The sequence below is a fragment of the Streptomyces sp. NBC_00876 genome, assembly GCF_045207435.1.
In the GTDB taxonomy this organism is placed as follows: domain Bacteria; phylum Actinomycetota; class Actinomycetes; order Streptomycetales; family Streptomycetaceae; genus Streptomyces.
Genome location: NZ_CP108800.1, coordinates 57672 through 112612, shown reverse-complemented (window position 1 = coordinate 112612; position 54941 = coordinate 57672). Strand labels below are relative to the sequence as shown.

The window sequence follows — 54941 nt, the reverse complement described above, 5'->3', positions numbered from 1 at the left end:
CTTCGACAACGACACCGCCGCCGACTTCGGCGGTGACCTGGACGAGGCAGCAGCGGAAGAACGCGAAGCCATGGTCCGGAGCGTGCTCAAACGTGCCGCCGGACCTGCGGACTTCCTGGGTATCTACGACGGTGAGCGTGCAGTTGCTGCGGCGTCCCTGGTCGTCGCCCAGCATCCTGATGGCGATCCGGCGTGTTCGAACTATGGCCCGTCAGAGCCGCTACCAGAATTGCCTGCAGACCTTCGATTGCTCGCCGTCGACGCCCTGGACCAAGTGGTCTCCAACCGGTCCGAACTCGCCGAGCTGTGGGCCGAAGCCGCGAACTGGTCGAAGTGGCGCCAGGACATCACCCGCCTCCGCGACGTCCTTGACCCTCCGATCCCGCCACAGGAGGAAGCCCTCTTCGAGATGCCTTGGCGGTGTGGAGAGCTGCTTGCGCCGTGTTCCGCCCGGGCCAGGGGAGGAGTGGTCGTCCCTGAGCAGGATGGGTGACCTTGTTCTGCCGTACCCGTGAGTTCGAAGCGGAAGTTGCGGAGGAGTCTCTGCGGGGTTGGGCGACTGCTGGACGATGGGCGGAAGCGATTTCGTGGTTCCGGTGCCGGAGCTCTCTTCCTGGCCAACGCCAGTACCAATGACACCGGTGCGGTGATTGACGTAGCGACCCGGCCGGCGGCACCGGCCTGGGCAACAGCATGTCGACGGGGCGCTTGCGCGGATTCGAGAGTCTGGCCGAGCAGCAGCTACGGGACAACCCTTAGTCCGGCTGCCTGAGCGGTGACAGACCGGTACACAGGGCGGTCGGAAACTCGGGTTCAAGGCGGTGCACGTCGCCGCAGCCGCCCTTCGTGGTGCGGGCGATCGGTGTCCAGCCCGACGTCTGCGCCCGGAAGAACCAACGAGCCCCGATGCTCGCCCCGCATCCGGGGCCCTCGCCCGGGGCGCAGGCGGGGCCCATGCGCGAGGAGACGCTGAACACCAGCCACTTTCCGTCGCAGTGCTCCTCGCCGCGCGAGGTGTGCGTCGGCACGTCGAGGGCCATCACTGCCTGCTCGTAGGAGGCCGCGGTGCAACCGGTGGGCGCGGGGTGGCAGCCGAGTTCGCCGCACAGGCGCAGATCGGGCGGGTCGGCGCCGTCGGCGGTGAAGACCGTGTGGGTGTCCGTGGCGAGTTCGCGGTGGCCGAGCGGGGAGGGCAGCCGTACCCGCGCCGTGGCCGTCATGGTCTTGCGGCAATCGTTGCGCGCGGGACCGCCCGTCAGGGCGGAGAACGTGACCTGCACCCACACTGTGCGGTCCGAGGCGTCGGTGACGACCGCCTTCACGTCGCGTGCGCACTTCTTCCCGTTACCGGGAACCTCGGCATCGACGCTGAGCGTGCGGTGGTCGGCGGCGAGCCGGGCGGCGGTCACCCTGAACGGCGCGAACGTCTGCCAGCGCGGCGACTCCGACGCGGCCGGTGCTCCCCTGACCCCGGTTCCCGCCCCGCCGGTCCCGGCCCGTAACGTCCCGCAGGCACCGAGCAGCAGCACACCTACGCTCAGCAGCACGACCGCGATCATCGATCTTGCACGTGACATCTGTTCCAGACCCCCCTGGCGTTCACGTTTCCCGGGTGACTATAGGGCGACCCGCGGTCGTGGCGCCGCGGCGGACCGGGGCGAGAACGTCTTCGCCCGCATGACAACCTGGACGATCCTTGATCACGCCGGTCAGAAATGGTCTGGAGCACGGCGGACCACGTCCGCGTGCCGCAGTGGGGGCCTTATGACTTGGTACGCGATAGCCGGGGCCGTCAGAACGATTCGATGGGCCCTGGCGATCCTGCGAGACTGCTGACATGACTGGCACGATCGTGGTCGGCGACTATGACCCCCGATGGCCCGAGCGGTTTGAGGACCTGCGGGAGCGGCTTGCACCTCACGTCGCGGACCTGGCTGTATCCATCGAGCATGTCGGAAGCACAGCCGTGCCCGGATGCGCCGCCAAGCCGATCATCGACCTCGACATTGTGGTGGCCGAGGACGCCATCACGCCCGCGCTGATCTCCCGGCTTTCCGAGCAGGGCTACCGGCACGAAGGCGATCTGGGGATTCCTGGGCGGGAGGCCTTTCAAGCCCCTCCCGCGGCTTCCGAACATCACTTGTATAGCGTGGTCGCAGGCTCCAGACCCCACCTTGATCACGTCTTGCTCCGTGACTACCTACGTCAGCGGCCCGATGAAGTCCGGCGCTACAGCGCGTTGAAGTTGGCCCTCGCACAGCGGTTCCGTGCCGACAGCCAGGGCAGACGGGACTACTCGAGGGCGAAGAGCGCTCTGGTGGAGGAACTGGTCGCGAAGTCCTACGTCGCTCGGGCCGCCGGAGAACCGTGACGTGACGGTGGCCGCACGGGTCGGTGATGTTGTGCCGCATTGCCCAACCGTCATCCGCGCCATCCACGAGATCCGCCCGCTGCCGGCTGTCCGCCGCTTCGCCGTCCCCGACGGGCCCGGCATCCGCCCGCGCACCCTGGCCGAGTTCTTCGCCTACGCCGAGGCTGAGGGTGTCGAGCGGCGCGTCGACGGCACCGAGACCCAGGTCCGCCGCCCCCGGGCCGGCCGCCTCGGCCGCAAGGCGTTCGTCTCCGGCAAGAAGAAGCAGAACACCGTCAGGACCACCACCATCAGCGACGGCTCGGGGCGCCTGCTGCGGTCCGGGGCCGACCGGCCCGGCAGGGTCACTGGATCGTCCGCCGAGGCACACGTCCCTCCACCGCACTGGCCTCTATCGACGCACGCGACCGCCTGAACAGGTGGTTCGCCAGCGAGAGCAGCGGTGAGCCGCTTCAACAGAGATGGAACCGCCGCCTCCACGTGCTGGGCGAGGACCCGTTCGGTGATCCTCCCCTCCCTCCGACGCCCGGATCGAACTCGCCACCTACCCCGAGGCCATCGTTCTCACCAGCCTGTTCGCCTCGCGTTACTGGCAAGACCATCCCCAGTTGCCGACCGAAGCGGCACAGCGACTCAACATCGCACCCCATCAGCTTCCGCTGCATGAGATGGTCGTCCCCGTGGCGGAGAAGAGGCCGTGATCTCACTCGTCGACTGTCAGTGTCGGTCGTCATCATGGGAGACATGGCCAACCCGAACCTCATCACCGGCAGTATCTGGCGGCTCCACCACGGCGACCAGGAGATTGCCCGGCTGACCGTGACCGGCGCCGATATGCCCTGGACGCACGCAGAAGTCGAGACACTTCCTGGTTTTGAAGAGTTCCGTCCCCTCTTCAGTGAGCAAGACCGGGCTGTCGACGAGGAGGACCGGGACCGGGCCGATGCCTGTTACACCCAGATGGGCCTTGACCCCGGATCCTGGACACGGGTTATGCGGCTTGTGCCAGCGTAGTTGGTGAGCGGTGGAGGGCGTTCTCGAAGGCGATCGGTGATCGTTGTCCGAGGCGGGAGTGTCGCCGTCGGGTGTTGTAGCGGTGGAGCCATCGGAAGGCGTCGAGTCGGGCCTCGCGCTCGGTCGGCCAGGTCTTTCGTCCTTGCAGGGTCTCGCGTTTGAAGGTTGCGTTGAAGGACTCGGCGAGTGCGTTGTCCGCGCTGGACCCGACCGCGCTCATGCTTCGCCGGACCCCTGCTGACCTGCAGGCTTCGGCGAAGGCCCTGCTCGTGTACTGGGCTCCGTGGTCGGTGTGCATGATCGATCCGGCGAGGCTGCCGCGGGTGCGGATCGCCGCGGCCAGGGCGTCGGTGACGAGGTCCGCGCGCATGTGGTCGGCGATCGCCCAGCCGGCCAGACGTCGCGAGGCGAGGTCGATGACGGTCGCCAGGTAGCAGAACTTCCCGCCATCGATGGGCAGGTAGGTGATGTCGCCGACGTACTTCGTGTTCGGCTTGTCCGCGGTGAAGTCGCGGCCGATCAGGTCCGGGGCCTTGGCCGCAGCCGGATTGGGGACGGTGGTGCGGTGCCGGCGGCGCAACCGGACCCCTTCGATCCCGGACGCCCGCATGATCCTGGCGACGCGTTTGTGGTTGACCGCCTCACCGCTCATCTCGCGGAGCTCGGCGGTGATCCTTGGGGCTCCGTAGGTGCCGTCCGATTCCTGGTGCACCGCCCGTATCTGGACGGCCAGCTGTGCGTCGGCCGTCTGCCGGGCGGCCCTGTCAGCGGCTGTCCGGCGCCAGTAGTAGAAGCTCGAGCGGCTCACGCCGAGGATGCTGCACAGCCGCTTCACGCCGTGACGGCGCTGGAGGTCGGCGACACACTGGAAGCGGTTCACCAGCGCGTCTCCCCGGCGAAATACTTCGCCGCCTTGCGCAGGATCTCGCGTTCCTCCTCCAGTTCGCTGACCTTCTTCCGCAAGGCGGCGTTCTCCGCCTCCAGCGGCGTGGGCTGCTGAGAGGGTTCCTGCGTCCGCCGTCCCCGGGGACGGCTCACCCCGGCTGCCCGAACCCAGTTCCGCAGCGTCTCCGGGTTGATCCCCAGATCGGCTGCGACCGACCTGATCGTCGCTTCGGGCCGCGACTCGTACAGCGCGACCGCGTCCGTCTTGAACTGCGGCGGGTAGTTCTTCATGACCACGAGATGTCCGTTCTCAGATCCGCAGGATCCAGTGTCTCGTGTGTTCAACATCAGGGGTCAAGGCCCGATCCGCAGTGCGCTCACCCTGACGTTTCCCGGCGGCGGCCCGGTCGCCGAGTTCATGCTGCACATCCACGACGACGGCACCGCCGACTGGCGCTGGCAGGACGAGCACGTCGACGCGGTGAGCCCGTGACGACCTGGGTTCGCTGCTTCTGGGACGAGGGAGAGGCGTGGTTCTACTTCGAGCTGGACGCCGATGGCTATTCGATCCGGCAAGTCGAGTTGCAGGAGCCTGGGGACAAGGCTCTGACCGCCGCCTCGCTGGCCGAGTGGCAAGAAGCCCAAAGAGAGGGTCGGTCCGCTGAATACGAGAGCGTTTACGGTCTGACCGCGGAACCGGCCATCTCCAAGTGAGAAGGGCACGACCCGCAGTCGTTGTCGGCCGGTGAGTTCGAGATCGTTTGGTCGACCGCCCACGGTGAACTTCAGGATCGTAAACGGCACCCCTCTTCCTGAGCGCGTCCACTACTGCGGATTCCGACCAGGAAGCCACCGCTTGGAAGTACCGCACCAGCTCGCCCTGGCGCGACCTGCCGGACGGACTCGGCTCGCTCCAGACCGCCCACAGGCGCCTGATCCGATGGGCCGTCGACGGCACCGGGGAGAGGATCCTTGCTGCTGTCCCAGCCGCGGCGGCCGCCAACGACAACATCGACTGGACTGTCTCGGTCGACTCCACCGTCGTCCGGGCCCACCAGCACGCCGCCGGAGCACTCAAGAAGGGGCAGCAGGACGAGACGAGCCGGCCACCTCGCCAGCATCCTCATCTGGACCCGAACCTGAGCGGCGAAGAACCTAACCGGCCATCCCCGGCAGCCAGCCGGTAGCGCCCACCACCTCGAGGGCGATGTCGACCACTGGACGTCCGTCGGTCGCCACTCGCCCGCAGTGGCGGGCACTGAACCCGCGACCGTCACGTCCCTCCTGGTCACCGCCCCCAGGGAAGAACAGACCGGAACAGCACGGGCGCGACCCTGGAGAACCATGGCCACGCCTACGGCAGCGGCAGGATTTCGGTGGCGCAGCACGCACTGTCTCCGAACGGCGGCAATCTGACCAGGCGCACCAGAGTTGCGGGTGGGGCCCACGGCCTGGACGGTGACGCCCGGCGTGTCCCCGCCGTCGTCGGCAGGCAGCGGTCGGCCAAGCGGTAGAAGGGGCATGAGCGATCAACCGGAGGCCGGAAACATGAGTAGTGCTTGGACAGGCGCCGCGGTGGCAACTGTCACTGCCGCGTACGCGCTTGGGTCGCGTCGGTTGTCCACGACCCCGGTCTCGTCCGCGATGGTGTTCGTCGGTGCCGGCATCCTCATCGGGCCGGCCCTGCTTGACATCGTCGACCTGGCGCACGATGCCGCTTCGATCGTCGTCCTCCTTGAAGTCACCTTGGCGCTGGTGCTTTTCACCGATGCCATGACAGTGCGCAGACGAGACCTTCAGACCGGTGGTTTTCTCCCTGGCCGTCTGCTGGGGATTGGGCTTCCGCTGAGTATCGGGGCCGGCTGGCTGCTCGCCTGGCCTCTGCTGCCGGGGCTGACGATGTGGGAGCTGGCCCTCGTCGGTGCCATCCTCGCCCCTACCGACGCCGCCCTCGGGAAGACCGCCATGACCCACCCTCGTGTTCCAGCGCTCGTCCGTCACGGACTGAATATCGAGAGCGGTCTGAACGACGGCATGGTGCTGCCCTTCTTCCTCCTGTTCCTGGCGGGTATTCCGGGCACGCACTATGCGGAGGAAGGCGTGATCGGTGTGTTCTGGCGTGCCCTGGTGCTGTCCACCGCCCTGGGCCTGCTCGTCGGGTGGCTGGGTGGCTGGCTTCTGCAGTGGTCCCGGGCCAGGGGGTGGGTCACGCGGCAGTGGCGGCATGTCTATCTGCCGGCCGTCGCGGCCGGGGCGTACGAACTGGCCGTGGTGACCGACGGCAGCGGCTTCATCGCCGCGTGGGTCGCCGGCTTCGCATGCGGTTTCGCCCTGCGCCGGCACCCGGCCACCGGAGAGAAGGAGCCTTCCGACTCCACGGCCGAGTTCACGGAGAACCTCGGCGAGCTCCTGGCATCGATCAGCCTCCTCATCTTCGGAGCGGTGCTGCTCGGCCCCGCGCTGGAGCACCTGAGCTGGCGAATCGTCCTGTACGCCGTCCTCAGTCTCACCGTGGTCAGGATGCTGCCCGTGGCCCTCTCGCTCACCGGTAGCGGGCTGCGGCTGCCCACCGTGGCGTACATCGGCTGGTTCGGGCCGCGCGGTCTCGCCTCCGTGATCCTGGCGCTGCTCGTGGTGGAGGAGCATGTACCGGGGGTGGAACTGCTGGGGAGGGTGGTCGCGATCACCGTCGGTCTCAGTGTCCTCATGCACGGCGTGTCGGCTGTATCCCTCGCCGAGCGGTACGGCCGTTGGCACGAGAAGGCCGCAGCCGCATCGCGTGACCTGCGTGAGGGCACTCCCGTACCCGAGGCCCCCGCGCGGCACAGACTTGGCCGGTCGCACCAACCGGACAAGTGAGGAGATCGCTCAGCACACCGCGGCGAAGCACCGGACTGCCAGAAGCAGAGCCGATGAAACCTGGGAGGAAACCGCCTGTTGCAAGGTTGACCGTCGAGAGTACTCGATGTTCCTCCGCCGGGTGTACGCGTAGCCCCGCGCCCGCACTCCGGGCCCGCCCGGCAGGCGCCGGGTGGCGGTGATTCCAGAAGTTGCCCATTGCTGCTCGAGCGAGGCCATCACCAGGCGGGCGGCTGCTTCGTCGGGCGCGGTGATATCGAGAACGAACAGGCCATGCCGTACATGCTGCGGATGGATCGATTCCATGCCCGTACGACGAGCAGCTCGCTGCCAGGTCGTGCCTGCCGGGCGGGTTCGGTCCGTACGAGCGACAGAGACGTCACCACCGCACACCAGCTTCCCCTGCAGAAGGAGCCCCGGCTCCGACGAGAGGGAGCCGAGCACGATCATCGCGAGCCCCTGCACCAGCCGAGTCCCCGCCGGCCGGCGCCCACCAGCCGCCGAGGCCCCCTCGTTGCCCCCTATCGAGGGTTCACTGCTCACCACAGGTCGGTCTGGTGCATCGTCGGGAACGTCGTTGTATCCAGGTAGGGGAGTGGGTGGGCGAGATGTGGCGGACCGCTGAGTTCGGTTCTGCGCCTGAAGGACGGGCGGGCGTGGTTCTGGCTGATGGATCGGAGCCGCAGCCGGCGCTCTTCGATACGGGCAGCGGCGGTCACGTGCAGGAGAGCTGTGACTGGTGGGTCTACGACGGGACACGGCGCGCGCCCCTGGCCACCCAATTGCGGGCCTCGTCTTCTTGCGGGTGGCGCGGTGAGAACTGCTACCTGCTGGACTGGACGCAGGTGGGGCGCCACGGAACGGACCTGTTCGACCTCGCCGGCCCCTAGAGCGAATGGGACCGGCACATCGCAGGCGTCGAAGCCCGCACCGTTCCGGTTCCCGAGGACCTCACTGCCCTCCTCGATCAGGTCGAGCATCTCTGATCTGCCAATCGCGGGACCGCCAGGTGCGCCCGCCCACCGGCAGAGTTGCCGGTGGGCGGGGCCTGACAGGCGTTCATGCCAGCACCTGCTACTGCGCGTCGAGTCCTACGCGGAGCTCCTGGCCCGGCACGGACGGATCGAGAAGCTCCGCCAGATGGCCACCGGTGGCCATGCACACGAGGCGTTGCCTCCATGGGGGAGGGCTTTGGAGGACGCGGGGCGGGCACGTAGAGCCGAGACGATGCTGCGCGGATTCATCGCCACCACTGACTACCCGCGAAGCTGCCAGTCCCTCCTCGTGGATCTGCCGGCCGGGCAGAAGCGGATCGACGAAGTCATCGAGCTACTCCGATCCCATGCCGGACCCAGCGCGGCCGCAGACCTTGCCGAGCTGCTGATCAGACAGAACCGCGCTGCCGAGGCCGTCGTTGCCATCCCCGGCGTCGCCGCCCAGCGGGAAGACGCTCAACGGCGGTGGGGTACCTGGAGCGGCGAGGACGCAGGGTCCACCGACGAGCTGCCGTTTGGGGGTCCATAGGCGGCAACTCCGTACACAGGACCCCTCGTGCACCTCGTCGGCCTCACATTCAAGAGCAATCTCAGCTGACTGGAAGCGTCGCTGGAATGTGGTGGGAACTCTTCGATCAGAGCTTCACGCGGGCTACGGCGCAGGCGGTCCGGTCGGTTCCGGCGCGGCGGCATAGTTGGCCATTGAGCGTGGCACTTGGCCATGAGAGGCATGCAGCCGATGGACCGGAGCACCGCTTCGCCGGCCCGCATTCCCCGGCCCGCTTTCCCCGGCCAATGGCGCTCGGGCACGATCGGAAGCCGTGTCCAGCTCTCCTGATCTCGCTGCCGCCGATCCTCCGTGCGCGCGCTGTCTGCTGATCTGCGGGCGGGCACTGCTGCCGACGACTGCCCCATTCGGGCTCATAAGCCCGGGTTCCTTCCGCCCCCGCTGGGAAGGAACCCGGGCCTGCCCGAAGACGGGCTACAGCGGGCGCTCGTAGACGACGGGGTGTCCGGGCAGTCTTGCGCCAGCCCCAGCAGGGCTTCGCTCTCCGTTTCGTCCACGGCCAGTTCCCAGCGCAGTCGTCGCCGCCCACTCCGCGGCGTACTGGCAGTGGTAGCCCCCCGACGGACGGCTGCCGCTGCGCCGGGTCCTTGCCCGCCTCGCTCCTGTTCGACTTCGCGGTGACCGCGATCGGGAGAGTTCCGCCATCTTGAAGTGGCTGGTCAGCGGGGTCGCGTGACCTCGTTTCGGGGTGCTCGTGCTGGTCATGGGCGGCAGTCTGGGATGTAGATCGTCCGGCGGGGTGGTTCTGCCGATGAATTCACCGGCCTCGAACGGTCTACCCAGCGAATCGACCGTTCTCGACAGGAGTGCCATGTCCACCATCCAGCCCGTGATCCTCACTGCCGACCAGGACGTTCTGCTCGGCTTCTATACGAAATTGTTCGGCGCTGAGGAGATCTTCCGGGTACCGGCGGAAGGCCCGGCCTTCTACCGCGGCCTGCGCATCGGCGACACCGACCTCGGGCTGGTGACCAAGGCGAACCCTGGGACCGGGGAGGCGCCGCGGATCCTGCTCAGCATCGGTGTCGCCGACGTCGACGAAACGCTCGCCCGGGTGGAGACACTGGGCGGCTCGGTCCGCGGCGGCCCCACCGACATGCCGTGGGGACAGCGCGTCGCCCACATCCAGGACCCCGACGGCAACCCGGTGAACCTCACTCAGCCGATCCCTGCCCGGTGACGCTGCTCCGGGGGCATTGTGCTGATCGTGGCTACCTGCGGTAGGGATCAATTGTCGGTAGCGGCCTCGATGTTCGTCAGGACGGGCAGCGCGCGAAACAGGTGGGTGGCGCGGGCTGGGTCAGTACGCAGCTCGGTGAGGATCCGCCATTTTCTTGAGGTGGGCAAAGCCGCGTTCGACGGGGACGCGTCCGGCGGCCAGGACCCGGTTGCAGCACAGCCAGGACAACCACCGCGATCCTCCCGGGCGGCAGCGCCCGCCACCTCGACCGTATCCCTTTGAGACGCCGTCGCAGCAGGTCGGTGAGGTAGTGCAGGGTGTGCGTGGACAGCGGCAGGCGGCACCGGTAGTGGCGACCGGGCCGGCGGCCTGCCGCACCGCGGTGAGGATGCGCTGGTACTCCGCCGACAGTGCGGACTCAGCCACCCCCGGCCCACGGTCCGGGACCAGCCGTACCGGCCGATCTGCCACCTGGACCACCGGCGCCCCGGCCTCCGTGCGCTCGTCGGCGAGATGCTCGCTCATCCGCTGTGATACCCGCTCGGCCACGGCCGGCTCATCGCCCTCAGTTCGTACCTCTGACAGTTGCTTGACCTGCTGCTCCCCCTGTCCGGCCACTTCAAGGCGGCGCAGCTTCAGGGGCGGCGGAGACGCCCGGGCATTCGCGTATGCCTCCCGACGGACGGCATCCCAGGTACAGCCGCCAACTGGCGGGGTGCGTCATCCGAATCGTGCGGTATCCCGTCCGGTCACGGTGGTTGAGGGGTTGAGTCCGGTCTGCCTGTTGGTGCGGTTGTGGCCAGGCAGGAGCACCAGTGCCCTGGCTTCTGTAGGTGTCAGGAGCGGGTGCCGGCCTCGCTCCGCTCCATGTAGCCGTCAGGTGGACACCCCGCATCCGGGTCCTCCGTAGGGCACATGCTGGGGTCCTCCGTATCTCCGAAGTCCCCGTAGAGGTAGACCCACACCGTGCACGTCGGATCCTCGGTGAAGGACAGCTGAAGGTCATGGCCACGTGTGGCGGTCTCGTCGGGGACGATGAGGCCGTCGCCCTTGGGGCTGGCGTAGAAGGCCCAGCGGCCATGGGTCAGCCTCTCGGGATGGGCGCAGTCGGCCATCGCGCCGACTTTGTCGAATCCCGTTCCAGCGAAGGTGTGTTCCGTCGAGAAGGTCAGTGACGTCCCTGCTGGGCTGGTCCACGTCCCTGCCAACTGCTCCTGCGGAATCTCCGCCGCGTGGATGGCTGCGCCGTACCCGCAAGACGCTGTGAGAACTGCCCCAGATACCGCGAGAACCGTCGCCCGCCATCCACGCATGTCCGCACACCACTCCCCAGAGATCGAATGTCCGGCCTGCGGCCGCATCTCAATATATTTGAACACGCTCAAAAAGTGTGGCCTTCCTCGGGGTTGCCGCAAGCGGCATCTCCCAGACCGGCCCTATGGCACGGCACGCGTCCCGGCGGGCGGAGCGGCTGGGGCTGGTCAGGCGACTCACCCCGACCGCCGGGCGGGTGACATCGGGGCCCTGTCGTTCGTTGATCCCACATGCCTGTACTCCCGTCACCTGAAGAGATCGAAGCCGCCAAGACGCCCAATGGAGCGTGGGCGCGTGTCCAGCTCGCCGAATGGGGCGTGCCGTGGCCTCCGCCCAAGGGCTGGAAGGACGAGCTGATCAAGCGCTGGGAGGCCGCACCGCCGGATGGTGCATCGTCGCCCCAGCACCGTCCGGCCCCGGCCGGCTTCGCACAGGAGACGATCGACTTGGGCTGATCCGACGACAGCGGGGCGCGATAGGCCCGGTCCCTCCCAGGAGTACGACCGGGCCCGCAACTGCATGAGCCCCCGGAGAGGCCGCCAGAGGCTACCGGAGCGAGGCAGGCAACCGCGTCTCGCTGGTAGGGCGTGTTGTGAAAAAGCTGGTCACAGCGTCTCGTTGAGGACTGTGACCAGCACGGTGGCTTCGGTGGCGGCAAGCGGCTCGTCAGTGCACCAGCAGGTCTATCACTCCCGTCAGGTCCTCCTCGCCGCTGCCCTCGGCCAGGCGGCGGCGCATCAGCTCGAAGTATGGGCTGAGTAGTTCCGGGCTGACGCCCTGCTGCTCGGCGGTGCTCAGGAAGGTCGGCGTGCCAGCCACCTGCATGGCGAGGTTGGAGACGACACCCTTGGTGTAGTCACCGCTCCGCAACTGGTCAGCGGTCTGGTGAACTGCCGGGGCCATCGCGACGAGCCAGTCGGCGAGCAGCGGGGCGAGCGACGCGGGATCGATGTCCTCCATGCGGATCAGGGCGAAGGCGTGCGCGGCACCGGCGAACATCCCGTACATGGCGCTGAGCAGAGCCACGTCGTGCAGGGCCGCGAAGCCCGCGTTCTTGCCGACGTAGGTGGTGCCGGCCGGGACGCCCAGGGTCTGCTGGTGCCGCTCGAACAGCTCCCTCGAGCCGCTGTAGAAGACGTAGCCGCCGGATTCCGGGACGCCGATCATCGGAGGAACAGCCATGATCCCGCCGTCCAGATAACGGGCGCCACGCTCGCGTGCCCACTCGGCGCGGGCGCGGGCCTGGGCGGGGGTGCTGGTAGTGAGGTTGACCAGGTCTTTGTCGGCCAGGTCGGTGCCGGCCAGCACCTCATCGACCGAGGTGTCGTCCAACAGGCAAAGGACGATCAGGGTGTTCGCTGCGACCGCCTCAGCGGCGGTCGCCGCGACCCTTGCACCCTCGGCGGCGAGTGCCGCGGCGCGGGCTGGGGTGCGGTTCCAGACGGTGAGTGGGTGGCCGACGGCAAGCCAGGTGCGGGCCAGGGCGGTGCCCATCGTGCCGAGGCCCAGCATCGTGACGGGAGTCTTCTCAACAGTGTTCTGTGCCATGCCGATTAGGCTGGTCACAAGTCCGTAGGTGATCAAGTACGCACTTGGGAGTGGGTGGTTACCTCGGGGGTAGCGAGCACGTCAGAAGGGGTGGGGCATGACGACGCTGAACCGGCCGGGCACACCAGACGGACACGTCTGCGGCATCGATACCGCGATGGAGGTGATCGGCGGCAAGTGGAAGGTGCTGATCCTCTGGGCGCTCCACGAGCACCCCCGCCGTCGCTTCGGCGAGCTGCGCCGACTGCTTCCGGGGATCACGGAGAAGGTGCTGGCCTCTCACCTACGTGAACTGGAAGCGGACGGCGTCGTGCACCGCGTCTCCTACGACGAGGTGCCGCCCCGCGTCGAGTACTCGCTGACCGAGGACGGCATGCGCCTCAACGACGCACTCCAGCCGCTGGCCGCCTGGGGCCGCGAGCGGCCGACCATTCGACGGGCAGAGGAGAAGGCGGGCTAGGGTCTGCTGTGAACGTGCCGGTCACAGCCACTCGTTGATGGCCGCGACCAGCACGGTGGCTTCGTAGCGGACGGCGAGTTCGTCGTATCGAGTGGCCACCGATCGGTGGCGTTTCAGCCGGTTGATGCCGCACTCCACGGCATGGTGTTGTCCGTAGTCGCTCTTGTCGAAGTTCGGTGGTCGTCCGCCGTAGGAGCCGCGCTTCTTACGGTTGCGGACCTGGTCGGCCTTCTCGGGGATGGTGCAGCCGATCCGGCGTCTGCGTAGATAGGAGCGGTTGGCGCGGGAGCCGTAGGCTTTGGCGGCGCGGACCTTGTCCGGCTTGGTGCGGGGCCGGCCCTGACTGGTGCGGAGGACCGAATCTTCTCGAGTACCCGTTGGAACTGCTGGCTGTCGTGGCGGTGCCCGGCCGTGATGATCAGGGTCATGTTCTTTGCCCCTGTTCGGTGGCGAGGTGAATCTTCGTGGTCAGCCCGCCGCGGGACCGCCCGAGGCCGTGGTCGTCCGGCGCGGTGTCGATGCCGCCGGGAGGCTCTTTATAGAGATCCCCTTTTGCGGGCACCCGCGGCGTGCTGATGGGCGCGGCAGACGGTGGAGTCCACGCTGACGTCCCAGGTGGTCAAGCCCTTCGCGTCGGCCTCGGTCTGGAGCTGTTCCGGGATCCGCCTCTACGTCCTGATGCGCTGCCATCGCCGCGACAGGTCGTAGACCCGGTCCCACGGGCCATATCGCTCGGGCACGTCCCGCCAGGGCGTTCCGGCGCGGGTACGCCACCGTATGCCGTCAGTCAGCTGCCGCCTGGTCCAGATCGGCGGCTGCCCCGGCTCATTCCCGCACGGCGGCAGCGGCGCCAGCCGTGACCACTGCGCATCCGTCAGGTCCCCACACGCCACAGCACATGATCATCCACAACCAAGATCCACTTTCGCAGCAGACCCTAGATGATCAATTCCAAGGGATGCCTGCGGAGGGTGTGGGGTGGGCGGCGGCCGAAGCCACCGCGAGACGGTCGGGCGGCGGGCTGCCGGCCCTGGTTGTAGAGGTGGCGGCGGGCGGTCAGGCGGCAGGGTCGACTTCGGGGTGCGTGAACCGCACGGGCTTGTCCAGCGACCGTGCGTAGGCGATTTCGGCTCGGGTGCTGTCTCCGATGTAGTCGCCGACTACGAGCACCTCATCGGCGAGCCGGGTCTTCGCCCGGTGCAGATCGTCGAGTCGGACCTTCAGCGCCTCGGCTTCGACAGGATCGGACCAAAGTTCGTGCGGCGACTTCATGTCGATGCCCGGTTTGACGACAATCTTTCCGGTTCTGGTCTCCCGCAGATCGGCCTCGTTCATCTCGGTCATGAAGCGGGTGGAGCCGCAGATCACGACGATACGCGGGAGGTTCAACAGCTTCTTCGCGTCGGCGAGCTTCTCCTCGGGGGTGAGCAGTTGTGGGGATGACACGGTTCCTCCTGGTGGTGTGGTCCAAGGGGTGCCTGCGGAGACGAGAATGAGGGTGTCCAAAATCGTTCTGTGACGACCGACGTGGGCACCCTCGCGACAGCACACTATGCGACGACCGACGACATGCTGAAGGAGCTTCCTGACCTGGCGCCTTGGCGCCCGCCGGTCGGCATCACGCCCCCCGCCTGAGCGATGCCGAACTGGTCACCCTCGCCAGGCTGCAGGCCATACCCGGCTACACCTCCGCTACGGCAAGCGGCTGCGCAAGGCCGCCGGTCTGATGCGAAGCGTCAACCGGATCCTGGCCACCACCACCTCGGTGTGGAGCGACGCCGTATGGGTCGTGGACTCCACTCCGGTGGTAGAGCGCGCTCTTCACAAGCCCCGGTGACCTGAGTCAGTCGAAGAGGGCAACGAGTCCATTCACCCAGATCGCGAGGAACACAAGGGCCGCCACCAGGCAGCCGACGCCCGCCAGTACACCGCCAACCGTCCACGGCTCGGAGGGCGCCTCGCGCTCCCCTTCCAGGCCGTCCCGGTAGGAGGCGGGGTCGTCCCAGTCGACGGGGTGCCCCAGCCCCTCGGCGCAGGCGGTCCGCACCGCGACCAGCTGCCCCTCCGCGAAAGCGGTGGCGGCCTTCGCCTCGGGGCCCTGCCAGGCGAGGGCCTTCATCCGCCACCCGGGAGACCCGTACCGCGCCTCGAAGGCAGCGGTCTCGTCGGCGTTCCGGTCCTCCTCGAGGTACATCCAGCGTCCGGCCTCGGCGGCGTCGCCGTAGAGCCGGTACACCTCGGCCAGACGGCGGCGGAGCGTCAGGTCGTGCGGGAAGGACGAGATGAGACCGCGCAGGCGCTGGCGCGCGACGGGAACCCGGCCGGCGGCCAGGTCTGCATCGACTCGGGTAAGGGTCTCTCTCAGGGGCATGAACGCATGATCGGGTACCGCACTGACCTACGTCGACCTGGTTTCGTCGCCCAGCACTCGCTCGCTCTTGACGGCATCGGCTGAACCTCACCGAGACGGGACACCGCCAGTTGCGGGACAGCCCTTAGCTTTGTTTTTAGACCGTGTCCTATGTGGTGAGACGGGCGAGTCGTTTGTAGCAGCAGAGTGTGGCGGCGAGTCCGAGGAAGGCCAGGTAGTTACGGGGGTGGCGTTCGTATCGGTGGTTGAGGCGGCGGTAGCCGGTCAGCCACGACATGGTGCGTTCGATGACCCAACGTCGGCGCCCTAACCGTTCGCTGGACTCGACTCCCTTGCGGGCGATGCGGACGCCGATGTGCTTGCCCCATAGCCATTTACGCAGGTGAGGGACGTCGTACGCCTTGTCCGCGTGGAGACGCTGGGGCTTGAAGTAGCGGCCTCGGTGAGGGTCGTGTCTCGTTTGGTGACCCGCGATCATGGGCTTCAGCGCGAGGCTGTCGTGAGTGTTCGCCGCGGAGACGCCGACGAGGAGGGGCAGTCCGTTCGCGTCCGACAGGACGTGCATCTTGGAACCCGGCTTGCCCCGGTCCACGGGGCTCGGACCTGTGAGTTCGCCCCTTTTTAGCCCTCACGTGCGCGGAGTCGAGCACTGCCCGGGACAGGTCGAGCAGCCCGGCGTCGTCCAGGCGGTGCAGGATCTCCTCGTGCAGCCGGCCCCAGACACCGGCTCTCGACCAGATCAGGAACCTGCGGTGGGCCGTCGACTTCGATATCCCGAAGCATGGCGGCAACGCGCGCCAGGCACAGCCGCTGACCAGGACATAGATGATCGCGGCGAACAGCGTCTCATCAGGCGTGTCCTGGGTCCCGCCGCCCTGCGGTCGCACCTTCGACGGCGGGATCAGCGGCTCCGCGATCTCCCACAGCCCATCCGGAACAATCCAACTCCACGTACCCCGCCCCATGAACGACCCAACGAGCCGAGCCCACATAGGACACGGTCTTAGAAGTCATCTCATTTGGAGGGGTCGGTAGGCTGTCGTTCATGGTGGGGATTGTTGAGCGGCTGGTGCCGGATGAGTTGTGGGAGCTGTTCCAGCGGGTGGTGCCAGAGGCGCCCTCGCGGCCTCAGGGTGGCGGTCGGCGTCGGCACGGTGATCGTGAGGTGCTGGCCGCGATCGTGTTCGTGGTCACGTCAGGCTGTACGTGGCAGCAGTTGCCCACTGCTTCGTTCGGGCCGTCGGGGGCAACGGCCCATCGCCGTTTCTCCGAGTGGTCGAAAGCCAGGGTCTGGGCCAAGCTCCACCGAGTGGTGCTCGACGAGCTCGGTTCCCGCGGCGAGTTGGACTGGTCCCGCTGCGCGATCGACTCGGTGAACATGCGGGCCCTGAAAAGGGGGATCTGACGGGTCCGAATCCTGTCGACCGGGGCAAGTTCGGGTCGAAGATCCATTTGATAACCGAGCGAACCGGTCTGCCCCTCTCCGTCGGAATCTCAGGGGCGAACCTGCACGACAGCCAGGCTCTGATCCCGCTCGTGCAAGGGATACCTCCGATCCGCTCCCGCCGCGGACCGCGGCGCCGCAAACCCGAAAAGCTCCACGCCGACAAAGGCTACGACTACGCTCACCTGCGACGGTGGTTACGTCAGCGCGGCATCCAGCAGCGCATCGCCCGCAAGGGGATCGAGTCTTCTCAGCGACTGGGCCGCCACCGGTGGACCGTTGAACGCACCATGTCCTGGCTCGCCGGCTGCCGCCGACTCCATCGACGCTACGAGCGCAAAGCCGAGCACTTCCTCGCCTTCACGAGCATCGCCTGCACCCTCATCTGCTACCGCAGACTCACCAAATGAGATGACTTCTTAGACCGTGTCCTATGTGGGCTCGGCTCGTTGGGTCGTTCATGGGGCGGGGTACGTGGAGTTGGATTGTTCCGGATGGGCTGTGGGAGATCGCGGAGCCGCTGATCCCGCCGTCGAAGGTGCGACCGCAGGGCGGCGGGACCCAGGACACGCCTGATGAGACGCTGTTCGCCGCGATCATCTATGTCCTGGTCAGCGGCTGTGCCTGGCGGGCCTTGCCGCCCTGCTTTGGGATATCGAAGTCGACGGCCCACCGCAGGTTCCTGATCTGGTCGAGAGCCGGTGTCTGGGGCCGGCTGCACGAGGAGATCCTGCACCGCCTGGACGACGCCGGGCTGCTCGACCTGTCCCGGGCAGTGCTCGACTCCGCGCACGTGAGGGCTAAAAAAGGGGCGAACTCACAGGTCCGAGCCCCGTGGACCGGGGCAAGCCGGGTTCCAAGATGCACGTCCTGTCGGACGCGAACGGACTGCCCCTCCTCGTCGGCGTCTCCGCGGCGAACACTCACGACAGCCTCGCGCTGAAGCCCATGATCGCGGGTCACCAAACGAGACACGACCCTCACCGAGGCCGCTACTTCAAGCCCCAGCGTCTCCACGCGGACAAGGCGTACGACGTCCCTCACCTGCGTAAATGGCTATGGGGCAAGCACATCGGCGTCCGCATCGCCCGCAAGGGAGTCGAGTCCAGCGAACGGTTAGGGCGCCGACGTTGGGTCATCGAACGCACCATGTCGTGGCTGACCGGCTACCGCCGCCTCAACCACCGATACGAACGCCACCCCCGTAACTACCTGGCCTTCCTCGGACTCGCCGCCACACTCTGCTGCTACAAACGACTCGCCCGTCTCACCACATAGGACACGGTCTTAGACCGTGTCCTATGTGGGCTCGGCTCGTTGGGTCGTTCATGGGGCGGGGTACGTGGAGTTGGATTGTTCCGGATGGGCTGTGGGAGATCGCGGAGCCGCTGATCCCGCCGTCGAAGGTGCGACCGCAGGGCGGCGGGACCCAGGACACGCCTGATGAGACGCTGTTCGCCGCGATCATCTATGTCCTGGTCAGCGGCTGTGCCTGGCGGGCCTTGCCGCCCTGCTTTGGGATATCGAAGTCGACGGCCCACCGCAGGTTCCTGATCTGGTCGAGAGCCGGTGTCTGGGGCCGGCTGCACGAGGAGATCCTGCACCGCCTGGACGACGCCGGGCTGCTCGACCTGTCCCGGGCAGTGCTCGACTCCGCGCACGTGAGGGCTAAAAAAGGGGCGAACTCACAGGTCCGAGCCCCGTGGACCGGGGCAAGCCGGGTTCCAAGATGCACGTCCTGTCGGACGCGAACGGACTGCCCCTCCTCGTCGGCGTCTCCGCGGCGAACACTCACGACAGCCTCGCGCTGAAGCCCATGATCGCGGGTCACCAAACGAGACACGACCCTCACCGAGGCCGCTACTTCAAGCCCCAGCGTCTCCACGCGGACAAGGCGTACGACGTCCCTCACCTGCGTAAATGGCTATGGGGCAAGCACATCGGCGTCCGCATCGCCCGCAAGGGAGTCGAGTCCAGCGAACGGTTAGGGCGCCGACGTTGGGTCATCGAACGCACCATGTCGTGGCTGACCGGCTACCGCCGCCTCAACCACCGATACGAACGCCACCCCCGTAACTACCTGGCCTTCCTCGGACTCGCCGCCACACTCTGCTGCTACAAACGACTCGCCCGTCTCACCACATAGGACACGGTCTTAGACGCTCAGGACACGGCCGTGACCCAGGAGACATCGGAGGCATTGTTGGCTCGAGGAGATATCCGGAGGCTGCGTACCGTCCTGGCAGCCCTTTCCTGCCCGGCAGACACCTGGACCTTGGACCAACTCAGCGCAGCGGTGGATTGTGACCCCAACTGGATGACCGAGGAAGGCGAAAGCCGACTCATCCAGCAACTGCAGGAACTGATGGCCGATGACGACGCTGGTGTCCGTAGTGAAGCCGAGAGACTCCTGAAGCCCATCCTCCGACACACGCAGAGCCGCCAACCCTGACCTTCACGAAATCGCGGTCAGAGCCTTCAGGGCTCTGGCCGGAGTTTCGTGAAGGGCCAGGTCGTCGGAGTGGATGTGGCTGGGATTCAGCGGCACCCTTCGTAGGTCGCTACCCAGCAGCCACTACCATGCCGGCTGTGACCTGAGGACGGTTGGGGAGCAGCGACGCGAGGTTGTCCCTTACGAAGTCCGCCGCCCGCTCGATCGACTCTTCGGCCCCGGACTGGTCTTCAAAGACGCTGGTAGAGACCATCACTCCGTCCCCGGCGTCGACCCAGTAGTAGGCCACGAATCCGGGGACCCGGCGGAGGAGAGGCACGAATCCCTCATCCACTCGGCGTCCCGCCTCGGCAGAGTCAGTCACTCCTTCGTAACGCCGAAATACTGCGTACACAGCTGATCTCCTCACAGATCCCAAGTTCACCTTGCGCGAAGCGACCTACCCCCACCGAGCATCTTTCGCTCGGGGGACTCCCGGAAGCGACCCGTATAGGCGCACCGGTGATCCAAACCGGGGATCTGCTGTGGCCGAGGCTGAGCGAACCGGGACATCACGGAAGTCCGGTCAGAGCCCTGAAAGCGACCAGGCCCGCTCGTCGTTCACCACTCGGTTGCCATGGACAACGAGGCGGAAGGGTATGCGAGAACGGTCCTGCTTACACCGTGGGCGAGCGCCTACTTGCTTCGGCGGCGAGATTGGCGGCCCCGTCGACAGAGCGATGCCGCAGAATGCGGACATGCTGAGTCGAAGACCCCCTAAGCAGCCGCCACTGAGCCTTTTCCAACCTGATGGCCTCGATCGGGATGCTCAGCTGGTCATTCGCCTTTGGTGTCAATTCGCTCCGCGGATTGGAGCAGGTACTCGGGCAGTTTCGAACTGGCCGCCAATACCTCGATGCCGATGAGGTGGCCCTGCTCGTCGAAGTCGAGGTTGATCATGCCGTCGACGTCCACTGGATCGCAGGGATACGTGCGCACGGACGCCTCGTGGGCCTGCGGTTCGGTGAGGTATACGTACGCTGCGTTGACGGTCTTGTCGTAGGTGACTCTGACGTCTGTCACGGTGAGCGGTCTCCCTTGCTGTCGTTGATGGTGGCGCTGTCTTCGTCCATGCCTCCGGCCGTAGCGAATTCAGGCTGCCGTGGGGAGGTGCAAGGCCAGGATGGCCTTGACGATGTCGGTGATGCGGGTGGTGCTGCAACGAAGTTTGTCAGCGGCCCCGGTAAGGCACCCGGATCGTCGCCTGAGCTCCCTGATATTCCTTGTCGGCCCACGTCCGGATGCCGGCTTGGGTGAGCGCTTCGATGATGCCGTGGGTTCGTGCCGCCTTGATGTCGTGGACGGCACCTGGCAGGGCAGGTGAGGCCCAGAGCAGGCGTCCGAACGCGTCGGCGATGACCTGGACGTTCATGCCGTGGCGCTTGTGCTTGCCAGAATAGTAGGGCGGTCGGCGGCAATGCGGTCGATGTGCAGCAGGGTGCCGTCCAGGACCACGAACGCCTTGTTGGCTGCGACGGTCATGGTCTGCTGGAGGGTGGGGGCAAGGCCGGCCAGGACCTCAACCGCCTCGACGATGTACCGGTAGACAGTGGCCAGCCCGATCCCGAAGCCGGCCGCGAGCTGGGCGTACGTGTGCCCGCAGCGCAGATGGGCCAGCGCGAGCAGAGCCTGTCGGTCCGCGGTCAGGCGGCGCCAGCGCGTGCCGCGCTCACGCCGCCGGACTCTCAGCAGGTCGGACAGATAGCGCAGGGTCGAGGTGGACAGATCGATACCCGATGGGTAGACAAGCATGTGAAGCTCCGGGCGGACAGGTTGATCTTGGTCGACAACCCATCTACCAGGAGCTTCACCTTTTCCTCAACGCCGCTCTCAGCCAACCGAAGTGCCAAGCAACCAGGTTGGAAAAGCCTCACTGACACGGATGACGAAGATGATTCAAAGTGGGGAGTGTCTTTTTCTTTGTGTATGCCCTGGTGTTGACGCTTGTTCTGAGCTGCGCTCCAGCAGAGGACTACTGTCTATGGCCGGGCGGAGGCAGACCGCATGATACCGGGGATGCTGTGCAATCGGTGAAAGTCGTACCAGCCTTCGATGAAATCGAGGGTGGTTGGTGCGGGCAGTGCCCCGGCTGGGCCAGGTGTCGTCGGTCATCGGGACGCCATCGGAGTCTGCCACTGGATGTCAGTGGTTCTGCCATGAGGTGTGTCAGTAGGCAGTGCTGTCGTCGTCGGTGAGGCGGAGGCTGTACCGGACGTCGTCGGCTAGGACGGCGGTGCCGTGGTCGGCGCGGACCAGGAGCCCGGCGTCGAGCAGGCCCGCGACGGTGGCGGCGGTCGGCTTCTCGGGGTCGGTGGAGACCGCCCCCTCGTAGGACGCCTGGAACAGCGTGGCCGTGTCCTGGTCGCTGAGTACGTCGCGCTGGAGCGGGGCGGTGGTACGGGTCCCGGGGGTTGCGCCACAGTTCGGTGTGGTTGGCGGGGTGGACCCAGTTCATCTGCCGGTCGGTGCGGACGTCCAGGCGCGGGCAGAGGGTGAAGTGGGCGAGGGCGGTGCGCCGCAAGGCGTACGGCCCGGCGAGGAAGTCGGCGATCAGCGGGCGGCCCGCATGGGCGAGCGCGTTGAGGAGAGCGACGGCGTCCGTGTCGGTGCCGGGCGCGTCCAGCACCGTCTGCACGGCACCCGCCCGGCCCGGCGCTCCGGGCGACTGCTGGCGGTCTCGATGGGAGGACCCGGACACCGGAAGGCCGCCGGTTCCGGCAGGCCGGTCGGGTGACAGGGCGTGGCGTTCGGCCGAACGGGCCGCCCGGCAGCACGGGGCGCGTGTCTTCCCGGCAGTACGGCAGGCCCGGCCGAGTATGTGGTGGTTCGGGACGAGCCGAACGCGTTCGGAGGAGAAAGGTACTTCACGTGGCGAGTACGACAAACCGGCCGGGCGGAAGCAGTGTCTGGACGGAATTGCGCGATGCGATCTCGACCAGATCCGTACTCGTTATGGCGGGGGTGCTCCTGCTCCAACTCGGCTTCGCTCTCTCCTACATGGGTGCCTTCCACGCCCCCAAGCCGCACCGGATCCCGATCGTGGTGGTCGCGCCGGTGGCCGTGGAGTCGGAGTTGGTGACCCGGCTCAACGCGCTGCCGGGCGAACCGTTGCACGTCAACGCTGTCTCGGACCGCGCGCAGGCGAGGTCCCGGCTCCTGGAGCGGAGCGCGGACGCGGCGCTCTTCGTCAACGCGACCGGACGCTCCGACACCCTGCTGGTCGCCACGGCGGGCGGACCGTCGGCGGCTGACGCTGCTGCGAAGGTCGTGCTGGCCGTCGAGCGATCCCAGAACCGCGCCATGGTGGTGAGGGACATCCGCCCGCCTGCAGCCGGCGACTCGCGCGGTCTGTCCTCCTTCTATCTGGTCCTCAGCTGGACGATCGGCGGCTATCTCGCCGCGTCGGCCCTGAACATGGCCGCCGGCTCGAAGCGGCCCACCCTGCGCCGCACCCTGGTGCGCCTCGCGGCGATGGTGCCGTACGCCTTTGTCTCAGGCATCGGCGGCGCGATCATCGTCGGGCCGGTACTGAACTGTCTGCCGGGTGCCTTCTGGGACCTCGTGGGGATCGGCACCCTGGTGGTGTTCGCCTCGGGTGCGGTGGGCGTGGCCCTGCAGTCGCTGGCCGGGACGGTGGGGCTGGGCCTCACCATTCTTATCTTCACCATCCTTGGAAACCCCAGCTCGGGCGGGGTTTACCCGTCCTCTCTGCTGCCCCCGTTCTGGGCGGCGATCGGTCAGGCCCTGCCACCGGGGGCTGGGACGACGGTGGTCCGCAACACCGTCTACTTCAACGGCAACGCGACCACCGGCGCCCTATGGATCCTCGGCGCCTGGGCTTTCGGCGGCATCGCCGTGGCGGTCCTGTCCGCCGCCATGCGCAACGAGCGACGGTCCCCGCGCCTCAACACTGCAGCAATGACCGACACGGGCCAAGACGCAGAACCTAACTCCGGCCCCACCTGATCGACGGATGCCTCACTGTCACCGGCCTGATCCTCACCCAACCGACCCCACCCCGAAAATCTCAGTAGCTCACATGGGGCCGTTGATCAGGGCCTGCCTGAACGCGTTCCACCCTCGATCGGTGTAGCGCAGGGCGGGCAGCTGCTTGTCCTTCGAATCGCGCAGAGCGATGCCGCCGGGCAGGCCGGTGATTTCCACGCACTGGCCTTCCCCGGCGCTGTATGAGGACTTGCGCCACTCCGCGTCGGTGAGGTCGTAGGTGTGCAGGTCGGCCTTGGCGGTGGTGCGGTTCACGATGGTTTTCCCTCTTTCATACGGTTGGTAAATGGGGGCCAGCGAGTCGCTGACCGGCAGAGCGGGTTGTTTGGCGAGTGGCCTTCCGCCCTCTCGTGCTCTCTCTCCCGCAGCGTCCCACCGCAGTTGTGCGGCCGGCTGAAGTTGCTGCGCTGAGCAAGCGGCGGTCAGCCGGCCTGCCGGTTGTCGCCCGGGGGATGTCCGCTGCGAACGTCCTCCACCAACTCCTCGATGAGCGCTTCTTCATAGGCGGGACGGCCCCGGGCGCGCATGGCTGTGGCCAGGGCAGGGTCCCACGGAATGGGGGCAACCTGTCCGGGCTCCAGCACGGTGGGCTGCAACGGCTCGGGGTGCAGGCTGGGGGCTTCCGGGTGGTCCGGCAAAGAAGGATGTCGCATTTTGGCCTGGGGACGCTGGGCCACTACGTCAAACTCGGCGAGGAGACCTCTGCCCGTCGCTGGTGTCCGCCCGGCCGCGCCCGCCACGAGATCAAGGGAGAACCATGGAATTCCGGCCGATTGAGCGCGTCCCGCAGGCGTTCCAGCAATCGGTGAGCGCCGAGGAGATCCGGGCGGTCTGCCACCGGGCCTTTAGTAACGGCGTCGAGCCGGTGTCCGCCGTCGAGCTGGGCACGGGCATGTACAACAACGTCTACCGCGTGACCCTGGCCGGGCGGGATCGGCCGGTGATCCTGCGGGTCGCGCCGGAGAAGACCCGCCAGTTCCGCAGTGAGCGCTACCTCATGCGGAACGAGTACGCGAGCCAGCCGTGGCTGGCGGTGATCGCGCCGTTGATGCCGCAGGTCCTCGCCGCGGACTGGTCGCACGAGGTGATCGGCCGGGACTGGATGATCCAGTCCCACCTGGACGGCATCGCGGCCCCGGAACACCTGGGGACGTATCCGCGTACGGCGTGGCCGGCGTTCTTCCGGCAGATGGGCGTCATCGCCCGCTCCGTGCACGATGTGCGGGGCCCGTACTTCGGGCCCGTCGGCGGCCCGGGGTACGGGACGTGGAGCGAAGCGGTGATCGCGTCGCTGGAGGAGATCGCCGCCGACGTGGACGGTGCCGGCCTGGATGCGGCCGACGTACGGAAGGCCGCCGCCGTGGCCGCGCACGACCGTGCAGTGCTCGACGAGGTCACCGAACCGGGGCTGCTCACCGGGGACCTGTGGACGGTCAACGTGATGCTCGACGCCGGGGCCGCGGAGCCCACGATCAACGGGGTTCTCGACCTGGACCGCACGTGGTGGGGCGACCCGGCTGCGGACTGGACGATCCGCATGGCGCTGGCGAAGCAGGACGAGCGCGTGGCGTTCTGGGAGGCGTACGGGGAGCGGGACCGCTCTTCCGCCGCAGTGTGGCGTTCACTGGTCTACGAGGTCCGACACCTCGGCGCCGTCCGTCTGGAGCGCCACCGGCTGGGCAACGCCGCCGGGGTGAAGACCAGCTACGACGCCGTGGCCGCGGTGCTGGCCGACCTGAGCTGACGCACATCATGGAGCTCGGGCCAGTCGAGAAGCAGACGGCCACCACCTCATCGAATGGACCGTCGATGACGACATCCACTGGGGACAGAACACGCGTTCAGCCTCCTGCCCCGAGCCAGGGATCCGGCAGAACGGGGACCGGCTGCTCCTGCGCGGCGTTGATGACAACGTTCGGGTTCACCTCGGCCATGACGGCGTCCAGGCTTCCCGCGTTCCTCAGATCGAGGGGGCATCATGCGGTCGGTGAGGCGTCGCTCGGCTCGTTCACGTACGTCGCGACCGTCGTGTGCCCTGCCATTCTCGCCTGCCGGACCAGCTCGGAACCCAGAAAGCCGCTGCCGCCGGGGATCAGAATGGTCAGTTGTGTAACCGGTAGCCCCGTGGACCGCATGGCAAAGGCGGTCACCCCGGTGTGTGGGTGTGACCGCCTTCGCCGTCAGCATCCCGGGCGATAGCGCCTGGGGCCGCCAGACGTAGCGGCCGTCGGCCTCGCACTCGTCGTTACGCTGCCCGTCGGTGCGCTCGGCCTCGGCGAAGCCGTGTCACTGGTAAAGCGCCGGGCCGGGCCGTTGACCTGGAACGTCCACAGCGACAGGCCGTCTGGCTGTTGCTGCTTGGCCGGGGGCATGAACCGGTCACCGAGTCCCCGGCCGCACCATCCCGATTCGAGGTCAAGCTGCTTTCTCCCCCTTGAGTACCAGGAGCCGACCACGCTGTTCCCGGTGACGGCTACCCAGGTCTCGTGTTGCGGCACGAGCACGCGGGCGAACCAGTCCCGCACCTCGGCTTTGCCGTGTGCGCAGCGCACGGTCGGCAGCGCCGCGGCGTAGGAGCGCAGCCACACGTCGGCCGCAGCGTGTGCGTCGGCGGCGTGGGCCCGGCGGAGGAGTATGTCGTCGCTGCTCATGGCGCGGGGCGGTTCTATTTCCCCGGACGCCCGAGCTGGTGGACGGTCCAGCCCGTCGTGCGCCAGGGTTCGGGGTCGAGGGTGGTGCGGCAGTCGACGAGCAGGGGGTTGGCCGGGCGCCCCACCAGAGCGTGGGGGTCGGCCTGCCGGTACTCGGGCCATTCGGTGGCGAGGACGACGAGGTCGGCGCCGTCGACGGAGGCCGCCAGGTCGGAGGTGTAGTCCAGCTCCGGGTTGCGGACCATGGCCGTGGGCACGGCCTGCGGGTCGTGGACGGTGACGGTGGCGCCGGCCTGTTGGAGGGCCTGGGAGAGGGCGAGGGCCGGGGATTCGCGTACGTCGTTGGTGCCGGGCTTGAACGCGGCGCCCCACACCGTGATCCGGGTGCCCTTGATGGGCCGGTCGCAAAGGGCGCGGGTGATGAGGCTGAGGGCGACGTCGGTGCGGTTCTCGTTGATCTCCTCGGCGGCGCGCAGGAGGGTCGCGGCCTGTTCGGCGCCGAGCTGCCGGGCGGATGCGGTGAAGGCGCGGACGTCCTTGGGGAGGCAGCCGCCGCCGTAGCCGATGCCGGGGCGCATGCCGCCGGCGCCAATGCGGGGGTCGATGCCGAGGATGTCCACGATCTGGGAGACGTCGCCGCCCGCGGCCTCGCACATGTCGGCGACGGCGTTGATGTAGCTGATCTTCAGGCCGAGGAAGGTGTTCGCGGCGCCCTTGGCCAGCTCGGCGGTCTGCGGGTCGGTGACGAAGATCGGAACGCCTGTGTCGATGATCCCGGCGTACACCGCGCGGATCGCCTTCTCACCCTCCGCGGTGGTGACGCCGGCGATGAGCCGGTCCGGGCGGAGGGTGTCCTCGACTGCGTGGCCTTCGCGCAGGAACTCCGGGTTCCATACGACGTCGACCTGGTTGCCGGCGGGGGCCAGGCGCTGGGCGAGGGCGGTGACCTGGGCGGTGGTGCCGACGGTGACGGTGGACTTCCCGACGATCGTGGACGCACGGTCGAGGTGGGGGGCGAGCTGGCGGATTGCGCCGAAGACCTGTGCGGTGTCGTAGGAGCGGCCGTCGGCGTCGATGGGGGTGCCGACGCCGATGAAGTGCAGCTCGGCGAAGTCGGCGGCCTCGCGGATGTCGGTGGTGAAGCGCAGACGTCCGCTCTGGGTGTGGCGGGCGAGCAGCTCGGGCAGGCCGGTCTCGTAGATGGGGCATTCGCCGGCGTTGAGTCGGTCGACCTTGGCCTGGTCGACGTCCACGCCGATGACCTCGTGGCCGAGTTCGGCCATCGCCGCAGCGTGCGGGATGCCGAGGTGCCCACAGCCGATCACGGAAACACGCATAGCAGGTCGTCCTTGTCTGCTCGGGGGCACACCGACTTCGGTGCGCCCCCGACGCTATCGGTTGGCGAGCAGGGCCAAAGTCGGGTTGCTCGCGGGTTCGTTGGAGTGTTCGATCGGGTGACCTCGGGTCCGGCCGGGGCGCCAGCCTTGTGACGGGCCGGGTTCAGTTCACGGCGTCCAGCGCGCCGGACAGTGCGGTAGTCAGGAACTTGATGTCCTTGTCCGTCGACGTCAGCGGGGGCGCAACAACGAGCCCTTCACTTTTGGGCACCCCGGCGCCGGTGAACGGGTAGAAGTACACGCCTCGTTCCTCCGCGGCCTTCATCACGGGCCAGAGCTGTCCCGGGGCTACCTCCACTCCATAGAGGAAGCCTCGCCCGCGGATGTCCTGCACCGGCCCGACGCCGTTCAGCGACGTCATGGCTTCCCCGAGGCGTTGGCTGCGTGCTGCAAGGCGGCGAAGTCCATCTCCTCCAGTTCGTCGAGGACGTCCAGGCATGCGGCTGCCATGAGGGGTGGGTGGCCATGGTGCCCATCGCGGGCAGTGGGTCGGCGTCCTCGTGCCGGACCCACCGGGCCGCCTCGGGGGAGACCAGCACTGCGCCGACGCTCGTGTATCCGGCGCCCAGCCCCTTGGAGAGGATCACGATGTCGGGCTCGCAACCGTCCCAGTGGTGGCTGGCGAGCGGTGCTCCGGTGTGCCACATCCCGGTCAGCACCTCGTCGTGGATCACAAGGACGTCCCGCTCCTGGCAGATCTCCGAGACCCGCCGGAGGTATCCGTCGGGCGGGACGAAGGCGCCGCCAGTGGTTTCGTTGATGGGTTCGATCAGCACCGCGGCAACGTTCTCGGCGCCGCGGCGGTCGATCTTCTGTGCGATCTCGTAGGCGCGCGAGGCGTCGCAACCGCGGTCCTCGTTGGCGTGCGTCGGCGGGGTAGGGTGCCGGGAATCCGGGACCGAGGTCGAGGGCGTCCTCCGGGCGTGGCCGGCGGGCGTGGTTGCCGGCCAGGGCGTGCGGGATGCCGGTGGCAGCGGCCTCGGTCAGGACGTGGAGGAGACCGGGGCGTCCCTCGGCCGGGCGGAATTCCTTGGGCAGGAGGCGCGACTAACCGTTGACGCGGGTGCCCAGTCCTCCGGCCGCGATCATCACTCCTGCGGGTTTGGTTGTCACTGATTCGTCCTTCGACTGATGTCGGCGAGCGCTAGCGTTGCGGGATGCATACGCGTGTAACGGGCGTCGTCGTCGAGGACGACGCGATTCTGCTGCTGGACCAGGACACAGAAGGGGTCCGGTCGTGGTCCCTGCCCGGAGTTCACTGGGCAAGTGGGTTGTCGGGATGACACTTGTCGGGGCTTGGGTCAGTCGCTCGGGCTCGACGAGCCACGGTGGGGAGGTTGGGTTCCACCCCAGGGTGAGCCTGAAGCCCGCTACCGATGACCTTGAAGCCCTGACGAGGAGGCCACGCGACCGGGCCCGCCCCCACGTCCGGCTGTCATCGGTGTGATGCGAGAACTCGGCCTTCAGGTGATACGAACCGGATCACGAGAGTCTAGCCCTGCCGGTCCAGCCATTCTGAAATCACGCGGTTGGTTTCTTCGGGCATTTCCCCCTGGATCCAGTGACCGCAGTCCAGGCCGACCACTTCCACGTTGGGCACGAACTCTGTCAGGGTCTCGGACCTCGGGACCGCAGGGTCCCGGTCGCCGTAGATCATGAGGGCGGGCTGCTTGATGATCGGGTCCGCGTCCGCCAGCTGGTGCCAGTTGCGGTCGAGGTTCCTGTACCAGTTGATGCCACCCGTGAATCCCGACGTCTCGAACGCGGAGATGATGACGGCGAGGTCGCTCTCGGTCATAGCGAGGTCACCGAGCGGTGTTTCCGCCTTGGCGAGATTGATAAATGCCATGCCCGGCTCAGGGGGCGCGGGGGGCACATTCTTCCGGTAGAGGTTGCGGATGAACTGGGAGGTATTGGCATCGAACACGGCGTCCGCGACGCCCGGCTGCCGGTTGAAGTGGACGAAATAGAAGTCACCGCCGAGGAAGGTTTCCATGACCTCGATCCACGGCGTTTCTCCGCGTTCCATGTAAGGCAGGCTCAGGTTGATCAGCTTGTTCACCCGGTCGGGGTGCAACAGGGTCAGGCTCCAGACGACGAATGCACCCCAGTCATGGCCGACGAAGGTGGCGTCCTCGTAGCCATAGTGGTCCAGGAGCGCGACGAGGTCACCCGTCAGGTGTTCGATGTCGTAGTCCGTCACCTCGGTCGGGCGGGATGAGCTGCCATATCCCCGCTGGTTCGGTGCGATGACGTGGTAGCCGGCTGCGGCGAGGACGGGCATCTGGTGACGCCAGGTGATGGCGTGCTCCGGCCAGCCGTGGCAGAGCACGATGGGCTTGCCCTTGTTTTCTCGGCCTGCTTCGAAGACTTCGAGCTCCACACCGTTGACCTGGATGAGGGTGGGCTCGGGAAATTCTGCGTGGTTGGACATTGCATTTCCTCTCTGGGGGCGTTCGCCGGTGGTCGACCTCCTCGATGAGGTCATGTCGCCAGCTTGCTCCCCAAACCGGTCACCTCATGACCGGTTTTTATGAGAGTTTTGTCTGTATGCGATCCGATCGGCTGGTGGCCATACTCCTCTTGCTCCAACGGCGCGAGCAGGTGACAGCCGCGGAGGTCTCCCGGGAGCTGGACGTCTCCGAGCGCACCGCCCGCCGTGACCTCGATGCCCTGGCCATGGCCGGGGTGCCCGTGTACTCCGTGCAGGGCCGAGGTGGCGGCTGGCGCCTCGTGGGCGGCGCTCGTACCGACCTTTCCGGGTTGACCGCCAGTGAGGCACGGGCCCTGTTCCTGGCTGTCGGTCCGGCCTCGGATGCGACGCCGGCGATGAAAGCGGCTCTGCGCAAACTCGTCCATGCTCTACCGAAGCCCTTCCAGTTGCAGGCCGAGGCAGCGGCGTCGTCGCTGGTCGTAGACCCGCAGCGATGGGGGGCGAGCCGGATCGAGCCCCGGCCGCCTCGCTTCCTCGACGAACTCCAGGACGCGGTGATCCGCGGCGTCCAGGTGTCGCTCGGCTACGTCGACAGCAAAGGCGTCGAAACCCGGAGAACCGTCCACCCGCTGGGCATCGTCGCCAAAGGTCCTGTGTGGTACCTCGTCTCCAACACCGAGACCGGCCGACGGGTCTTCCGGATCGACCGCGTGTCGTCCGCCGACCCGACCGGAGACCCTGTGCACCGACCCGGGGACTTCGACCTTGCCGAGAGCTGGAATGAGATCGCCAAAGAGGTCGATCGCAAACGAACGCCGCTGGAGGTCCAGGCGGTATGCACACCCGACGGGATAGGCATACTCCGGATGGCGCTCGGCGACCGGCTCGACGTGGGAGGTTCCGCGACCGACGGCCGGATCGAGGTCGTGATCCGCGGCCCCAATGAGTACATCCTCGCCGGCGAGCTCTCCGGGCTGGTCGAATGGGTCGAGGTGACCGGCCCTCCGAGTGTCCGAGACCGCCTGGCCTCGATCGGCAACGCCCTCGTCGAACGATACGGCCGGCAGCGCGCCAGCGGAGACCTTCACCCGTCTTGAAGCGGACGAGGCAGGCGTCGAGAACAGTTCCGCTCCATAGCGTGGGTTTGTCCGTTCCTGTGCAGTCACCTGGTCACGAGTCGGCGGGTCTGCCGGCCTGGCACGCTGCGGGTGGACCGTCTCGTGCCGGGCCGGCGTCGCCACGCACTCGGCGCACTTCCGGGGTCGAGGTCGCGACGGGCGGTGCAGGTTGTGGCGGCGGCTGGCGCCTCGTAGGCGGCGCTGTCGATCACCGGCCGTGGGCCATGGGCGGCTAGGGCCAGCCCGAGGGGTTCCCGGAGCGGCAGGTCCCGCGCTGGACGGCCGAGCTGGAGCGCTACGCGATCGCGCTCGGCCTGTTACAGCGGGCCCTCAGGTTCCAGGTCGCCGGAATGGCTTGAGCCGCACCCCCTCCAGGCTGTCGGCGATCAGCTGGTCCAACCGCCGCTCCCGAGTCTGGTCCAGCTTGGCACTGATCACATGGTGGATGGCCGACTTGCGGTAGGACGGCGCCTGCCCGCTGAACCACTCCCACGCCCGCGGTTCCGCCTGGAAGCGTGCCAGCTGCGCCGCCTCGAACTCCAAGACCGACTTCTCCTCGCGATCCCGGTCACGGGCTTCGAACACCGCGGTACCTGCCGGCCGCATGAGCCCCTGCGCGGTCAGCTCCTCGATCTTGCGGAGGTTGACCAGGCTCCAGATACTGCGCGGCCTGCGCGGAGTGAACCGGATCGTCCAGGAGAAGTCGTCAATCGGGCTCTGCCGGCCGTCGATCCAGCCGTAGCACAGGGCCTGGTCGACCGCCTCCGACCAGCTCAGGGTGGGCTTACCCGCTCCCTTCCTCCACATGCCCACCCGACATTCGGAGGCAGTCGCGTGGTGCTCCTCCAGCCAGTCCCGGAACTCCCCAGGACTTGAGAAGAAGATTGGCTCCATGCGCGGTGCTCCCGTCGGTCGTCTCGTCGGTTCCATTGAACCTGTCGGGTACGACAATCCGAGAGTTTCACCGCGCCGCCCGGGATCTGCGCCGGGGTGTCATCACCATGACGGGCAACCACAGGAGCCGAGCGGGGACGGATCGGCCGCAGGCCCCTCGTTCGGGGGAGCGGAAGAGGCGCGGGCCTCGCCAACGCGAGTGGACAGCCCAGCTCAAAGTGCGCTGACGATATCTTCCTCGTCCTCCGGGATCGGCGCGTTCGGATCGCGAGACGGGCTGTCGATCAACTTATCCGAATTGTTCTTCGACGCGCCTCGACACGCCTCGTCTCCTAGGCACTGTTTCTCGGATCATGTTCTGAGCCAGATGACGAGGGCTGCGAGGGTGACGGTGCCGAGGTAGATGTAGGCGCGTTTCTCGTAGCGGGTAGCGACGGCGCGGAAGCCCTTCAGGCGGTTGATTGCGCGTTCGACGGTGTTGCGTTTCTTGTAGCGCTCGCTGTCGAAACCGGTGGGACGACCGCCTCGGGAACCGCGATTCTTGCGGTGTCTCTGCTGGTCGCGGCGTTCGGGGATGGTGTGCCGGATGCCGCGTCGCCGCAGGTAACGACGGTTCTTCCGAGAGGTGTAGGCCTTGTCCGCCAGGACATGGTCGGGCCGGGTCCGAGGTCGGCCGACTCCGATGCGGGGCACGGAGACCTGCTCCAGCACTCGCTCGAACTGGGGGCCGTCACCGTAGTGTCCGGGCGTCAGGACGAGGGCGAGGGGCCGGCATCGCCCGTCGGCGGCAAGGTGGATCTTGGTGGTGAATCCGCCACGGGAACGTCCCAGACACTCGCCGATCTGACCACTTCCTCCAACCGGACCGTCAGTTTCCTCAACACCGGATCGACCTGGTTCGTCCCCCCAGCGATCCCCTTTTGAGGGGCCGCGACCGCCGTCGCCTTGCGCGCGCCGGCGGCGTGCTGGTGGGCCCGCACAGCTGTCGAGTCCACCGAGACGTCCCAGTCGATCTGGCCCGCGGCATCCTCGGCCGCCTGGATCCGCGACAGCAGCATCGCCCATGTTCCATCCGCTGACCAGCGGCGATGGCGTTTGTAGACGGTCTCCCACGGCCCGAACCGCTCCGGTAGATCCCTCCACTGCACGCCCGTCCGGACCCGGTAGAGCACCCCGTTGATCACCCGACGGTGGTCACTCCACCGGCCCCCGCGGGCCCCACCAGGAGGCAAGAACGACTCCAACCGGTCCCACTCCGCATTCGTCAGATCGCCACGGCCCATACAAACAGCCTGACCCCAACACCCCACGTACGTCAGGAGATCCGAGAAACAGTGCCTAGGCCAGAGCCCAGGCCGCTGGAGCGGCCCTAAGACCTGTCCCGTAAATGATCTCTGACTGGTGTGAACGTGGTCGGTGATCGATCCGACCGCTCGTCTATCCGGCGAGGTTGAGGTTGTGCATCCGGGCGATTCCGAGCATGGCGTAGTGGACGCCGTCGCCTTTGAGGCGGCAGTCGCGGAGGATCTTCCAGGTTTTCATGCGGGCGAAGACGTGCTCGACGCGGGCGCGGACTCGTTTGTGGGACTTGTTGTGAACCTGTTTCCAGTCGGGCAGCTCTTCGCCTTTGTGTCGTCGGTGGGGCATCACGAGCCCGGTGCCCGGATAGCCGCCGTCGGCGATCGTCATGGTCTTGCCGACGGCGGCCTTCGCGCCGGACTCCTCCCACGCCTTGCAGTCGTTGCGGTTTCCGGGCAACGGTCGGTCGACCGCGACGACGAGTCGGGTGTCGGCATCGATGACGACCTGGTGGTTCGTGGAGTACCTGTAGTTCTTGGACTGCTCGGCGATGGTGTGATCGCGGGTGGGCACCAGGGTGCCGTCCACGATGAGCACCGCGTCCTTGGCGAACCGCTGGCGGGGCTGGAGGGCGAGCATCGGCCCGAGGTGGTCGATGATCCGGTCCGCGGCCGACTTGGACACCCCGAACAGCGGAGCGAGCTGCCGCAAGGTCAGGTTCGTGCGCCAGTAGGCCGCGACCAGCAGGGCCCGGTCCTCCAGCGGCAGGCTCCACGGCCGACCCCTGCGGACCGCGTCCGCACCCTTACGCCGCAGAAGTGTCACCAACTTCCCGAATGAACGAGGGCTCAGCCCGGTGAACGGGGCTATCCAGACACCTCACGGCGCTGAGCCGTCAAGTCGGGACACCGGGTACGAGCTCACTGTTCGATTTGGAGGGCCCTGCCGGTGGTCATCAGAGAGCGTCCTTGATGTGGCCTCGGGCGAAGTCCCATGGAGCGGGTGCGTGGGTGGCCGCGTATTCGTCTGCGATGCCGAAGACGCTTCCGCATCCTGGGCATTCCGCCTGGCCGAACAGGTGCGGTAGCCCCCAGGCGAGCCGTTGCTGGCCATCTCGTACGGCCGTCTCGTGCAACATCCTCCCGGTGCCGGTCAGCTTGTCCGGGGTGGCCGGCCGGAGCGGGACCTGGTGGACATCCCCCAGATTCCAGTCGCGGATCGAGGAGTAGCAGCCGTAGTCGCCGATTGCGATCGTCACCGGTGCGTCGCAGTGCGGACATGCGACAGTGACGAAGGAATCGGTGAAGTCGTCCAGGGCCTCGAACCACAAGGGCTGGCCGTCGAACGCGAGCATGGTCCGCAACCGGCTCAGGTAGATCTTCCCGGTCAGGCCAGGCCGCAGCCGGGCCGCGGCCAGGGCGCGAAGCTCGGCCAAGGTCGCCGCACGGCGGGCGACTTCTTCGTCGGCGCCGTGTGGTTGAAGGAGGCCACCTGCTATGGCTCCGGCCAGATCGAGCGCCCAGTGCCCGGCGTTCTCGGTTTTCGCGATGTCCGCCAGTCGCGGCAGTGCGGCGATGCTCGCCGGGGTGATCGTCCCCTGGTGGCACAAGCGCCCCCAAAGCCCGTCGATGGCCTCCTGGTCACGACCGACAGCTCGGTCCAGCAACACGGGTATCGCGTGGGCCGGGCCGTAGGCGTCGTGGAGTGTGGACCAGTCGATCATCCGGTGATTCAAGCATGCTGCGGAGCGACCTCCGGGAGGCGGTGAGTCGGCGGGATCACCTACGCCACCGCCAGTGCTGGGGCCTGCGGCGTCGGGAACGCGGTGAGTTCATCGAACAGATGACCGTTCTTGAGGCAGTGGTGGAGCTGGCCCAGCATCCGGTTGAACAGATTGCGCTGGCCAGCGGCGTGCCAGTTGTCGGCGTACTCCTGTGAGTGCTCCACCAAGTACGGAGATACGTGCACCAGCAGGGAGGCTGTGAGCCAGTCACGTCATCGCGAGGGCATGACGGTGGCAGGGCGGTGAACTTCCAGGATGACTGCGGTGCCGGCCACAGTTCGGTCCTCGTGCATGGTTATCTGCTGGCCGGGCCGGACGTGCGTCCAGTGGGAGGGGGTGAGGGGCACGAGGCGAACCGTGGCTCGGCCGCCGGGCTCGAGAACGGGCATGTTCTCAACCCAGAGCGAGGCGATGCTCACCGCACGTTCACCGGTGGGTGAGAGGTGTCCGGTGTCCCACATGGGTCGCAGAACACCGGCGCCGGAGATTGGCGTCGTGCGTCGCGCCTCGGCGGCAGGACGGAGCGTCAGACCCGCCCGGATCACGCCGTTGCGGATCTCGGAGCAACGCCAATGGCACCAAGCCGCGCTCCGCTCAAGCCGGAGCTGCTCAGCCGCTTTGGCGAGCTTCTCCCAAAACGCCAGAGGGAGCGAGCGACCGTCCCCGAGCTCCTCCAGCAGGCCCAGGGCGATCTCCCACTCGTCGTGGACGAGGTAGTCCCAGATATCTCGCACCGTGATGTCGTTCTCGGTGGCGGTCTCTTCCGGAACCAGCAGGGAAGCTGATTCGAGCAGCTCAGGGACGTCCATGCGCTCATTGTCGACCAGGTCGTTGTCAGGCTGCGCTTTCCTGGTCTCGCTCGATGGCAGCGAGCCGGTTCTTGAGCCGGTAACTGGGGCCGTTGATGGAGATCACGTCGCAGTGGTGCAGGAGGCGGTCGAGGATGGCGGTGGCCAGGACCTCGTCGCCGAACACTTGTCCCCATTCGCTGAAGGTTTTGTTCGAAGTCAGGATGATCGAGCCCTTTTCGTAGCGCTTTGAGATCACCTGGAAGACCAGGTTGGCCTCGGCGCGTTCGAGGGGCTGGTAGCCCACCTCGTCGACCACGAGGACAGCCGGTCGGAGGTAGCTGCCGAGCTTGCTGCTCAGCCGCCCGGCGGCCTCGGCGGTCTTGAGGTTGCGGACCATGTCGTCGAGGCTGGTGAAGTAGATCGAGTATCCGGCCCGGCAGGCCGCGACCGCGAGAGCGACGGCGATGTGTGTCTTGCCCACTCCCGGCGGCCCGAGCAGAGCTGCGTTGGCCTTGGCCTCGATGAAGGAGAGAGTGGCAAGGTCCTTGACCTTGCGTGGGTCGAGCTCGGGCTGGAACGAGAAGTCGTAGTCGTCCAGCGTTTTGTGGTGCGGGAGCTTCGAGATCCGCAGGCCGGTGCGGAAGCGGCGATCTTCACGGACCGCGAGCTCTTCGGAGAGGACCAGGTCGATGAAGTCGAGGTAGCCCATCTTGGCCTCGTCAGCCCGCTGAGCGTACTGAGTCAGGGCGTCGGCCAGGTGGGGCAGTCCCAGCTTGCCGGCCGTGTTGCGGATGCGGGTGGAGACCAACTCGTTCAAGACGTTTCCCTCGTGCTCGGCTTGGTGGTGAAGGGGCGGGTGCCGGTCAGCTCGTCATAGACCGACAGGGGCCGACGGCCGACCTCGACCTGGGTGACCGCGGTCCGGTTCAGCAGGGCCGCCAGCGGCCCGGATTCGGGTCCTGTGTTCTGCCGGCGGGCCCGGGGCAGGCTCCCATCGCCGGCTGTGACGCGGCGGCCGGATCCCGTGGGCAGACCGTCCCAGTGCTTCTCATCCACGATGCGGGCGCCCCGGCCGACCGCCCGCGGATGGGTGGCCAGCAGGGTCTCGCCACTGTGACCGGGGACGGTGGCATGCAGCATGATCTGGGACTTCGTGGCCCTGACCTCGACCAGCTGGCGAGGGCGGACCCTGCGGGCCGGCACCGAGTAGAGGTTCGCGTCGAAGGCGACGAGGCAGTCCTTGCCGACGTAGCGAAGGTGCCGCTGCGTGACCACATAAGGCGTCTGCGGCAGCGGCCTCAGGGCCACGTGGTCGCGGACCGCCCGCAGGCCGATGACCTCGCCATGGGTGCCGTGGACCTTCGCCCGCCGCATCGGAACCCAGGCGGTGAACGCGGCGTTCATTTCCTCGATGGAGGAGAAGGCGCGTCCGGCCAGGACGTGATCGCGGACGATCAGCACCTGCCGCTCGACCCGGCCTTTCCCCGTGGGCCGGTAGGCGGCAAGCACGTCGGGATCAAAGTCGTAATGCCCGGCGAACGCGACGGCCTCGGGATGCAGTGGGACCGCCTCACCTGGTGCGACATGCCGACGGACCACCGTTTTCGTGCGGTCGTAGACGATCGACATCGGCACCCCGCCGAAGTGCGCGAACCCCTGACGGTGGCAGTCGAAGAAGGTGGCCAGGTCCTGGCTGGTGGTGAAGCAGCAGAACGGATCACGCGAGTAGGACAACGTCATGTGGAACGAGTAGACCTTCGGGATGCCCACGTGAGCGAGGATCTTGCCCTCGTCACCCCAGTCGACCTGCGCCTGGGCCCCTGGCACCACCTCGAACCGGCGGTGCAGCCCCGCCAGCTCACTCGGGCTGATGCCCAGTTCCTCCGCGATACGGGGCCGGGCCTCCTGCAAGTAGATCTTGACGCGCTGGTAGTTGATCGTGAACCCGTACTCCGCCACCAGGCGTTCGTGGATCACCGCACCCTTGAGCAGGATCTCGGCCCGCAGCATCGCGTCGATCAACGGCGCGACCTCGTCCACCACCCGCTGGTACGGCTGACCGTTGGAAGCCCGCCGCGGCGGCGCGACCGGCGACTCGCCCGACAAGTACTTGCCGACCGTACGACGGTTCAGCCCGGTCTCCTTCGCGATCTGCCGCAAGCTCATCGCACCGGACTCATACAGACCGCGAAACCGCCTCAACTCCAACCAGCGATGCGGATCCAGAACCACCCTCGCCGCCCTCCGCCGACCCTGAACAGACGACAGCAGACTCCCGCGGCACCCGCTTCACCGCATCAAGAACGGTGCACTTTCATCCGTACGCGGTGATGCACGTTCACTTGTACGCCGACACGAGGCCCCTGCACGGCTGAAGACGGTGATGCTGCCCGGGCAGCTGACACCGGCAGCCCTGGTCGACCGGCACGGCATCACCTGCACCCCGATACGCGACCTCCTGGTCGACTACCTCACTGAGCGCGCGGTGGACGTCGACTACACCACGCTGGAGGACCTGGCCCGCTCGCTGGCCGGACTGTTCTGGCGTGACCTGGAGAAGCACCACCCCGGCATCGACTCATTGCGGCTGGACACCAACACCGTCACGACCTGGAAGGAGCGCGTCGCCATGGTCCGTGACCACCACGGCATCCCCGTCCGGCCGCGGGTCAACGCGCACACCATCTACAGCTGGGTCCGGGCGTTCTACCAGGACCTCGCCCGCTGGGCCGCCGAAGAACCGGCCCGGTGGGGCCCGTGGGTCGCCCCTTGCCCGGTCCGCGACAGCGACACCGACCACAGCAAGAACCGCGCCCGCCGCAAAGCCGCCATGGACCAGCGCACCCGCACCCTCCTGCCCGCACTCCCCGCCCTGGTCAAAGCCGTCGAGCGCCAGCTCAAGGACGCCCAGACGTGTCTCACCACCGGGCGGGAGACCCCTGCCGAAGCCCTCTTCACCACCCCGGCGGGCGAGACCCTCGTCCGCCGGGCCGGGGTGTCGTCCCGCGTCTACGCCGACGACCCCACCACCGGCCGGCGCCGGGACCTGACCGTCGAGGAAGAACGCGCGTTCTGGGCCTGGGCCATCGTCGAGGTCCTCCGCCACACCGGCATGCGCATCGAGGAAGCACTGGAGCTCACCCACCACAGCTTCGTCGCCTACCAGCTGCCCACCACCGGCGAGATCGTGCCCATGCTGCAAGTCGCCCCGTCCAAACTCGACCAAGAGCGGCTGCTGCTGGTCTCGCCGGAACTCGGCGAGGTGCTGACAGTGATCATCCACCGCGTCCGGCGCGGGCAGCAGGCCATGCCCCTGGTCGCCGCCTACGACAGTCTGGAACGGCTCTGGAGTGCGCCGATGCCGTTCCTCTTCCAGCGACGCTGCGGCCCGGAGGACCGGGCGATCCCGCGCAACTACATTTACACCTGCCTCAACGACGCCCTCGCCGCGAGCGGGCTGACCGGACCCGCCAACGAGCAACTTCGTTACACGCCACACGACTTCCGAAGAATCTTCGTGACCGACGCCCTCCGCTCCGGGCTGCCCCCGCACATCGCCGCCCGCATCTGCGGCCACCGAACGGTCGACACGACACTCGGATACGCCGCGATCTACCCCGAGGACGTCATCAACCACCACCGGTCCTTCATCGCCCGCCGCCGAACGTTGCGGCCCAGCGAGGAGTACCGCGAGCCCACCGCACAGGAGTGGCAGGACTTCCTGGCCCACTTCGAGCTGCGCAAGGTGGCGCTGGGCGTCTGCGCACGAGACTTCGGCACCCCCTGCGTCCATGAGCACGCTTGCTTATCCGAACCAGCCCAACTGGGTCCGGCGGAGGCAGACGATGGGCGGGTTGCTGAATGTAGCGGTCAGAGATCTTGAGGTCGGTGGGGCGTCCGGGCGTGTCGTGCCGCCGGATCGGGTCAGGTCGTCTGTGACAAAGCCCCGGGACCAGGCGAGAATCCAGCGTATGGATGACGCGTTCACACTTCTTCGGCGGGCTGTCGAACTGCTGCCTGAGGACGCCATGGCGGAGAACGGCCAGACGGTCGGGAACGTTCGCGAGGAGATCGCCTTCCAGGAATGGGAGATGGCGCTGGACGTGCTGATCGAGATCGCCGACGTCCATCCCGTGTCCACCGGCTTCTGGGAGATGCTCGCCGAGGCCGCCAGGCAGATGATGCTCGACCGCAGCCGCCGTTGGTGCGAGTGGCGAGCTTGGGAAGTTAGGCACGGCACCGTTCGCGCGACGCTGACTCTGCTGGGCGCCGACGAGGGCGGACGCCAGAGCACCTTCTCAGGGGATGGGCGACTCAGGCCGCTGTGGGACATCGGCAACCGCACCGCAGACGGGCAACGAGATCTGAACATCGCAAGGATCTGGGTGGAGTTCGCGCCGCAACTCGGTCCCGGAGAGACAGCCGACGTTCGTCTGGCCCCCCTTCAACCCGAGCAGTGGCGGCATCTGAAGTCTGGTGACGTGATAGCGATGCACGAGGCCCAACCTCTCGCTGGCATCGCCGAGATCATCGAGGTTCTTCCGCCTGGCGTCTGAGGCCCAGCCGGGTAGCCAGGTACCTGATCCCACTCCACGGGGTCCAGGTGCGAAAGCACCGAGCATGCCGTGGCCGTCATTGTTTATCGGAGCTCAGGCAGTGGTCCGGAGCTCTTCGGGTAACGGCCCTCTTCAAGCCGGAAGAGGTACTTCCGGAGGTCAGCGCCGAGCCCTTCAGTGATGTAGGCGGCAAAGTCCCTCAGCCCCTCTGCGGCTTCCCGCTCGTCAGACCTGTCGCTGGACGACCATCCGGGCAGGAGGGACTCCAGGTACTCGGTGACCCGTCCACGGTCGCGCCACCAGTTCCGAACAGCCTCGGGTGTCCACCGGCTGTCGCCGTCGCAGGCATAGCCGCGGTACGGATCTTCCTGGGCTGCTGTCACCAGGTTCAGGACCTCGGCCGTGGTCGTCGGCTGGCGATACACATATTCACCGAAGTACTCGCCGCCGTAGAGCACATGACGCGGTGCGTGCAGCCGGCCCGTCCAACAGTTGTCGGCGATGCCGGTGTAGAAGGGGCCAGGAACGTTCAACCAGAGCCGGTCCTCCCAACGCCCGCCGAAGGACGTCTCGGGCTCGCCTTCTGGAAGCGCCGCTATCGGTTCCCAGCACAGCTCTTCGTAGGTCATCCGCGAAGCTTAGGACCCGTTGGGAAGGCTGTCTCAGCGTCGGCGCTGCTGCGTCCGGTGTCGCGGCGGATGTCGGGCATGCCGAGGTGAACGGTGGACGGCTGAGTTGCACGCTCGCGCATGGCCTCCAGCTTCTGCGCGGCGGAGGCCATGGTGGTCTCGATGGCGGCGACCTCGCCGAGCCAGCCCTGGTCTTTGGCCTCTTGGAGACGGTCGACGAGGTTGGCGTGGATCTCTTGGAGGCGTGGCATCTGGGCTGGGTCCACGCGGAGTAGGGGGCACCTGACGCAGGCGTTTTCATGCTGGCACGGGGTCGCGTAGTCGCGGCCGCAGGTCCCCAGGGCGACCTTGCGGAGTTCGAAGTGGGCCAGGAACTCGTCCCACTCGGTGGCGGTGAGCTCGCGGTACTCCTCACTGGGCCGCTCGGTTCTGCGGCGGGCGATGAAGGCCCGGTGATGGGAGATCACGTCCTCCGGGTAGATCGCGGCATAGCCCATGGTGGTGTCCAGAGCGGCGTGGCCGCAGATTTTCGCGGCGATGTGCGGGGGCAGTCCGGAGCGGATGGCGTCGGTCACGAAGATCCTTCTGAAGTCGTGGGGGCGCCATTCGAGCGGGTCGCCGGCCATGGTGATCTGGGCGGACTGCGAGGTCGCGACCAGGCACTCGCGGATGTAGCTGCGGGTCAGCGGCCGGTCCTCGGTGCCGTACCGGCGTTGGAACAGGAACGGCATGGGCGGGCTCCAAGTCTGCTCGAACACGTCGTAGGCCGACACCAGCGGCAGGGCGGCGTTCCCGGCCCGGACCCGGAAGATCACTGCGGTCAGCACCTCCGCCAGCTCCGGGGAGACCAGCAGCAGGCGCTCCGAATCGGTCTTGGACGGGGCGACCTGCAGCATCGGAACCACCTCGCCGGTGGTGGGCAGGGTGTAGGCGATGAAGCTGTGGTGGGTGAGCTCCAGCATCTCCTCGATCCGGATGCCGGTGTGCCGTAGCACCTCCACCGTCGCCCAGGACCAGAACGCCGCCTCCTCCTCGTGGGTCAGGTTCCGCCGCCGACCGGCGGCCACCTCGGTGACGTAGACGCGGCGGGCCTGCCCGGACCTGCAGCGCTCGAACTCCTCCCCGGCGACTTGGAACCGTCCACCAGTTGGTGTCGCGCGAGCCGCAGTGATGCGAGCCTCGGCGTCCTTGCGCTGCCGGTCGACGGCTCGAAGCAGGGCGGGCAGCAGCGGCAGCTGGGTCCTGGTCCGCTGGTCCATCCGGGACTTCACCCCGGACCTGGACTTCTTCGTCGCGCACTCGTTGGCCTTGATCGGACACGGCGCCACCCAGGGCGCCCATCGCGCCGGATCGTCGGCGGCCCAGCGGGCGATGTCCTGGTAGAACGCCCGGACGAACACCAGCTCGCTGCGGAAGTTCACCCGCGGCCGCACCGGGTGGCCCTGGGCGTCACGGATGTAGGCCAGGCGTTCCTTCCACGCCTGCGCGACCTCGGGCGTCAGTCGCAGCGAGTCGATGCCGGGATGGTGGATCTCCAGGTCGCGCCAGAACAACCGGCACAGGTTGCGGGCGATCGAACGCAGCGAGACGTGGTCGAGCTCGGGAGCCCGCTCGGTGAAGTACTCGACCAGCAGGTCACGGACGGCCCGGCACTCGATGGCGTACGCGTCGACGATCTGCTCGACGCTGCGGCGGCCTTCGATGCGAAGCGCCCGCAGCCGCACCGGTGCGCTGGCCGGGAGCACGCCGGTCTCCTTGAGCAGGGCATAGAACAGCGGCCGGCCGGCGCTGCCCCGGAAGTGGTGTTCCTCCAGTGCGATGGTCAGCTCGATGCAGTCGCCGACGGTGATGTCGCTGACCAGGCCACCCTTGCGGATCACGATCCAGGTGAGCTTGTTCAGGGCGTCGGACCTCGCTGTCGGGGTCGCATGCTGGGCCAGTTGTTCGAGCCGCTGGAAGGCAGCGGGGTCACTGGCGGCCCGGGACTCGGTGAGCATCACCGTCACGCGCTGCCGCAGCAGCCACGGGTAGCTGGGGCGGATCGCCTGCCCGGCGACCAGGAGCACCAGTCCCGTGGCCAGTTCATCGCGCCAGTGGCTCTTGGGTGTGCCGCGTCCCTGCAGGGGCAGATCGGTCCACTCGAAGCCGGCGTCGTCCGCCCCGCTGGCCATCCAGCGATCCTGCCAGGTCTCTCCGGGCTGGCCTTCGAGCCAGTCCAGCAGCTTGCCCAGGCCCCGCCGCCGAGTCTTGTCGCGGGTCAGGCCCGCACCGGGGTCGGTGAACCGGCCCAGCAGCCGGTCGACCAGGCGCTCCCGGCTCTGACGGGCCTGCCACCAGCTCGCTTCTCCGACTCGCGGTTTCCACTCCAGTGGGTTCCCCACCTCATGTGGCTCGACGGGCCGGGCGACGTCGACGTTCACGGTCGGGTTCACCGGCTCTCGCCGTTCGCGGTCGAGGTGCCGAGCAGTGCTGCCAGCACCTCGGGGCGGTAACCCGGTGCCGGCGGGGCCGGCGGTTTGGCCTGCTTGGCGCGCTGCCGCTCGTGGTGGGCCAGGACGTGGGCGACGACCTCGTCGGGAGTGGGAGCGATATAAATTTCCGTGGTGGTGATGTGGGCATGTCCCATGACCCACTGCACGTCGGCGAGGGTCAGGTTCGGATCGCGGACCATCCTCTTGGCCGCGCTGTGCCTCAGGTCGTGCAGGGTCCAGTTCGCGCCGAGCAGTTGGTTGGCGCGGGTGAAGACCATCCGGGCCGCGTCGTACTCCAGCGGGCGGAAGGGCCGCCGCAGCGTCCACCACAGCGGCTCCGACGGGTGCTTGGGGACCATGCCGCGCAGTTCTTGCTGGTAGAGCCGCAGCCAAACGAACGCGTCGGCGGAGGCGGGAAGGTGCTGCAGGACCTGGTTGCCCTTGCGGACGACACCGATCGTCTGGTCCCCGGGCGCGACCAGGCCCTGCGGGACGCCGAGCAGCTCGGAGGCGCGGGCGCCGGTGGAGATGTAGAAGGCGATCAGAGCCCTGTCCCGGTTGTACTTCAACCCGGCGAACAGGTCGTTGATTGCCTGGTCAGGAATGATCCTCGGGGTCGGCTTGGGCTCCTTGGGCTGATAGGTACCCCGGCGCGAGGGCTGCCGGAACGGCTGCATCGGGTTGTGATGTGCATTCGGACTCCCCTCGTCGGCAGCCCCGCCCTGCTGGAACGGGTTGATCAGCGGTCGGCCGTGGGTCTCCCGGTGGTACTCGTAGAAAGAGCGGATCACCGCGCGAGCGTGCCGCCTGGTCCGAGCGGCATAGTTCTCGCCGAGCGCGGCCTTCCCCGTGACTGGGTTCACCGAGCCCGGGGCGGGTGCGTCGGGACGGCGCTGCCGGGGCGGCTTCTTCGTGGTCTTCAGCCACAGTGCGAAGTCACGGGCCTCGACGCGGCTCGCCAGATGCCAGGGAACGTCCACGGCGCGTAAGAACCGGACCCACGCCAACAGCTCATAGGCGTAGGACCGCAGCGACGTCGGACTCGCGTCGTCGGCGAGCATGTGGTGCAGGAACTCACTGACCGCCGCCACCTCGGTGCCATCGGCGTCTACGAGCCGGAACGGCCGCAGCGGATCATCGGTCTTCTCGACGCGGCCGACCCTTGCCACCTTCAGCGTCGCCACATCCCGGACCGTCGTGCTGTGCTCTGGCATCCATTCCTCCACGGGCCGACCTACTTGACGACACGCGATGAAACCAGATCCACCACCACACGCGCAGTCACCACGACCCGCCGTTGAGAGCCACAACTCCCTTATTGTCACTGTGAGTTGACCTCGAAGGGAGCCAAATCTAGTTCGGTCAACGGGGCATCAGATGCCCAGTCCTACGACCAGATCCCGAGCAGAGGCCCCGCCTGGAGGAGATCCGCGCGAACCTGGTCGACCGCCTCCAGGAGGCCAAGGAACAGGGCTGGCTCGGCGAGGTCGCCGCGATCGAGGCCAGCCTCGCCGCCGCCGAGCAGAAGCTCGCCGCCATGCGCGACATCGCGGCCCGGCACACCACCGTCCACCTCGGCATGCCCGACTTTCGCAACAGTGCCGGACGTCTTGATCGCGAGCTGTGACCACCTGACAGTTGCCTCACCTGGCCAGCGCCATGCCCGTTAGGGATCGGTGGCTTTCGTCGCGCATGCTCAGGGGCGTTGGGATCCATGCTGCTGGTCGGCGATGGCGTCCTGGGGCGGGCGGTCCCGAGTGACGCGCGGCCGTGCACCACGGTGTCGACGCCTGGCGCGCGACGGGTACAGCTCGAAGATGTGAGCCAGTCCGGCGTCATGCTCCAGTGCCGTCTCCAGAGACATGAGTACCGAGTCGTCGGTGCGTTCCAGGAGCTGGTCGAGCACGGTGTCCTCGTCGGCATAACTGAATTCGGTGCTGCGGTCGTCGTTCATGGCTGGTCTCCCGCCGTCAAGCCCAGCGAACGTTTCAAGGACGCTCGGGCACGAGCGTAGTTTTGACGGACTGCCTCGACCGTGGTCCCTAGCTCTGCGCTGATTTCGGAGTGGGAGAAGCCGTCCAGGTGCCACGCCATCACCTGGCGCTGGCGCGGCGGCAGCATGCCCAACGCCGCGTACACGTGCTGTTCCTCATCCTTCAGGACCACGGCCGTTAGGGGACATTCCCCACCGGGTTGGTCCGGGACGGTGTCGGTTAGCTGGTCGCGGAGCCCGGTCTGTCGCAGATAGACCCGTGTGGCGACCGTACGCAGCCACGCCCGGGGCGTCGTGATCTGTGACCACTTGGGGAAGGCTTCGACGAACGCAACGTGTGCGGCTTCCGCCGCCTCGTGGGGAGAGGCACCCAGGCGCATCACGAACCGAGTCAGCATCGCCAAGTGCTCGGAGTAGAACAGTGCGAAGTCCAGTCGACTTCCAGGCGCACGCAGCGCCGTCTGTGGCGACTGTCGGCGTGAGACTGACTGTTCTTGAACCGGTGCTCGTTGTTCACTCATGTCCACCGTCCCCCGGGCCAGGGCCGACCTCGACGATGACTTTTCGACCTTGAGAGCTCTCCGACAGGCGACTGCCCTGTGGCAAGCAGCGCACCCTCTCACTCAGTCCTTGCTGATCCAGCTGAGCCAACCGTACTGTGGTCCGACTCCTGATCCACTGGTAACACAGTTGGGTGGTTACAGGGACAAGCATCGCGAGTGCCCCCGTCCATATCGGATCCATGCGGCCACGTCTCCATCCGCTCAGCGGTGCTCGGAACACCGCGTACATCAGGTAGTGCAACCAGCAGGCTTCAGCGTGACATCGCCGAGACGGCAATCTTCATCGTCGCTTACATGATCTTGCTGTGGTCGGTGGTGGATGAGTGCCACAGCGCATCGCCACGGGCGTCGAAACGCCCGGCGACGCCGGTCCACCCAACTTCTCCACGACTACTTTCCGTGGTGGAAGAGGACGGGAGATCAACTCGTCGCCACGCTGGGCTAGTTCGGATAAGACCAGATCGGCGCGCTCGGCCTGGTCCTCAACGCCCTCGTCCTGTTCAACACCCGCTACATGGACGCCGCCGTCACCCAGCTCCGCACCGAGGGTTTCGATGTCCGCGACGAGGACGTCGCCCGGCTCTCACCGTTCGTCCGACACCACGTGAACATGCTCGGCCGTTACTCGTTCCTGCTGCCCGAGATGCCCGGCGGGCTGCGGCCACTGCGGGACCCGGAGCGAGCCGAGGCGTGAGCCCGGGCGCCGGCGCCTTCTCCTCGATACAGGGGGCCGGGCAACCAGAATCGCTCGCCGGACGCGTCGCGTGTGTGCCCGGCGCGCCGGGCACACACGACGCGGCTACTACGTCAAGCGGACGGGTGCGTCGATCTCGAAGACAGTGCCGTCGCTCAGAAAGAAGGCGAAGGAGATGGTCAGGTCCATCGTGATGATGTGCTTCTCCTTCTCCAGAACGATCTTGGTCTTGCCCCCCATCCAGATGACGCCCTTGGCGGGGATGGTGAACTCGGCGTACCGAACCATCTTCGCGCCCTCATCGCTGATGACGCTCTCCGCCACCTCGATGCTGTCGAAGTCGCGGCTCCACATCCGAGTGACCTTCAGGTCCGTGTCGCTGGAGTTCTTCAGCTCGATGTTGAGATGGGCAGGTCGGCCCCCCGCCTTCATCTTGACCCATGCGGACCCGTCCTCGCTGGTGATGTCGGGTGAAACCGGCGTAGACATGGTTGTGCTCCCTTCGCGGAGTCGCCACTCGACTCCCACGGTCCATCACAGCAGGCTCCCGATGTACCACATAGCGTGACAGGGGAAGATCATTCAAACCGGGGACCTCGCACCCCGCGCAGGACCCGACGCGGAGGCGAGAGCCGAACCCTGTGCCGGTTCCCAGGGTCGGCCCAGCGCACCGGTTCTTCGTCTGATCCCCATCCCTCTTTCGTGACAGCGTGTCTGCGTGTACTCGACTTTCTGTAACGAGAGGGTGGTCGTACCCGAGCCTTCAGCAGAAAGATCGAGATGCCTGAGACCACCACTCCTCACCCGGCTGGCACCCCGTGCTGGGTGTACACGGCCGCAACCGACCAGCAGCTCGCGCTGGACCTCTACCGCGAGCTGTTCGGTTGGAAGGGCGAGCCCGGCGACAACACGGTCTGTGAGCTGAACGGCAAGACGGCCGCCTGCGTCGGCTCCGCCAAGTTCCTGGACAGCGCGGGCGCCGTATTCCCGAGAGACCAGTGGATCCCCTTGCTGGCCTGCTCCGACCTCGACGCCACCACGGGATCGATCTTCGAAGCGCGCGGCAGTGCAGGCGCGCAGTTGGAGCTCGGCAAGCTCGGCAAGCTTCAGCTGTGCAAAGACCCGCAGGGGGCGGAGTTCGGGCTCTGGAAGCCCGATGAGTGCTCCGGCGCCCAGATCACCGACGAAGCCAGCGCGATGAGCTGGTTCGCACTGCGCACATCCGACATCAAGGGCGCCAAGAAGTTCTACGGCGACGTGTTCGGCTACACATTCGAGTCGCAGGCCGGCGGAGACACGATGCGAGTCGGCAACCGCGACATCGGCACCCTCGTACAGATCGAGACCAGGCGGCCTTACTGGAGGACGTACTTCGAGGTCGACGACATCGCCTCCGCCGAGGGCACGGTGGTCAAGCACGAGGGTGACGTCCGCGCGGAAGGCGGCGGCATGTTCGTGAAGGGGAAGGCATACGAGACATCGGAGGTCGCGGGCGCCCTGACGTCACCCGACGACCGGGTCGGATCGCAGGCTGAGTTCGCGCTGATGGCCCGCCGGCGGTAAGCGCCACGCAGGTGGTGCGTCCCAGGACGAGACCCGCCTGACCGGAACCTTCGGCAGGCGGGTCTCGTCCTGCTTGGTCACCATGCCGCAGCCAGCTCGACCGGTCGCCGGGCCTCAGCGCCGGCTGTCGCCGGGAGCGAGCAGGCTGGTGATGCCCGCGATGGCCTCCGACGAGGGCTTGAAGTACCGGCGGACGTTCTCGACCTTCTTGTGCCGGGACTTGGCCATCAGCATCAGCTCGGACGCGCCCTGCTCGCCGAGGTGAGTCAGGGAAGAGTGGCGGTACTCGTGCAGGTCCCAGCCGGTACCCGGCCCGGCCAGGGCGGTGTGCTGGTCGAGCAGCGCGCGGGCCTGCCCATAGGAGAGGCGGGCCAGGCCGGTGGCCGGGCACACATCCCGGGCGGAGAGCACCTTGCCGGGACCGGGGCGGCGGTGGGTAACGAACACCGGGCCGCGCGTGCGGCCCTTGAGCAGGCGGGGCAGCAGCCGGGCGGTGCCCGCGTCCCAGAACACCGTCTCCAGCACGTAGTCGCCACGGGTCGCGCCGCGGCGGCGCACCTTCGGCTGGGCGCCCTTCGACTTCACCGGGACTCGGCGGCCGGCCAGGTCGAGGTCCTCGATGTTGACGTCCAGGATCTCCTCGGAGCGGGCGCACGTCTCGTAGAGCATCCGCCACAGGGTCTTCTCCCGCAGGTGGACGTCCCGGCGGGCGATCAGCCGGTCGATCGCCATCTTCGAACGCACCGGGGTGTCGGAGTCCGGCGGCGGCATCCGTTTCGCCCACACCGGGACCGCCGGCCCGTCATAGCCACGCTCGGCGCACCAGCCGGTCCAGGACAGCACCGCGCCGCGGCGGGCGTTCCAGGTGTTCACCGCCGAGCTGCCCCACAGCAGCTCCAGCGCCTCGCCGATCTCGTCGTCCGCGACGGCGGCCAGCGGCCGAACCTCGCCGATCCGCTCGGCGGTCTTCCCGACGGCGATGCCGTAGTTCCGGATCGTGTTCGGGTTGGCCAGCGAGTCGAGGAAGGCGTCGGCAGCCGTCCGGACGGTCAGCGCCTTCCCGGTCGGCAGCAGCAGGACCGCGGGCACCGTCTCTCCCTTGCCACAGATAACAGGGTCGCTTCACGCAGCGTGCGGAGAACGTCTCCCCAGGTCGCGTTTGCTGATGCCGCAGATAATAGGGCGTTATCTGCGGGATGACTTCAGCCCGGCCCCACGACCGACGCCCCGTCAGCCGCCCACCAGGGCCGACAGATCCTTAGCGCCGGTTTTCGTTCCGATGTTCCTCAACCCCCGTATCCGTCTCGAGCTGAACAACCGGTAGCCGGTCCTTCTCTCCGCCGGCCGCGGACAGGGAGCAATGAAGCCAGCCGCCTGCTGTACGAGCTGGCCGGCCCGCCGGGCGCGTATCGGGGTCTGGCATGATCGCGAGCCATGGGTAACCGGGTGTTCGACGCAGTGCTGTGTGATGTCGACGGGGTGATCCGCTTCTACGACCTGACCGCAGTGACGCGTCTGGAGCGGGCAGCCGGGCTCACAGAGGGCATCACCGCTGAGATCGGTTTCGCCCCCGAGCGAGATCTGCCACTGCTGCTCGGGCAGATCAGCCGAGCCCAGTGGACCGCTTCCATCGCCGATGCACTTGCCGACCGGATCCCCGCCCCGCAGGCCGGCGAATTGGCCGCCGCGTTCGCCCACGCCCCGTTCCGTGCGGATCAGGCTGCCGTGGAGCTGATCGGGAAGGCGCGTGGCAGGATGCCCGTCGTACTGGTCACCAACGCGACCGCTTGGCTGGACGAGGATTTGGCCCTGCTCGGACTCACCGACCTCGCCGACCACGTGGTCAACAGCTCCCGCGTCGGCATCGCTAAACCCGACCCGGAGATCTACCAGATCGCCGCAGAACGAGCGGGAGTCCCGGCCGAGCGCTGCCTGTTCGTAGACGACACCCAGGCCAACATCGATGCCGCCCGCGCGGCAGGTATGACCGCCGTGCTCTACCGCGAGCCCTCAGATCTTCGCCAAGCACTGGCTTCTGTCCTTTGAACAGGGTTGGAAGGCGCTGGCCGGCTAACCCTGTGACCGGGGCAGACGTCAGCTAGTGACCGCCGCGCCGCTTCGGTGCGGGCCCGTGTGACGGCCAGGCAGTAGGAGTCGGTGCCAGTCTCGATAATGTTGCTACCGAATCACGGACGCGTCTCCTGCGTACCCGGTCTCGGGGGGCCTCGGCTCAGGCCGCGTAGTCGAGGAAGTCGGCTACGGCGGGGATGTGGCGGTGGCCGCCGAGCTGTCCGCGGAGTTCTCCCAGTGTGCTGGTGCTGCGGGCCGAGTCGATGCCGCCCATCACGGTGATGACCTGGTGGCCGAGGTCGAGGGCGGCGTCGACGTTGCCGAGCGCGAGGTGAGCTTCGGCCAAGCGGACCTGGTAGATGACGGTGCCGCGGGCTTCACGGTCGATGTCGTAGGGGTCTTCGTGGGTGAGCGCGGCAGTGAAGTCCTCCAGGGCCCGCTTGGGCTCGCCGAGGCTGAGAGCGGAGCTGGCCGCGACCTGGTGCAGTTCACCGTGGTTGACCCAGTACATCGACGGCAGGTCCGCCTCGGGAGTGTCGGCTTTGGCGTACGCGGTGAAGGCGGCGTCGATCTGGCGCCAGGCCGCGGTGGCCTCGCCGGCTTTGGAGTGGGCGCGGGCGGCGCGGGCGTGGAGCATCGCGGTGACCCGGGGCGAGGAGATTTTGCGGCGGTCGGCGAGTGCCCCGTCCAGGAGGTGGAGGGCGCCTTGGGGATCGTCGGCGTTGTAGCGGAGGTTGGCCCAGAAGGCGAGGGTGACCGCGCCGAGCGTGGAGTCCTGGGCGGATCCGCAGGCGCGCAAGGCGGCGACGAAGTGCCGCTCGGCGGCCGCGTGGCGGCCTTCGTCGTACGAGCACCAGCCCGCGAGCCGTGAGGCTTCGGCGGCACTGGCGAAGAGCCGGCGGCCAGTGACCTCGGTGTAGGAGGAGTGTTTGAGGAGATCGGTGATCAGCCGGATCTCCAGGACGGCCGCGTCGTAGACCCTTCCGGCGCCGACGGTGTCGTCGAGGTGGCGCAGGGCGTCGAGGCGGATATCGAAGAGGCCGGCGGCCTCGGCGCCGACTCTGCGTCCGCCGGGGCCGACGGCGATCGCTGGTTCGGCGGTGATCCACTGCGCGACGGCCGCGGCCAGCGTGCTGGTGGAAGCGATCAGAAAGCCGCGACGGTCCACTGGACCTCCCACATCCGTCAGTGTTGTGACCGTACCCGCCGCAGTCCACGGTGACTCCAAAACGGTCCGGTCATCGTCCAGGGCGAGGAGGAGGAAGCCGGGCCAGCCGTACCGGTCGACGTCGGCGAAGTCGATGCCGTGCAGGCTGGCGATGGCCAGCAGTGCGGTCTTCTCCGGGGTGACGCCCTCTCGTGTCCACCGGGTGGCCTTCTCTTTGCGGTGGGCCATCGCGCCGAAGCCGAGCGCCTCGTGACGGTCGGCCACCTTCTTGAGGTAGCCGGCCGCGGTCAGGCTATGCCGCGATATCAGCGTGGTGAGCGGGTGGGTCTGAACAGCGGTGGCGGTGGCTGCGATCACGGGCGCTCTACCTCCCAGAAGACCAGAACCCCCAGTGTCCGTCCGCGTCCCGGCCGACGGGAAGACGCCGGCCCGAGCGAGGCAACGGGGAGCAACCGGGCGGCAATCCCCGGCAACCCCTGACACCTTCACCCGGGCACCCGACCAGGTCGAACGTGGGCTGTGCCCGCCCCACCATGGCGGGCTACCCCTATCGGCACTGGAGGAAGGGGACCGCCATGCGCGTCCTCGTGGACGGCCTGGACCTGTCCGGCAAGACCACCCTCGTCACCGCTCTGGCCACCGAACTCGAAGCCCGTGGTCGGCAAGTCGCACAGCACCGGGGCCTGCTCGCCGCCCGCCACCCTGCCCGGCGGCTGCTGAAGAAGCTGCCGCTGGTACGCCAGCCCGACAGTGCGCTGGTCACCGGCGCCTACCTGCTCGCCGGCTATGTCCTGGACGGCGTCCTCGTGCGAGCCGCCGCGCCGGAGCCGCCCGGCAGCGTCCTCATCCAGGACGGCTACGTAGACCGGACCGTCGCCTTCGGTATGGCCGGCGGACCCTACCTCTCCGCTGTCCTCGCACTGCGCTGGCCGCGCCTGTTCGCCTCCTTCGACGTCGCTGTCTACCTCCACGCCCCTTCCGTGGTCCGCCGCGCACGCCTCGGGCTGCGGGAGAGGCCGGACGCGGTCGATATCCGCGGTGTGGAGGACGCCGTGTTCGCTGAGACGTTCACCGCGATGCTCACCTGCGGCATGGGCCGCCGCCACAACAGGCTGCTGGTCTTCGACACCTCCCAGCGCCAGCCCGAACAGATGGCCGCAGCCATCGCGGACACCCTCCTCGGCGCCCGACCCGCCCCCGCCCCGGCCGCAGCGGTCGGCGAGCTGGAGCGTGCAGCGTGACCAGCTGGATGGCCGAGCCCGACCCGGCACTGACCGACGCGGCCGGCACAGCCCTCGCGAAAGCTCTGGCGGGCCGGCCGCTGGTGACGGCCGAACGCTTCGGTTCCTCGATGCGCACCCTGTACGCCGGCCCCGGTCCGCTCAGCCGGGCCAGACCGCGGCTCGCGATCGGCTGCTACCCCGGCTGGGAGCGGGCCGCCCCGCACGCGGTCCTGGCCGCCGAGGACCGCACCCGTGTCCGGGGGCCGGTCCAACGGCACTCCTGGACGCGGACGGTGGACGGCGAGGCGGCAGCGCTGCTGGCCGCTCTGCCCGTGCCGCCGGTGATCGCCGCCTGGTACGCCACCGAACAGCTGCGCCGCTGGGCGGGCCCCGGCGGCACGGTCGCCGCGATCGATGGCCGCCTGCGACAGGCCATCGAGGACAAGGCCGCCTTCGACACTCTGCTGGAAAGCGCGGGGGTGCCGGATCGGATGCGGATCCCCTGTGTACGCATCGACGGCAGGCTGCCCGCGCTGGCGGACCTCCGGCGGCAGATCGACGCCCGGCGGCTGGTGGTGCAGGCCGGATCGGACTGCGGCGGGAGGGGCACGGTGTTCGTGGACACCGAAGCCGACCTCGCCCGGGCGGCGGCTATGCCCGGCCCGTACAAGGTCGCCGCGTTCGTTCCCGGCTGGTCCTCGAACACCACCGTGCTGTCCGTCCCCGACTCCCGTGGCGGAGTCGCGGTGTACGTGGACCGGCCCTCCCACAAGGCCATCGGCATCCGCGAGGCGGGGATCGGCCCGGGCAAGAGCGCCGGCAACGACTGGTCCCGCCCCTGGCCCTCGAAGGCCGCCGCCGACGTCGTGGAAACTGCCGTACGCATCGCGGATCACCTTTGGGCAGGACACGGGATGGCGGGACTGTTCGGGCTGGACGCCATCCTCACCCCCGAGGGGCAGGCGGTGTTCAACGAGATCAACTGCCGAAACCAGGGCACCACCGAAGTCTCCGCCGTCAACCAGCAACTGCGCGGCCTGCCCCCGTTTGCCGCCGCGCACCTGACCGCCCTGCTCGGCGGCCGGGTGGACTGGATGCCAGATCCCGGGGAGTTCAACGCGGCCACGGTCACGGCGTCGGCCACGACAGGGGTGGGGCCGTTCTATCTCAAGCTCCGCCACCGCGGCGCCATCCCGGTCCGCCTGACCGCCCAGCGCGGATCCGGCGTCTACCGGCTGAATCCGGCTGGGGATCTGACCTGGGTGCGGGCCGGTGCCCACCCGGGCCAGGCCAACGCCGACCTCGGCGAGATCCTCCTGGCCAACCTGCCCGCCGAGCACGTGGTGTGCCTGCCCGGTGCCGAGCTCGGCACCGCCGAGGCCCTCACCACCGGACCCGGCACTCCGTTCGCCGCCCCGCACCAGCTGTCCGGGTTCGGCGCCAACGTCCTGGACACGCTCGCCGCTCACTTCACCCCGGCATCCGACCCGACCCCATCGAGGTGACCGCCATGACCACCACCATCGTCGCGCCCACACTGCTGGAGCAGCTGCGGGCACTGCCCGACGACGCGTTCACCCGCGTCCAGTACATCGCGCCGCAGTGCGGCTGCTACAACGGCTGCGCCATGTGCTCCCAGTTCGCCGGCCGCGAGACCTGGGGCCTCACCAGGGACGGGCTGACCGGCCTGTTCACCGCCCTCGCGCAGGTCGCCGCCGAGCGGAACCTGGCGATCGCCTCCGGCCGGATCCACCACCCCCGGGTCGTGTTCCCCTACCTGGACAACGACATCGGCTCCTACCCCCACCTCGACCACTACGCCGCCCTCGCCCGGGACGTCCTGGGGGTGAAGCTGCGGATCTCCACCGTCGGCTACTCCTCCCACGCCGTGGGCCTGACGGCCATGCACCGCCGCCTGGTGGACGAGCACTCCGACTCCTTCGACGGGGTCCGCTTCTCGGTCACCCCGTACACCCTCGGCTACACCGGCCGCGCGGGAACCTCCCGGCAGGCGTACATCACCGACTTGGCCGCAGCCCTTGCCACCTACCGGCCGCTGCTGGACGCCCTCGGCCACGGCGCCGCCACCGCCGCCTGCGAGCTCCGCTTCGCACCCCTGGTCGGCATCCACCCGCTCAC

The 54941-nt window shown here is 67.7% G+C and carries 58 protein-coding genes and 9 pseudogenes (2 of these 67 cut by a window edge); 31 read left to right on the top strand and 36 right to left on the bottom strand.

Annotation, left to right across the window (positions count from 1 at the left end; genetic code table 11):
* A protein-coding gene (locus tag OG782_RS00540; protein WP_406447211.1) for a DUF4259 domain-containing protein crosses the window boundary here: on the top strand, positions 1-493 show its 3' portion. Its footprint begins 23 nt before the window's first position; only the last 493 of its 516 coding nucleotides appear in the window; the start codon falls outside the window, past its left edge; its stop codon occupies positions 491-493.
* Between the two features lie 262 nt (positions 494-755).
* Here the strand turns inward: OG782_RS00540 and OG782_RS00535 are convergent, their stop codons facing one another.
* Complete coding sequence (locus OG782_RS00535; RefSeq protein ID WP_406447209.1) at positions 756-1577, bottom strand: hypothetical protein; 822 nt, start codon at positions 1575-1577, stop codon at positions 756-758.
* A 260-nt stretch (positions 1578-1837) separates the two neighbouring features.
* On the opposite strand from OG782_RS00535, the gene OG782_RS00530 reads away from it, so the two are divergent.
* The 3 genes and pseudogenes from OG782_RS00530 (at position 1838) to OG782_RS00520 (ending at position 3385) form a co-directional block, all read left to right on the top strand.
* Complete coding sequence (locus tag OG782_RS00530) at positions 1838-2371, top strand: GrpB family protein (RefSeq protein ID WP_406447208.1); 534 nt, start codon at positions 1838-1840, stop codon at positions 2369-2371.
* A 46-nt stretch (positions 2372-2417) separates the two neighbouring features.
* Positions 2418-2732, top strand: a pseudogene (locus OG782_RS00525) (IS5/IS1182 family transposase); the annotation flags it as partial.
* Positions 2733-3115: 383 nt separating this feature from the next.
* Positions 3116-3385 (top strand): hypothetical protein, encoded by a 270-nt coding sequence (locus tag OG782_RS00520; RefSeq protein ID WP_406447206.1) that lies wholly within the window; start codon positions 3116-3118, stop codon positions 3383-3385.
* Here OG782_RS00520 and OG782_RS00515 read toward each other — a convergent pair.
* A protein-coding gene (locus tag OG782_RS00515) for an IS3 family transposase (RefSeq protein WP_406447103.1) occupies positions 3363-4567 on the bottom strand; the annotation gives its coding sequence in 2 pieces (ribosomal slippage) (positions 3363-4276 and positions 4276-4567; 1206 coding nt in all). The two genes, OG782_RS00520 and OG782_RS00515, sit on opposite strands and share 23 nt — an antisense overlap.
* A 40-nt stretch (positions 4568-4607) precedes the next feature.
* Between OG782_RS00515 and OG782_RS00510 the strand changes: the two genes are divergently transcribed.
* The 4 genes and pseudogenes from OG782_RS00510 to OG782_RS00495 all read left to right on the top strand — a co-directional run bounded on the left by OG782_RS00510 (position 4608) and on the right by OG782_RS00495 (position 7129).
* Entirely contained in the window at positions 4608-4763 is a 156-nt protein-coding gene (locus tag OG782_RS00510; protein ID WP_406447204.1) for a hypothetical protein, read from the top strand.
* A complete protein-coding gene (locus OG782_RS00505; protein WP_406447203.1) occupies positions 4760-4984 on the top strand; it encodes a hypothetical protein in 225 nt (74 codons plus the stop codon). The genes OG782_RS00510 and OG782_RS00505 overlap by 4 nt, the downstream gene beginning before the upstream one ends.
* Before the next feature lie 131 nt (positions 4985-5115).
* A pseudogene (locus OG782_RS00500) lies at positions 5116-5367 on the top strand (transposase); the annotation flags it as partial.
* Between the two features lie 424 nt (positions 5368-5791).
* Positions 5792-7129, top strand: coding sequence for a cation:proton antiporter (locus OG782_RS00495; RefSeq protein WP_406458765.1), 1338 nt, complete (start codon positions 5792-5794; stop codon positions 7127-7129).
* Between the two features lie 9 nt (positions 7130-7138).
* Here OG782_RS00495 and OG782_RS00490 read toward each other — a convergent pair whose 3' ends face one another.
* Positions 7139-7435, bottom strand: coding sequence for a DUF6207 family protein (locus tag OG782_RS00490; RefSeq protein WP_406447201.1), 297 nt, complete (start codon positions 7433-7435; stop codon positions 7139-7141).
* A 350-nt stretch (positions 7436-7785) separates the two neighbouring features.
* On the opposite strand from OG782_RS00490, the gene OG782_RS00485 reads away from it, so the two are divergent.
* The 3 genes from OG782_RS00485 to OG782_RS00475 all read left to right on the top strand — a co-directional run bounded on the left by OG782_RS00485 (position 7786) and on the right by OG782_RS00475 (position 9872).
* Positions 7786-8019, top strand: a complete 234-nt coding sequence (locus tag OG782_RS00485) for a hypothetical protein (protein WP_406447200.1) — start codon at positions 7786-7788, stop codon at positions 8017-8019.
* A 337-nt stretch (positions 8020-8356) separates the two neighbouring features.
* Positions 8357-8653, top strand: a complete 297-nt coding sequence (locus OG782_RS00480; protein WP_406447198.1) for a hypothetical protein — start codon at positions 8357-8359, stop codon at positions 8651-8653.
* A gap of 850 nt (positions 8654-9503) precedes the next feature.
* On the top strand, positions 9504-9872 hold the full coding sequence (locus tag OG782_RS00475) for a VOC family protein (protein ID WP_406447196.1): 369 nt from the start codon (positions 9504-9506) through the stop codon (positions 9870-9872).
* Positions 9873-10708: 836 nt separating this feature from the next.
* On the opposite strand, the gene OG782_RS00470 is transcribed toward OG782_RS00475, so the two are convergent.
* Complete coding sequence (locus OG782_RS00470) at positions 10709-10987, bottom strand: hypothetical protein (RefSeq protein ID WP_406447195.1); 279 nt, start codon at positions 10985-10987, stop codon at positions 10709-10711.
* 429 nt (positions 10988-11416) lie between these two features.
* On the opposite strand from OG782_RS00470, the gene OG782_RS00465 reads away from it, so the two are divergent.
* Positions 11417-11641, top strand: a complete 225-nt coding sequence (locus tag OG782_RS00465; protein ID WP_406447193.1) for a hypothetical protein — start codon at positions 11417-11419, stop codon at positions 11639-11641.
* A gap of 211 nt (positions 11642-11852) precedes the next feature.
* Here the strand turns inward: OG782_RS00465 and OG782_RS00460 are convergent, their stop codons facing one another.
* The gene (locus OG782_RS00460) at positions 11853-12734 is read right to left on the bottom strand and encodes an NAD(P)-dependent oxidoreductase (RefSeq protein WP_406447191.1); all 882 of its coding nucleotides are present in this window, start codon (positions 12732-12734) and stop codon (positions 11853-11855) included.
* A gap of 97 nt (positions 12735-12831) precedes the next feature.
* Between OG782_RS00460 and OG782_RS00455 the strand changes: the two genes are divergently transcribed.
* Entirely contained in the window at positions 12832-13194 is a 363-nt protein-coding gene (locus tag OG782_RS00455; protein ID WP_406447190.1) for a winged helix-turn-helix transcriptional regulator, read from the top strand.
* A gap of 21 nt (positions 13195-13215) precedes the next feature.
* Here OG782_RS00455 and OG782_RS00450 read toward each other — a convergent pair.
* Together OG782_RS00450 and OG782_RS00445 are read right to left on the bottom strand one after the other, a co-directional pair.
* Positions 13216-14087: pseudogene (locus tag OG782_RS00450) on the bottom strand (IS5 family transposase).
* Between the two features lie 163 nt (positions 14088-14250).
* Positions 14251-14640, bottom strand: a complete 390-nt coding sequence (locus tag OG782_RS00445) for a hypothetical protein (protein WP_406447188.1) — start codon at positions 14638-14640, stop codon at positions 14251-14253.
* A 69-nt stretch (positions 14641-14709) separates the two neighbouring features.
* Here OG782_RS00445 and OG782_RS00440 point away from each other — a divergent pair.
* A pseudogene (locus OG782_RS00440) lies at positions 14710-15001 on the top strand (IS982 family transposase); the annotation flags it as partial.
* A 36-nt stretch (positions 15002-15037) separates the two neighbouring features.
* Here OG782_RS00440 and OG782_RS00435 read toward each other — a convergent pair.
* Together OG782_RS00435 and OG782_RS00430 are read right to left on the bottom strand one after the other, a co-directional pair.
* The gene (locus OG782_RS00435; RefSeq protein WP_406447186.1) at positions 15038-15565 is read right to left on the bottom strand and encodes a DUF6584 family protein; all 528 of its coding nucleotides are present in this window, start codon (positions 15563-15565) and stop codon (positions 15038-15040) included.
* Between the two features lie 148 nt (positions 15566-15713).
* A protein-coding gene (locus tag OG782_RS00430) for an IS5 family transposase (protein WP_123471980.1) occupies positions 15714-16530 on the bottom strand; the annotation gives its coding sequence in 2 pieces (ribosomal slippage) (positions 15714-16182 and positions 16181-16530; 819 coding nt in all).
* Between the two features lie 80 nt (positions 16531-16610).
* Here OG782_RS00430 and OG782_RS00425 point away from each other — a divergent pair.
* From OG782_RS00425 to OG782_RS00410, 4 genes are all read left to right on the top strand, one after another.
* A protein-coding gene (locus OG782_RS00425) for an IS5 family transposase (RefSeq protein WP_406447101.1) occupies positions 16611-17419 on the top strand; the annotation gives its coding sequence in 2 pieces (ribosomal slippage) (positions 16611-16959 and positions 16959-17419; 810 coding nt in all).
* A gap of 50 nt (positions 17420-17469) precedes the next feature.
* A protein-coding gene (locus OG782_RS00420) for an IS5 family transposase (protein ID WP_123471980.1) occupies positions 17470-18287 on the top strand; the annotation gives its coding sequence in 2 pieces (ribosomal slippage) (positions 17470-17818 and positions 17818-18287; 819 coding nt in all).
* Positions 18288-18337: 50 nt separating this feature from the next.
* Positions 18338-19155, top strand: a protein-coding gene (locus tag OG782_RS00415; protein ID WP_123471980.1) for an IS5 family transposase whose coding sequence is annotated in 2 segments (ribosomal slippage) — positions 18338-18686 and positions 18686-19155 — 819 coding nt in all. Because the reading frame shifts where the segments join, the coding sequence is not laid out codon by codon here.
* Between the two features lie 30 nt (positions 19156-19185).
* On the top strand, positions 19186-19461 hold the full coding sequence (locus OG782_RS00410; RefSeq protein WP_406447184.1) for a hypothetical protein: 276 nt from the start codon (positions 19186-19188) through the stop codon (positions 19459-19461).
* Positions 19462-19570: 109 nt separating this feature from the next.
* On the opposite strand, the gene OG782_RS00405 is transcribed toward OG782_RS00410, so the two are convergent.
* The 3 genes and pseudogenes from OG782_RS00405 to OG782_RS00395 all read right to left on the bottom strand — a co-directional run bounded on the left by OG782_RS00405 (position 19571) and on the right by OG782_RS00395 (position 21252).
* The gene (locus OG782_RS00405) at positions 19571-19795 is read right to left on the bottom strand and encodes a hypothetical protein (RefSeq protein WP_267047436.1); all 225 of its coding nucleotides are present in this window, start codon (positions 19793-19795) and stop codon (positions 19571-19573) included.
* A 482-nt stretch (positions 19796-20277) separates the two neighbouring features.
* On the bottom strand, positions 20278-20523 hold the full coding sequence (locus OG782_RS00400; protein ID WP_406447182.1) for a DUF2283 domain-containing protein: 246 nt from the start codon (positions 20521-20523) through the stop codon (positions 20278-20280).
* Between the two features lie 69 nt (positions 20524-20592).
* A pseudogene (locus OG782_RS00395) lies at positions 20593-21252 on the bottom strand (transposase family protein).
* 688 nt (positions 21253-21940) lie between these two features.
* On the opposite strand from OG782_RS00395, the gene OG782_RS00390 reads away from it, so the two are divergent.
* Positions 21941-22234: a hypothetical protein gene (locus tag OG782_RS00390; protein WP_406447181.1), complete on the top strand. Its 294-nt coding sequence runs from the start codon at positions 21941-21943 to the stop codon at positions 22232-22234.
* A 182-nt stretch (positions 22235-22416) separates the two neighbouring features.
* A complete protein-coding gene (locus OG782_RS00385; protein ID WP_406458763.1) occupies positions 22417-23466 on the top strand; it encodes a DUF3533 domain-containing protein in 1050 nt (349 codons plus the stop codon).
* 69 nt (positions 23467-23535) lie between these two features.
* Here OG782_RS00385 and OG782_RS00380 read toward each other — a convergent pair whose 3' ends face one another.
* Complete coding sequence (locus tag OG782_RS00380; RefSeq protein ID WP_406447179.1) at positions 23536-23760, bottom strand: DUF397 domain-containing protein; 225 nt, start codon at positions 23758-23760, stop codon at positions 23536-23538.
* 167 nt (positions 23761-23927) lie between these two features.
* Entirely contained in the window at positions 23928-24143 is a 216-nt protein-coding gene (locus tag OG782_RS00375; RefSeq protein WP_406447177.1) for a DUF2399 domain-containing protein, read from the bottom strand.
* 119 nt (positions 24144-24262) lie between these two features.
* Here OG782_RS00375 and OG782_RS00370 point away from each other — a divergent pair, with 119 nt between their 5' ends.
* On the top strand, positions 24263-25249 hold the full coding sequence (locus OG782_RS00370; protein WP_406447176.1) for a phosphotransferase family protein: 987 nt from the start codon (positions 24263-24265) through the stop codon (positions 25247-25249).
* Positions 25250-25710: 461 nt separating this feature from the next.
* Here the strand turns inward: OG782_RS00370 and OG782_RS00365 are convergent.
* The 4 genes and pseudogenes from OG782_RS00365 to OG782_RS00350 all read right to left on the bottom strand — a co-directional run.
* Positions 25711-26156, bottom strand: a pseudogene (locus OG782_RS00365) (GNAT family N-acetyltransferase); the annotation flags it as partial.
* Between the two features lie 14 nt (positions 26157-26170).
* A complete protein-coding gene (locus OG782_RS00360) occupies positions 26171-27493 on the bottom strand; it encodes a UDP-glucose dehydrogenase family protein (RefSeq protein WP_406447175.1) in 1323 nt (440 codons plus the stop codon).
* Positions 27494-27656: 163 nt separating this feature from the next.
* The gene (locus tag OG782_RS00355; protein WP_406447174.1) at positions 27657-27914 is read right to left on the bottom strand and encodes a hypothetical protein; all 258 of its coding nucleotides are present in this window, start codon (positions 27912-27914) and stop codon (positions 27657-27659) included.
* Between the two features lie 160 nt (positions 27915-28074).
* Positions 28075-28527: pseudogene (locus OG782_RS00350) on the bottom strand (aminotransferase class III-fold pyridoxal phosphate-dependent enzyme); the annotation flags it as partial.
* A 183-nt stretch (positions 28528-28710) separates the two neighbouring features.
* On the opposite strand from OG782_RS00350, the gene OG782_RS00345 reads away from it, so the two are divergent.
* Complete coding sequence (locus OG782_RS00345) at positions 28711-28836, top strand: hypothetical protein (protein ID WP_406447172.1); 126 nt, start codon at positions 28711-28713, stop codon at positions 28834-28836.
* 209 nt (positions 28837-29045) lie between these two features.
* Here OG782_RS00345 and OG782_RS00340 read toward each other — a convergent pair whose 3' ends face one another.
* The gene (locus OG782_RS00340) at positions 29046-29987 is read right to left on the bottom strand and encodes an alpha/beta fold hydrolase (protein WP_406447170.1); all 942 of its coding nucleotides are present in this window, start codon (positions 29985-29987) and stop codon (positions 29046-29048) included.
* Positions 29988-30103: 116 nt separating this feature from the next.
* On the opposite strand from OG782_RS00340, the gene OG782_RS00335 reads away from it, so the two are divergent.
* On the top strand, positions 30104-31084 hold the full coding sequence (locus OG782_RS00335) for a helix-turn-helix transcriptional regulator (protein ID WP_406458761.1): 981 nt from the start codon (positions 30104-30106) through the stop codon (positions 31082-31084).
* A gap of 351 nt (positions 31085-31435) precedes the next feature.
* On the opposite strand, the gene OG782_RS00330 is transcribed toward OG782_RS00335, so the two are convergent.
* From OG782_RS00330 to istA, 8 genes and pseudogenes are all read right to left on the bottom strand, one after another.
* Positions 31436-31999 (bottom strand): YdeI family protein, encoded by a 564-nt coding sequence (locus OG782_RS00330; RefSeq protein ID WP_406447169.1) that lies wholly within the window; start codon positions 31997-31999, stop codon positions 31436-31438.
* Positions 32000-32350: 351 nt separating this feature from the next.
* Positions 32351-33282, bottom strand: a pseudogene (locus OG782_RS00325) (IS5 family transposase).
* A 154-nt stretch (positions 33283-33436) separates the two neighbouring features.
* Complete coding sequence (locus tag OG782_RS00320) at positions 33437-34168, bottom strand: transposase (protein WP_406458759.1); 732 nt, start codon at positions 34166-34168, stop codon at positions 33437-33439.
* Between the two features lie 85 nt (positions 34169-34253).
* On the bottom strand, positions 34254-35021 hold the full coding sequence (locus tag OG782_RS00315) for a hypothetical protein (protein WP_406447167.1): 768 nt from the start codon (positions 35019-35021) through the stop codon (positions 34254-34256).
* Between the two features lie 59 nt (positions 35022-35080).
* Complete coding sequence (locus OG782_RS00310; protein WP_406447165.1) at positions 35081-35266, bottom strand: hypothetical protein; 186 nt, start codon at positions 35264-35266, stop codon at positions 35081-35083.
* Positions 35267-35293: 27 nt separating this feature from the next.
* The gene (locus tag OG782_RS00305) at positions 35294-35890 is read right to left on the bottom strand and encodes a hypothetical protein (protein WP_406447163.1); all 597 of its coding nucleotides are present in this window, start codon (positions 35888-35890) and stop codon (positions 35294-35296) included.
* Between the two features lie 25 nt (positions 35891-35915).
* Positions 35916-36689, bottom strand: a complete 774-nt coding sequence (gene istB / locus OG782_RS00300) for an IS21-like element helper ATPase IstB (RefSeq protein WP_406447162.1) — start codon at positions 36687-36689, stop codon at positions 35916-35918.
* Positions 36686-38104 (bottom strand): IS21 family transposase, encoded by a 1419-nt coding sequence (istA, locus tag OG782_RS00295; protein WP_406447160.1) that lies wholly within the window; start codon positions 38102-38104, stop codon positions 36686-36688. Before istA ends, istB begins: the two co-directional genes overlap by 4 nt.
* Before the next feature lie 151 nt (positions 38105-38255).
* Here istA and OG782_RS00290 point away from each other — a divergent pair, with 151 nt between their 5' ends.
* Positions 38256-39755 carry a tyrosine-type recombinase/integrase gene (locus tag OG782_RS00290; protein ID WP_406447158.1) on the top strand — a complete coding sequence of 500 codons (1500 nt, stop codon included), beginning with the start codon at positions 38256-38258 and terminating at the stop codon, positions 39753-39755.
* An 88-nt stretch (positions 39756-39843) separates the two neighbouring features.
* Positions 39844-40428, top strand: coding sequence for a hypothetical protein (locus OG782_RS00285; protein WP_327713266.1), 585 nt, complete (start codon positions 39844-39846; stop codon positions 40426-40428).
* Between the two features lie 83 nt (positions 40429-40511).
* Here OG782_RS00285 and OG782_RS00280 read toward each other — a convergent pair whose 3' ends face one another.
* The 6 genes from OG782_RS00280 to OG782_RS00255 all read right to left on the bottom strand — a co-directional run bounded on the left by OG782_RS00280 (position 40512) and on the right by OG782_RS00255 (position 46042).
* Positions 40512-41057, bottom strand: coding sequence for a hypothetical protein (locus tag OG782_RS00280; RefSeq protein WP_406447156.1), 546 nt, complete (start codon positions 41055-41057; stop codon positions 40512-40514).
* Entirely contained in the window at positions 41054-43489 is a 2436-nt protein-coding gene (locus OG782_RS00275; RefSeq protein WP_406447154.1) for a tyrosine-type recombinase/integrase, read from the bottom strand. The genes OG782_RS00280 and OG782_RS00275 overlap by 4 nt, the downstream gene beginning before the upstream one ends.
* Complete coding sequence (locus tag OG782_RS00270) at positions 43486-44742, bottom strand: tyrosine-type recombinase/integrase (RefSeq protein ID WP_406447152.1); 1257 nt, start codon at positions 44740-44742, stop codon at positions 43486-43488. Before OG782_RS00270 ends, OG782_RS00275 begins: the two co-directional genes overlap by 4 nt.
* A gap of 173 nt (positions 44743-44915) precedes the next feature.
* Positions 44916-45089 (bottom strand): hypothetical protein, encoded by a 174-nt coding sequence (locus tag OG782_RS00265; protein WP_406447150.1) that lies wholly within the window; start codon positions 45087-45089, stop codon positions 44916-44918.
* Between the two features lie 135 nt (positions 45090-45224).
* Positions 45225-45482: a hypothetical protein gene (locus OG782_RS00260; RefSeq protein WP_406447148.1), complete on the bottom strand. Its 258-nt coding sequence runs from the start codon at positions 45480-45482 to the stop codon at positions 45225-45227.
* The gene (locus OG782_RS00255; protein WP_406447146.1) at positions 45479-46042 is read right to left on the bottom strand and encodes an RNA polymerase sigma factor; all 564 of its coding nucleotides are present in this window, start codon (positions 46040-46042) and stop codon (positions 45479-45481) included. The genes OG782_RS00260 and OG782_RS00255 overlap by 4 nt, the downstream gene beginning before the upstream one ends.
* Positions 46043-46538: 496 nt before the next feature.
* Here OG782_RS00255 and OG782_RS00250 point away from each other — a divergent pair.
* Positions 46539-46778: pseudogene (locus tag OG782_RS00250) on the top strand (Tn3 family transposase); the annotation flags it as partial.
* Positions 46779-46886: 108 nt separating this feature from the next.
* On the opposite strand, the gene OG782_RS00245 reads toward OG782_RS00250, so the two are convergent.
* On the bottom strand, positions 46887-47267 hold the full coding sequence (locus tag OG782_RS00245; RefSeq protein ID WP_406447144.1) for a hypothetical protein: 381 nt from the start codon (positions 47265-47267) through the stop codon (positions 46887-46889).
* Between the two features lie 336 nt (positions 47268-47603).
* Here OG782_RS00245 and OG782_RS00240 point away from each other — a divergent pair, with 336 nt between their 5' ends.
* Entirely contained in the window at positions 47604-48341 is a 738-nt protein-coding gene (locus tag OG782_RS00240) for a VOC family protein (protein WP_406447143.1), read from the top strand.
* 114 nt (positions 48342-48455) lie between these two features.
* Here the strand turns inward: OG782_RS00240 and OG782_RS00235 are convergent, their stop codons facing one another.
* Positions 48456-49430, bottom strand: coding sequence for a tyrosine-type recombinase/integrase (locus OG782_RS00235; protein WP_406447141.1), 975 nt, complete (start codon positions 49428-49430; stop codon positions 48456-48458).
* A 345-nt stretch (positions 49431-49775) separates the two neighbouring features.
* On the opposite strand from OG782_RS00235, the gene OG782_RS00230 reads away from it, so the two are divergent.
* Entirely contained in the window at positions 49776-50387 is a 612-nt protein-coding gene (locus tag OG782_RS00230) for an HAD-IA family hydrolase (RefSeq protein WP_406447139.1), read from the top strand.
* Between the two features lie 184 nt (positions 50388-50571).
* Here OG782_RS00230 and OG782_RS00225 read toward each other — a convergent pair whose 3' ends face one another.
* Positions 50572-51936 carry a transcriptional regulator gene (locus OG782_RS00225; RefSeq protein ID WP_406447137.1) on the bottom strand — a complete coding sequence of 455 codons (1365 nt, stop codon included), beginning with the start codon at positions 51934-51936 and terminating at the stop codon, positions 50572-50574.
* A gap of 218 nt (positions 51937-52154) precedes the next feature.
* Here OG782_RS00225 and OG782_RS00220 point away from each other — a divergent pair, with 218 nt between their 5' ends.
* The 3 genes in view from OG782_RS00220 to OG782_RS00210 are tightly spaced (at most 5 nt apart) and all read left to right on the top strand, a layout consistent with a single transcriptional unit that may run on beyond the window.
* Positions 52155-52820, top strand: a complete 666-nt coding sequence (locus OG782_RS00220) for a hypothetical protein (protein ID WP_406447136.1) — start codon at positions 52155-52157, stop codon at positions 52818-52820.
* Positions 52817-54307, top strand: coding sequence for a hypothetical protein (locus tag OG782_RS00215; RefSeq protein ID WP_406447134.1), 1491 nt, complete (start codon positions 52817-52819; stop codon positions 54305-54307). The genes OG782_RS00220 and OG782_RS00215 overlap by 4 nt, the downstream gene beginning before the upstream one ends.
* A gap of 5 nt (positions 54308-54312) precedes the next feature.
* On the top strand, positions 54313-54941 hold the start of the coding sequence (locus tag OG782_RS00210) for a hypothetical protein (protein WP_406447132.1). 700 nt of this gene lie beyond the right edge of the window; the window shows 629 of its 1329 coding nt (coding positions 1-629); its start codon is at positions 54313-54315; the stop codon falls past the right edge of the window.

What these genes read in the sequence shown, in the direction of transcription:
- OG782_RS00460 (WP_406447191.1), bottom strand. Translation starts at nt 12,734, where the DNA reads ATGGCACAGAACACTGTTGAGAAGACTCCCGTCACGATGCTGGGCCTC.
- OG782_RS00270 (WP_406447152.1), bottom strand. Translation starts at nt 44,742, where the DNA reads ATGCCAGAGCACAGCACGACGGTCCGGGATGTGGCGACGCTGAAGGTG.
- OG782_RS00280 (WP_406447156.1), bottom strand. Translation starts at nt 41,057, where the DNA reads ATGACCTACGAAGAGCTGTGCTGGGAACCGATAGCGGCGCTTCCAGAA.
- OG782_RS00455 (WP_406447190.1), top strand. Translation starts at nt 12,832, where the DNA reads ATGACGACGCTGAACCGGCCGGGCACACCAGACGGACACGTCTGCGGC.
- OG782_RS00255 (WP_406447146.1), bottom strand. Translation starts at nt 46,042, where the DNA reads ATGAGTGAACAACGAGCACCGGTTCAAGAACAGTCAGTCTCACGCCGA.
- OG782_RS00495 (WP_406458765.1), top strand. Translation starts at nt 5,792, where the DNA reads ATGAGCGATCAACCGGAGGCCGGAAACATGAGTAGTGCTTGGACAGGC.
- OG782_RS00475 (WP_406447196.1), top strand. Translation starts at nt 9,504, where the DNA reads ATGTCCACCATCCAGCCCGTGATCCTCACTGCCGACCAGGACGTTCTG.
- OG782_RS00520 (WP_406447206.1), top strand. Translation starts at nt 3,116, where the DNA reads ATGGCCAACCCGAACCTCATCACCGGCAGTATCTGGCGGCTCCACCAC.
- OG782_RS00535 (WP_406447209.1), bottom strand. Translation starts at nt 1,577, where the DNA reads ATGTCACGTGCAAGATCGATGATCGCGGTCGTGCTGCTGAGCGTAGGT.
- OG782_RS00285 (WP_327713266.1), top strand. Translation starts at nt 39,844, where the DNA reads ATGGATGACGCGTTCACACTTCTTCGGCGGGCTGTCGAACTGCTGCCT.
- OG782_RS00245 (WP_406447144.1), bottom strand. Translation starts at nt 47,267, where the DNA reads ATGTCTACGCCGGTTTCACCCGACATCACCAGCGAGGACGGGTCCGCA.
- OG782_RS00360 (WP_406447175.1), bottom strand. Translation starts at nt 27,493, where the DNA reads ATGCGTGTTTCCGTGATCGGCTGTGGGCACCTCGGCATCCCGCACGCT.
- OG782_RS00480 (WP_406447198.1), top strand. Translation starts at nt 8,357, where the DNA reads ATGCTGCGCGGATTCATCGCCACCACTGACTACCCGCGAAGCTGCCAG.
- OG782_RS00345 (WP_406447172.1), top strand. Translation starts at nt 28,711, where the DNA reads ATGCATACGCGTGTAACGGGCGTCGTCGTCGAGGACGACGCGATTCTG.
- OG782_RS00220 (WP_406447136.1), top strand. Translation starts at nt 52,155, where the DNA reads ATGCGCGTCCTCGTGGACGGCCTGGACCTGTCCGGCAAGACCACCCTC.
- OG782_RS00355 (WP_406447174.1), bottom strand. Translation starts at nt 27,914, where the DNA reads ATGACGTCGCTGAACGGCGTCGGGCCGGTGCAGGACATCCGCGGGCGA.
- OG782_RS00335 (WP_406458761.1), top strand. Translation starts at nt 30,104, where the DNA reads ATGCGATCCGATCGGCTGGTGGCCATACTCCTCTTGCTCCAACGGCGC.
- OG782_RS00260 (WP_406447148.1), bottom strand. Translation starts at nt 45,482, where the DNA reads ATGAACGACGACCGCAGCACCGAATTCAGTTATGCCGACGAGGACACC.
- OG782_RS00370 (WP_406447176.1), top strand. Translation starts at nt 24,263, where the DNA reads ATGGAATTCCGGCCGATTGAGCGCGTCCCGCAGGCGTTCCAGCAATCG.
- OG782_RS00290 (WP_406447158.1), top strand. Translation starts at nt 38,256, where the DNA reads ATGCTGCCCGGGCAGCTGACACCGGCAGCCCTGGTCGACCGGCACGGC.
- OG782_RS00435 (WP_406447186.1), bottom strand. Translation starts at nt 15,565, where the DNA reads ATGCCCCTGAGAGAGACCCTTACCCGAGTCGATGCAGACCTGGCCGCC.
- OG782_RS00465 (WP_406447193.1), top strand. Translation starts at nt 11,417, where the DNA reads ATGCCTGTACTCCCGTCACCTGAAGAGATCGAAGCCGCCAAGACGCCC.
- OG782_RS00470 (WP_406447195.1), bottom strand. Translation starts at nt 10,987, where the DNA reads ATGGCCGACTGCGCCCATCCCGAGAGGCTGACCCATGGCCGCTGGGCC.
- OG782_RS00230 (WP_406447139.1), top strand. Translation starts at nt 49,776, where the DNA reads ATGGGTAACCGGGTGTTCGACGCAGTGCTGTGTGATGTCGACGGGGTG.
- OG782_RS00530 (WP_406447208.1), top strand. Translation starts at nt 1,838, where the DNA reads ATGACTGGCACGATCGTGGTCGGCGACTATGACCCCCGATGGCCCGAG.
- OG782_RS00490 (WP_406447201.1), bottom strand. Translation starts at nt 7,435, where the DNA reads ATGGAATCGATCCATCCGCAGCATGTACGGCATGGCCTGTTCGTTCTC.
- OG782_RS00315 (WP_406447167.1), bottom strand. Translation starts at nt 35,021, where the DNA reads ATGATCGACTGGTCCACACTCCACGACGCCTACGGCCCGGCCCACGCG.
- OG782_RS00340 (WP_406447170.1), bottom strand. Translation starts at nt 29,987, where the DNA reads ATGTCCAACCACGCAGAATTTCCCGAGCCCACCCTCATCCAGGTCAAC.
- OG782_RS00305 (WP_406447163.1), bottom strand. Translation starts at nt 35,890, where the DNA reads ATGGACGTCCCTGAGCTGCTCGAATCAGCTTCCCTGCTGGTTCCGGAA.
- OG782_RS00330 (WP_406447169.1), bottom strand. Translation starts at nt 31,999, where the DNA reads ATGGAGCCAATCTTCTTCTCAAGTCCTGGGGAGTTCCGGGACTGGCTG.